We start from the raw sequence: 57,671 nt of genomic DNA, 5'->3' as shown, positions 1-57,671 counted from the left end.
CCAAACAGCTTGTTCCGATATTAGCACAGTTATTATATACGAAAATACCCGAATACGTTGCCGTAGGGGTCATCGAAATATCAATGTTTCCGGTAAATGTAGCGGTATAAGCATACACTACGTCATTACCTGTTAAGTAGTTTGTTGTGGTACCACAGCCCGTTGTTCCCTGACTACCGGTAATATTATTTCCGTAGTTACTGGTATTATCGGTAGTTGAATACGGTAATTGGTTTATCGTTATCGGTGCTGCACAGGTCTGTCCTAAAGTTACCGTTGTAAAATAGAAAGGTCCTGCCCAATCACTAGGTACGCCACCAGTACATATTGATCGTACTTTATATTGGTAAACAGTTCCAGGTGCTATAGGCGCACCGGTTGCAGTTGTAGTAGCCGTATACGGATTTGAGTTAACAATCTGTCCCGTTCCGGTAAAAGCATCCGTAGAAGGAATTAATTCAACTTCCCATTGTGTAGAACCACTTGGATTGGTCCATGACAATATAGCGGAGTTTGTTGTAACGTTGTTGGCCACCCCATTGGTAGGGTCTAAACAGCGCTGAACCATGTTGATATCATCAATCACAAAACGGTCACCGTCTGCTGCGGTTCCTACTTGCGTATGCTCTCTTACAAAAGCGATATACACTTGCTGGTTAGCAGCTACAGCTGGCGTCAGGTTAACAACCACCTCTCTGTACTCTCCAGCAACAGGAGACACCTGAGTTTCCGTCAAGTTCGCTACTTCGATAGTAAAGTTTGCCAGGGTAGTCTGAGCTCCTGACGTAGTTGATATTTTAATTTTAAGTTTTGATCCCTGATCTCCCGCACGGCCATGAAGTCCGTAGAAACGTAACTGTCCGTTTGCTGGTACCGTAACCAACGGAGAGATCAACCAATCTTGTTCGGTGTTCCCGTCACCGATGTTCACCCTTTCAACCATGGCAGCATAGTTGCCAGTGTGAGGAGGAGATGTTGTGGAATTTAGCGGTGTACGCACCCACAGGTTCGCATTACCGGGTCCCATTCCTATGCCATTATGGGAGACAGCCCAAGCTCCTCCAGGCCCTGACGGTGGGAAAGCACCTTCAAATCCTTCGGGAAAAACTTGCGAATAACTCACAAAACTCAATAATGACATAAGAATTAATAATGTAATTTTTTTCATAATTAATCCTATGATTTTTGATAAGTTTAATCCCCAAATATAAAATAAAATTAGCAATAACTTAACGTTATATGTTAAAATTCACAAAAAAAGCAACCTATATGGCTGCTCTTTGAGTATTGTTAAATTATTTTATTATTTATTTCTTAACAATTATAAATTCCGATCTTCTATTCTGAAGATGTTTCCAGACGGTACAATCATCCTGACAGTTCACTTTAGGAAGGCTTTCGCCATATCCTTTCCCGTAAATCCGCTCTTTGGAGATTCCTTTAGAAATTACATATTGAACCGTTGATTCCGCCCGCTGTTCCGAAAGTTTTAAATTATAACCCTGTTTCCCGCGGCTGTCCGTGTGCGACCTTACCATTACAACCATTTCCGGGTTTTCGTTCATTATTCGAACCAGTTTATCCAATTCTTTTGCCGCCGCCTCGTTAATTACACTTTTATCAAAGTCAAAATAAATATCATCCAATGCTTTTGCTCCGACAGCAATGGTATGATTTGCGTTTTCACCTGTTACGTCTGTACGCGCATTATCAGTATTACCCGCAACGATTGCATCTTCTTTTTTTACTGTACCTATAGATTCGGATGCCGTTGTTCTAATCCCATTTGCATCGTCCGATTGATTCAGCATCGCTTTGGCTGGCAACCTGATTCCCTGCACCAATCCATCGACACCAATTGCGACCTCTTTTTTTACAAGATCGGAGTTCTCAACAAACAATATCGGTTTTTCCGGTTCTTTTTCTTCTTTCCAATCTGTCTCAGTCGCTTCCGGAATTGTGTTTTCGGAAACAACAAGCGGAATAATGCTGTAAATATTATCCGATCCGTGGCGATTACTTGAAACGAAACCGATGTTTTTTGCTTTATTAAAACTAAAGGCAAAGTCATCTTTCGCAGAATTTACCGGTTTTCCCAGATTATGAACTTTCATTTCTCCAACCAGATCGACACAGTAAACATCCAATCCACCAAACCCCTGATGTCCATTAGATGCAAAAAACAATTTATGATCGTCTGTCACAAACGGAAAACTTTCATTTCCCTTAGTATTGATTGTTTTACCCAGATTCTGAGGTTTACCATAAGTACCATCCGGGTTGATCGCTACTTTCCAGATATCCACGCCACCAACTGAACCGGGCATGTTTGAGGAGAAATACAATGTTTTACCGTCTTTACTCAAACTTGGGTTACTGGTAGAATAGTCTTTACTGTTAAACGGTAGGGACTTGATGTCACCCCATTTTCCGTCTATTTTAGTGGCTTTAAACAAATTAACCTGGCCTTGTTTTATTTTTTTCACTTTATTCCGATGAAACAATCTCTTCTTAAAACTCTCACTGGCAAAATACATCGTATTCCCATCGGCACTGATTGTTGCCGGTCCATCATGGTATTTTGAGTTGATATTATCTACCAACACCGGTTCACTAAAGGTTCCGTTGGCATTATAAACAACAGCATATAAATCCAAAAACGGCTCATTGTTCCATCCGTATATTTTACGCGAAGTGTTACGAGCTGAAGCAAAATATAGTATATTATCACTGCTTAAAAACGCACCGAAGTCCGATTTATCGCTATTAAAATCCAATCGCTTCAGATCGAACATTTTTACGATATTATTTAATTTGGTCAGATAGTCTGGATTTTCTTTAAAAGCAATTGATCGCGGATCCCTGGGCGCCATTTTGACAAACTGTTTCATTTGTTTGCTAGCTTCCTCGTATTTTCCTTCTACCTTTAACATCTCGGCATAACGGTAATAGGTTTCGGCATCTTGTTTTTGAGCGATTGCCTTAGCATACCATTCATTAGCTTTAGGAGCATCCGGCACATTGTAATAACTGTCGGCCAGTTGTTTATATATATAATTTTTTTCTTTCCTCTGACTTTTATCCATTACTTCCAAATAGGCATCAGCCGCATTGGCATATTCGGAACGGTTAAAATAACTATCCGCTATATAGGTATTTCCATGCTGAGCGGCTACTTTAAAACTAATAATTGCGACAACAAAAGCGAAGACCATTTTTTTCATACTGTAGGCTATTTAATGTTAGAAATATCGGGGCGATTTGGATGCATTTTTAGAAAAACAGAGGTCAAACAGTATTATAAATTCATGCGACGATGACGTAGTTTTTTTTAAATCGGATACGATATGATCATAAGCATATCCGATACGAACACTTGGTGAAATGGCATAGTTAACCATCGCGCCAAAGGAATCGTCCAATCGGTAGGTCGCTCCGATTTCGAATTTCTCATAAAAAAGGAAATTGGTCGAGATATCAAACGAAGTAGGTGCATTAAAAGCGGATTTAACCATAAAGAATGGTTTGAATTTTGCATTCTCGCTTAAATCGAATACATATCCCCCCGTTACAAAATAGTGTTGCGTATCGCTTCCGAATTTACGGCCGTTATAATCCAGATACGTCGACTTTAACATGTTCGGTACCGAAGCGGCTAAGTAGTATTTGTTGGTGTAGTAGAACAATCCCGCTCCGGCGTTAAAAAACGTTCGGCTGGTGTTCTCGGCAAAGGCAGGGTCGTTCGCATCCGGAACATACGGACCTACATCCGATAATAACCCAACCTTATGGAAAGTCGCTCCCGCTTTTAATCCCAAAGCTAGTTTGTGTTCACCACCAAGGTTTAAGGTGTAGGAGAAGTCAGCGTACACATTATTCTCTTTCACAGGACCGATCTTGTCCGAAATTACCGAAAGTCCCAATCCTACATTCTTACCTACCGGACTGTGACCGGAAAAGGTAGCCGTAGACGGAGCCCCTTCAAGATCAACCCACTGTTTGCGGTATAACAAGCCGAAAGATAACGTCTCCTTCGAACCTGCATACGCCGGGTTGATGACATTCATATTATACATGTATTGTGTATAATGTGGGTCTTGTTGTGCTGAGGCCTCTTTTAATCCGATCAGGGCTAAAAAGGCGGTCAAATATATTTTCTTCATTGGTATACTACTTCTGGATAAATCCCCTAACACGATCAGGCGTTCTCTGCTGTTATTATCTATTTTCTCTGCTGATATAAACCCAACCCGTTTTTGTTTCACCTTTTTTCAAATCAATAACATAGAAATAGGTGCTATCCGGCAACTCACCGCCATTTTTGGATTGTCCGAACCATTGGTTGGTATAGCCTGCACCATGACTGTAAACTTCCGTACCATATCGGTTAAAAATGCTTAGTTTTTCGACACTAAACCCCGTTAAATCAAAAGTGTCGTTCAAATTATCGCTATTGGGCGAGATCCCTTTTTGAATCTGACAACGCAGCCCTTCGACGGCAATTTCTTTTGTAACGGAGCAGCTACCTGCTGCAGTAACTTTAACCGTAAAAACAATCGGAAAAGCAACATCATTAATCCAATCCCGGCAATAACGAGTCACATTAAAATCAGGCATATTTTTGCCTACGTTTCCTTTTTTATCGCAGAACCATTGAAAATGAGTCTTTGTCAGATCAAAAGTATTTCCTTCTTCTGGTTGTATTTTCAGCACAACTTCATCATTGATACAATCACTAAGAACAGTTACCGCTATTGGTTGTACTGCTACTGTAAGCGATGCTGTAATACCTTGTTTTACGCATTGATTGGCATACGGGGTAAAGACATAAGTCGTCGTAATAGCATTACTGATTACCGGTGGCATCCAGGCACCTGCTATTCCTTCTTTCGAACGGCTGGGTAATTTCGGAACGGCTGCTCCCGGGCAAATTGGCCCGATCGGATTAAATGTCAGAAGGGTTGTTTTATCCTCATTATCAATTTTCACATCGAGTATATCAACACAATGTGCTGTTTTCCAGTAGTAACGATAGGTTCCGCTTGTTGTAAATCCGGAGATCGTAGTTTTGTTGGCATGGTAATCCCCTATCGTAGATGTTCCGGGATTATTCGTATCGGCCATCCAGACACCCTCCCCTTTTGCTGAGACATTTGCCAAAGCGTTGGCACAATTTAACAATAAAGGACCTGGTGTAACAATACTATTATCACCTTTTAGCTCAAAATCATCCAGAAGGTTTCCGCTACCTGACTGGTTTTTAAAAATAAAACGGGTTACAGGCTGATTCTCCGGAACAGCATAGGTTCCGACATACTCCTTCCAGACGTTGTTCCCTGTTGTAGCGATCACAACTAAAGCAAACGGACCTTCCGGCGGACCGGCATAGAGTGCACAGGAACTTTCATTATCCCGCCCTCTGTGCACAAAACGACACCGAAAGGAAATAGGAACTGCCGTCGCGTAATCCTGGTATATATCCGAACCTTCCGTTTCGTTAATTTCAACAAACTGAGTTCCGGAATAAGCCTGTATATTCCGATTATTACCCGAATGCCAAAATTTTATATGGTTATTTTCCGCTGTTGTTTTCCATCCCGGAACACTGTGCTGATTATAAAGTTGGGGATATGCTGATTTCACCTGATGTAAAGGCTTTTCAAAATCCGGATTTACGGTATAAACCAGACAATCTGTGGCATTGTTCTGGACAACATCCGGTATCTTAACACAAAGATCAAAGCTAAAGGCTGTTTTTCCACGCGGACTACTAACCGCCAGCCGGAGGGTATAAACAGTCCCTATCCGCAATCCCAATGCCAGTAAAGAATTAGTGGTATTACAATATATTGGTTGTGTTTGATCACATTGTTTTCCTTCATACATCGTTATGGCAACCGGTTTTGCATTTCCTTTAAAATTAATCAGATCAATCATATGCGTTTCATGAGTAGCTGTAAAAGAAAACCATATATCGCCATTATTATCCGGCACACAGCTATCGGATCCCGTTATCGTAGTTCCTAAAAAAGATACCGGTACTACTTTATTACAGGATTGATCTTCGTTTACAGGAATCGTTTGAGCATTACGACACTCGTCATTATTCACAAGGGTAGTAAACGCATAGAAATCACTCCATTCACTGTATGCCATTTCCCCACATTCCGACCGCACTCTGAAGCGATAGGTCGTTTGAGGATCAAGATTTATGACAGCATATTGGTTTTGGGTTACAGTAGTACTTTCGGATCGTGGCGAAGCAGCAGCAATCAGTTCGATTTCCCATTTTCCGGGACTGTCCGGAAGCGCCCAGGCCAGCACTGCCGAATTGGCAGTAACATTCGTTATCTTGATATCCGTTGGTGTAACACAGGGAGATTTCAATTCGATATCATCAATCAAAAAGCGGTCACCAGTACCACCTTCCGTCTGCTCATGCACGCGCACAAAGGCGATGTAAACCATTTCATCTGCTGTGACCTGTTGTTCGTTAAATGTAAGCGTCATCTTATTATAGACCCCTGGAACAGAACCAATTTGACTTTCTGAGAATTCAGCTACTTCTGTAAAAGAAGACAGATCCGTTTGAGATGTTTTTGAAATCTTTATTTTGAGTTTGGATCCCTGATCACCGGCACGTCCATGCAAAATATAGAAGGACAATTCGCCACCGGCAGGAATGGCAACTTTGGGCGCAATAAGCCAGTCTTCTTCTGTTTTGCCGTCTCCTATGTTTATTTTTTCGACCATAGCAGCATAATTTCCGGAATGTGGATTATACACACTCGTAATAAGAGGCGTTTGTTTCCAGATATTCCGGTTCATCGGTCCCATCCCTATTCCGTTGTGCGTTACGATCCAGGCTCCTTCCGGTCCGGAAGGCGGAAAGCTTCCTTCAAATCCTTCCGGAAAAACCTGAGACAAACAAATAGAATTAAGCATAATCATCAATAGCATCAGGAACGTTTTCTTCATCATTAAATATTTTATTTGGTGAGGCAATACAAAAATCCTATCCATTTGGTAAAAAAATCATTTTATGACCTGTTTGTAATGCAAAATGCTTCTTTAGTTATGATTTAATAATTTATTCCGATTAATCCTGAAATGCTTATTTTTGTACTTTAATAGAAAAGAATGTTAGAGAAAGAAGTAATAAATTTTGAAAAAACCGTAATTGTCGGAATCATAACCAAAGAGCAAAGTGAGGAAAAACTTGGCGAGTATCTGGATGAACTTGAATTTCTGACTTTTACAGCCGGAGGTGAAGTGGTGAAGCGTTTTTCTCAGAAAATGGACAAACCCAACCCCAAAACATTTGTGGGAACCGGTAAAATGGAAGAGATCCAATATTATATAAAAGATAACGACGTTAAAACCGTGATTTTTGACGATGAGCTTACCCCGGCACAGCAAAAAAACATTTCCAAACTTTTGGATTGTAAAGTCCTGGATCGTACCAACCTTATCCTGGATATTTTTGCGCAAAGAGCCGAAACATCCTATGCCCGTACACAGGTAGAACTGGCGCAATGTCAGTATTTGCTACCCCGTCTTTCAGGTATGTGGACACACCTTGAACGACAGCGAGGTGGTATTGGTATGCGTGGTCCCGGTGAAACCGAGATTGAAACCGACCGTCGTATTGTTAGGGATCGTATCGCTTTATTAAAAGAGAAAATCAAAACTATCGACCGTCAGATGTCCGTACAACGAAGCAACCGCGGTGCTATGGTTCGCGTGGCCTTAGTGGGTTATACCAACGTAGGAAAATCGACTTTAATGAATGCCATTGGTAAAAGTGATGTGTTTGTCGAAAACAAACTATTCGCTACTTTAGACACGACCGTTCGTAAAGTAGTGATCAAGAACTTACCATTCCTGTTATCGGATACCGTTGGATTTATCCGCAAATTACCAACACAATTGGTGGAATCCTTTAAAAGCACGCTGGACGAAGTACGCGAAGCCGATTTATTATTACATGTGGTAGATATTTCACATCCCGATTTTGAAGATCATATCGCCTCTGTAAATCAGATTTTACAGGATATTAAAAGTGCTGATAAACCAACGATCATGGTATTTAACAAGATCGACGCTTATAAACACCTGACGATTGACTCCGATGATCTGATTACCGAACGGACAACCAAACACTATACATTGGACGAGTGGAAAAACACCTGGATGTCGAAGGTAGGCGAAAACAACGCCTTGTTTATTTCGGCAACCAGTAAACAAAATTTCGAGGAATTCCGTGAAAAAGTATACGAAGCCGTACGAACAATTCACATTACGCGCTTTCCTTATAATAATTTCCTGTATCCCGATTATAAGGATGCTGTTGAAAAGGAAGAGGAATAACAAAAGGCTGTCGGTGGACAGCCTTTTGTTTTATATTTTCACTTCTATATTCGACACCTGACAGGTTTTAAACCCTGTCAGATGTAAATTTTAAAATCCGTAATTGATTCCAAGTCCCAATACCTGACGGATCTGAAACCCTTTAAAAGCATTGTCATCATAAATGGTTTGGAAAGCCAGATTGGTTGATAAATATTTGTTGATTTTCATCACGATATTTAACTGATAATCCAAATCGACGTTTTGCGGATCCTCCAGATAATTGGAGTACAGGTTTAGTATATTTTCAACCGATACATTTTCCATCAGGTTAAACTTATAATAGGCCGATGCGTTAAAACCCAATTCATATCGTATACTTTTTCCTTCATCCACACCAAAATAACCCTGATTGGGCAAGGTAAAATTCTTGTCGACAAATGTTAACTTAGAAGTCGCCGGTGAAAGGTTTGCTTTCAGATTATCACTTTTTTTCCAAAGCATACCCGGACCAAAAGACAGGTATCCCGGAGACAGAAAGTTGGTATATTCACTTCGGGTTTCGGCACCGTCGGCATCTGTACCATAGGTATATCCTTTTGTCATCTGCGTTTTAAAGTTTAAAAAAGCAGAATAATACCAATAACCCGATGCTTTTTTACCCAATAGCGAGTTTAACTCCAATCGGTCGTCCGTTTTCTTTTCAAAAGCAGAGTTCTTCGTTTTTACAAGCCCGTAGGCGGCAATAATTTTATTGTCCCAGGACCAGTCACCCTTCTTATAATTAAAATCGTAATTCACGCCCAGATTACCGGCGATATTGTTTTCTCCCCCGGCAACCCAATTGTTAAAGGCCGATTGGTTAAGAAGGAATGAAATATTCCCTTTGGTTGTCCAGTGTTTTGTAGTATCCTGAACGGGTTCCTGTGCTTGAACGGCCATAGTACCGATAAAACAAAGCAGTGTCAATGCAATTTTTCTCATAGGTAGAATTTTCTGTTTCACACAAGGTAACAAAAAATCATAAAAAAATCACAAAAAACTATGTAAAAACCGACAAATACTATTTGCGTTTATAAACCGGAACGGCCGAACAGGCTTCGCCAAACATAATGCTTTTGGCAACCGGCATCAGCTTTTGCGTGGCCAGCACATAGACTTCCTGCGGAACCGGTTTACGGGAACATCCTTTGATAATCACCGGTTTATCCTGATAACTGCTATAATCCAGCTTTTGCAGTATCTCCTGATACAATCCAATTTCCATTTGCGGAATCGTTCCCCAGAAAACATTTTTGGCAACCGGCTCCAAATAAGCTGTGATCAACATAAATGCCCACGCAGGAACAATCGCATCCGTGCTACAGGATAACGCCACAAAACCGTCTTTATAGGTCTCCCAGTTATGGTTTTTAAGCTGTTCGCGGAAATCTTTTTCACGCAGTACCAGACCTTCGTAAAGCCATTGCGAAACATCAATGGAAAAACGAGGCCCTTCGGGATAATAGTCTTCCAGGTCAAAAACCTGCAAAACACTATTCGCGACTCTGTTTACAATCTCTTCCATTACAGCATTCCCAGTTCGAGTTTCGCTTCTTCGCTCATCAGGTCTTTACTCCATGGCGGATCGAAAGTGATTTCCACTTCACAGGATTTTACCGCATCAATGGATTTAATTTTTTCTTCTACCTCCATCGGTAACGTTTCCGCTACCGGACAGTTTGGTGACGTAAGTGTCATTAAGATCTTTACGTCGTTGTCTTCATTGATCATTACATCATAGATAAGACCCAATTCGTAAATATCTACCGGGATTTCCGGGTCATAAATACCTTTCAGTACTTTTACCACATTTTCTCCCAGATTTATAGTATCGTTAAATTCTTCCATAACCTTTAATTTTTGGACTGAAACGCCAAAGCATACATTTTAATTTGTTTGATCATCGACACCAGTCCGTTCGCACGGGTTGGTGATAAGTGTTCTTTTAATCCGATTTCATCGATAAAATCGGTGTTGGCTTCTAAAATAGCCTGTGCCGACTGGTTCGAAAAGGTACGGATCAGGATGGCAATAATCCCTTTGGTCAGTATCGCATCGCTATCGGCTGTAAAAACGATATTTCCGTCTTTTTCTTCCGCATACAACCATACTTTCGACTGACAGCCTTTAATAATATTTTCGTCTTTTTTATACTGTTCTTCAATGAGAGGCAGACTTTTACCCAGTTCAATGATGTATTCGTACCGTTGCATCCAGTCTTCAAACATCGAGAATTCGTCTACAATCTCCTCCTGAATTGCTTTTATCGTCATCTTCTTATTTTTTGTCGGCTAATTCATTTAGCTTATTTACAATTTTTTCAATCACTGCCGGCGGAAATCCGTGGTCAAATGTAGGCGCGGTATAGGTTCCGTCTTTGGTTTGTATCGTAAAATTGGCCATTGCAGCCCCATCGTAAAACCTTTTTTCGGTAGGTGCTTTTAATTCCGGCACCGCTTTCAGATCTACTTTTTTAAAGTCGGCCAGAATAGCATTCCACTCCTGATCCGAAAGTTTGATCACCGTAGGTTCACTCATATCGTCCCTTTTACTGGTCACGCGTAACTCCTTATTGTCCAGTACGATTTTTCGATAGAACCCTCTTGATGAAGCATCATATTCAAAAACCGGGTTTTGTTGTTCCTGTTTCATCGTTAGTTCGGTTTCTTTTTCCGTCGATCCGGCTATATTTTTCTTCGTACAGTTACATCCTGTACAGGTAATAATAACCGATGCTAAAAGGGTTACTAGTCTCATAGGCTTGTTTTTAGGATAACATTTGTTTTGCTTTTTTTACAGCTTCTACAAAGATATCAATTTCTTCTTTCGTATTGTAAAACGCAAACGATGCCCGTACCGTACCCGGAATATCGAAGAAATTCATTACCGGCTGCGCACAATGGTGCCCGGTTCGTACGGCGATTCCCAGTTTGTCTACAATCGTACCGATATCATACGGGTGGATTCCTTCGATATTAAACGAAATCAATGAAGCTTTATGCGCTCCGGTTCCGTATATTTTTACGCCTTCAATTTCCAGTAATTTTTCGGTTCCGTAGGCTAGTAATTCCTGTTCGTAGGCTTCGATGGCTTCAAATCCGATTTCGTTCAAATAATCGATTGCGGTTCCTAAAACGATTCCGCCTGCGATGTTTGGTGTCCCGGCTTCAAATTTATGAGGTAAATCGGCATAGGTTGTTTTTGCAAAGGTAACTTCTTTGATCATTTCACCTCCACCCTGATATGGCGGTAGTCGGTTTAACCAGCTTTCTTTTCCGTACAGAATTCCCACTCCGGTTGGTCCGCAAACCTTATGACCGGAAAACACATAGAAATCACAATCCAGTTCCTGTACATCGGGACGTAAATGGGGCGTCGCCTGAGCACCGTCGATTAAAACCGCAGCACCAACCTGATGTGCTTTTTCAATAATCTCGGCAATTGGATTTACCGTTCCCAAAGCGTTGGAAATATGATTTACCGCAATGATTTTCACCTTTTCATTTAGCAACCTGTCGAATTCCGAAAGGATCAATTCTCCTTTTTCATTCATCGGAATCACAACCAGGTTCGCTCCGGTTCGTTCGCATAAAAACTGCCAGGGCACGATATTGCTATGGTGTTCGATAGCCGAAACCATCACTTCATCGCCCGGTTGTAACAGTGCTGCAAAACCATTGGCTACCAGATTAATTCCGTGTGTCGTCCCCGAAGTAAAAATAATCTCGTGATTGTGTTTGGCATTCAGGTGTTTTTGAATCGTATTACGGGAAACTTCATACGCATCGGTTGCCAACTGGCTCAATGTATGCACTCCTCTATGGATATTCGCATTGATTTCCTGGTAATATTTTGTAATCGCATCGATTACCACTTTAGGTTTTTGGGCGGTGGCGCCATTATCGAAATAGACCAGCGGTTTTCCGTTTACCGTTTGGGAAAGTATTGGAAAATCGGCTCTTATGGCCTGAATATCTAGTTTTTTCATCTGATTTTACTGTTTTTTGTCAGATGGAATTGCAGACAAGCGGATCACCTGTCCCTCCATTTTTTTAATCCTTGCAAATTTACGGGATGTTTCTTTAAAAGACGCATAAATTAAGACAGATTTAAGGACGCCTTTCCGGAAAGCAAAAAAGGCTGTCCAAAAGCGGACAACCTTTTTATGTATACCGTACCGACCTCGCATATCGGTACGGCTTTAGAATTGAGATCTCCTGTTAAATTTTCTTCGTTGGGTGAATCCAGTAATACAAGGCCGGAATGATTAGCGGTGCAAAAACCAGCGTACTTAACAATCCTCCGATAATTACCGTAGCCAACGGACGTTGTACATCGGAACCGATTCCGGTTGACGTTGCCGCCGGTATCAATCCCAATACGGCCAATACCAGAATGGATAAGATTGCGCGCAATTGCTCTTTGGAGACTTTTTCGACCGTCTCCCGCGAACTTTCTCCGGAAATCCCTACATTGGCCCTGTTGAGTGCCGAGACGAGCAATACTCCGGCCATTACCGATATACCAAATATTGATACAAATCCTACACCTGCCGAAACGTTAAAGTAATAACCCCGTAATAACAAGGCTGTGATTCCGCCACCAAGGGCGAATAAGATACAAGCCATCGTAATCAACGTATCTTTAAAGTTTTTATAAAGCGAGAACAGTAATATAAACACCAATCCAATCGTTAACGGAATCGTTAGTAATAATTGTTTACCGGCACGTTCCAGGTTTTCATATTGTCCACCATAAATGATCTGATAGCCTTTTGGTACTTTAACCGATTTGTTGATTTTTCCTTCCAGTTCTTTTACAAAACTCACCTGGTCGCGTCCTACAATATTGGTTCGTACGGTAATCATACGTTTCCCATTGTAGTGATAGATATTGGTTTGTCCCTGAATAAAGCTTACATCCGCCAACTGATCAATCGGAATTAAAGCACCGTTGGTTGACGTCACCAATAAGGATTTGATCTCGTCGATATTCGCACGATGTTGTGGCAAATAGCGCACTACGATATCGTATCGTTTTACACCGTCGTACAAGGTAGTGATCGCTTTTCCACCGATGGCGGCTTCGATAATATCCTGAACATCGGAAACATTAATTCCAAAACGGGCGGTTTTTTCACGGTCGATATGGATCGATAACTGTTCCTGTGGCCCTTCCTGTTCGATATTCACCGCGGCACTTCCTTTCATTTTATTGACAATCGACACGATACTATCGGCTTTGGAACGCATCAACTGCAAATCGTCTCCTACAATACTCACGGCTAAATCGGCCGCACTACCCGTTACGATTTCCATTACCTGGTCGATAATTGGCTGACCGGAGGAAAAGCGTACGCTAGGCAAGGCATGTTCCAGATCGGTACGGATCATTTTTACCAGTTCTTTTTTGGTAATCGTATCACTCCACAATTTATAATCTTTTAATCCGATCAGAATTTCGTTACGGTTGGCCGGGAACGGGTCAGTTCCATCGTCATTTCGTCCCGCCTGCGTAATGATATAGGAAATCTGCGGATATTTGGAAATCACTTTTCGGATTTTAGGCGAATAGGTCGAGTTTTCCTGAATCGAAATACCTGCCGGGAAATTTCCACGGATAAAGATCGATCCCTCGTCCAATTCCGGTAAAAACTCCGATCCCAGACGAGCTCCGAAAGCAATCAGTACAAACACCACCGCCATTCCGATATAAACCGTTTTCTTATAATTGTTCAACAACCCACCCAGTAGCTTGCTGTATTTTTTATCCAGATAATCCAGTACGATATTTTTATGCTCCTTGATTTCCGAATCGGTATTCGAAACCACTTTGTTATACACAAACGAGATTAATACCGGTATTAGCGTTAGTGCCGCCAACATCGAACCCACTACTGCAAACGATAGTGTTAACGCCATTGGAGAAAACAGTTTTCCTTCCACACGGGTCATCAATAAAATAGGCATATAGGCCAGAATGATAATCGCCACGGAGAAGAAAATCTCACGTCCCACTTCCTGAGCCGAAAGCATGGTGATTTTCACAATTCCTTCTTTGCGCTCTTCGATGGTGGCCTTTTTATAACGCCTGATCAGGTGTTCGGCCATGACCACGGCACCATCAACGATGATCCCGAAATCGATCGCTCCCAACGATAATAAGTTGGCCGGAATACCGGTTAATCGCATAATGATAAAAGCAAACAATAGCGAAAACGGAATGGTAAGCGCTACCACTAAGGCACTTCGCCAGCTTCCAAGGAAAAAAATCAATACAATGATCACAATACTGATGCCTTCGAACAAGGTATGCCCTACAGTTTCCAGTGAATGATTTATCAGGAAACTACGATCGTACATCGTACGGATTTTCACTCCTTCCGGCAATTCATGATCCTGAAGATCCGCAATACGTTGTTTTAGGGCTTTTAAAACCTCACTTGGGTTTTCGTAACGACGTAACAAAACGATGCCTTCCACCCCATTGTGCACATCCACTTTTTCGTCCGGGAACGTATAGCCCAAAACACCACTTGGCGGTGGTGGCATGATTTCCACTTCACCTACATCGCGGATAAAAACCGGAAGTCCGTTGGCCGTTTTGATTACGATGTTTTCAATATCTTTTTCATTTTTAATCGCTCCGAGTCCACGAACCGCAAAAGCCTGTCCGCCACGTTCGATTGTATTTCCTCCGGAGTTGATATTATTGGCCACCACCTTTTCTTCGATATCGGAGATTTTAAGGTCGTATTTTCGCAGTTTTTCAGGCGATAGCTGGATATGAAACTGTTTTAACGGTCCGCCAAAGGTTGTAATATCGGCAATACCGTCGGTTTGCAGCAAATATGGTTTGATCACCCAGTCCTGTAAATCCCGGATTTGAATGGGTGTAAAACTTGGCGGTGCTTCCACCACATAACGGAAAATCTCCCCAACTGCAGTTGACAATGGTGCCAGTTCGACTTCCACACCATCCGGCAAATCGGCTGTTGCCAATCGTTCCATAACCTGTTGTCGGGCGAAATAATCGTCTGTTCCGTCTTTAAACGTCAACTGAACGATCCCCAGTCCGAAAATCGTACGGCTTCTTCTGTCCAGTACGTTCGGTGTATTTTGCAACGCCCGTTCGATAGCCACCGTAACCTGTTGTTCCACCTCTTCGGCAGCACGGCCTTTGTATTGGGCCACAACAATTACATTGGTATCGGCAATATCCGGATACGCTTCAATTTTTAATTGCGTAAAGCAAAAATAGCCCACCAGCATCAAAGCGATACTGATTCCCACTACAATCCATCGGTTTCTAAGTGAGAATAAAAGTAAATTCTTAATCATTTTTTACCATTGTTCCACAGCATGTGTGATAATTAATCCACCGCTGTACACGTTTCGCAATTCTTTTATAGCTTCTTCCACATTTTCTTTTGTATCGACAAAAGAGATCACCAGCGGTGTTTCGTCAAAAGAAAATTCCCGGTTCGGCCGTTTCAGCTTCTGGTGTTTTCCAAAGCCCATAAACCCGTTAAATGCGGTTGCTCCTGCGATATTTTTTTCCAACAGAAACAATAAGATGAATTCGTATAAAGGACGCGTGCCTCTCAATTCGTCTTTATCAATAAAAATCTGAGCTTGTACCATTTGTATAACTTTTTAGTAACCGAATGACAATCCTTTAAGCTGCATTACTCCGTCTTTTACGACTTTACTTCCACTATCAACTCCGCCGAAGATGATAATCCGATCGCCAATCTGTTGGCCCATCTGTACTTCTTTTCGTTCAAACTGAGAGTCGTTTTTCTGTATAAACACATAGTTTTTACCTTGTACCGTTACGATAGCCGTTTTGGGTACGCTAATCGTATTATTGCTTTTTAAGCCGAAAGCCACATTGGCATACATGCCCACTTTTAACTTGTCGTCAGCATTATTTAATCCGATACGCAGTTTCACCATACGCGTGGTAAAATCCACACGGTCGGCGATAGCTTCAATTTTTCCGGTAAAGGTTTCGTTTGGATAAGCCGTAAACTGGATGCTACAAGCATCCCCTTTTTTCAACTTACTGATTTGATTTTCCGGGATATCACTCACCAGATACGCGGCCCCTTTTTGTGCTCTTCGCAACAAATCCGGATCAAATCCAGCCGATTTCAGCATGGCTTCGTGTTCGATAATCGCTGCTTTTTCGTTCGACAAATTGGTCATCTCCATTGATAACGCCGTCTGTGCATTTAACAACTCCTGACCGGTCATCGCACCGTGCTGATTCAGGTCTTTTGCCCGGGCCAACTCAATCTGACGTTGTTTGATATTGACATTACTGATTTGTTTGATATTAATCTGATGCTGGATCAATTGGGTGTAATTGGAAGCCAGTTCGGGATTTTCGAACAACACAATATTGTTGGCACTACCGGAATCCGATCCGAGTACCGTGGCACCCACCTGACCCACCGCCATCAAATCGCCGGTTAAGGAACCGTTCCCGATTACTTCGGTTTTAAAGAGATTGAAAATACTCTTATCCTTGAACGTGATAAGGCTTCCGTCGTTTTCTACTTTCGGAGGCTGTGGGTCTTCTACTTTCTTTTTCTCTTTGGAATTGCAGGAAAGCAAAAGCCCTAAAACTAAAATTGAAAAAACACGTTTCATTATTGTGCAATTTGATTTATTAAACCTGTAGTGTATAGTAATTGGATATAACTTTCTTTGTGTTGGTATACCGCTTCGTAATAATTCTCCTGACTGTCATACCAGGTACGTTGCGCTTCCAGAAAGTCAATTAAAGTGGTTCCGCCGCGCATATAAGCGTATTTCACATTACTTAGAATCTGATACGACTGTTCTTTCATCTTTTTCAGATTTCCGGCATTCTGTTCGAACTGTTTGTAACTGGCATAGGCATTCCCAATTTCTGTTTTAATGCGCTCCTGAGAAGTTGCCAGTTCCTGTTCGGCTTTGTCTTTGGTTACCTGTGATTTTTTGATTTCCCCTTGATTTCTGTCGAAAAAAGGCAAATCGATTGTCGCATATATCCCGACATATGGGACACTGTTTTGCGGATTATAAATCGCTCCCAATTCCGGTTGCGGATAGGCCATACTTTTCTGAAGGGAGATATTGCTTTTCATCATCTCCACATTGTTTTTCAGCACGTTGATATCGCTTCGGTTTTCAATGGCATTTTGCAACATCTGATCCTGGTTTTGCAGTGCCGAAAGTTCGACAGCATCATCAGACGCGATTGCAATATCGTTACTCACACCTAAAGCGAATTTCAGTGTATTTAATTTGTTCAGATAATCCTGTTTTGAAGTTTGCGACAACAGGTTGTATTGATTGGCCACCAATTCGGTACGATTGTAATCGGTAGTTGTAATCACCTGATTTTTCAATCGGTTTTTGTTGATCGTAACCAGCGTATCCCAGTTGTTTTTGGCCATCAAAGCCGTTTGCCATTTTTTTTGCGCCAACCAGACATCAAGCCACTTCATCGCCACATCGGTAAGCAGATTGCGTTCGAAATCCTTATAGGTTGCTTCCGAAACCGCTACGCTTTTGTTCGCCACATCGATTTTATTTTTTCGTTGTGACGGAAGCTGGAACTGTTTGGTTAGCTGCCACCAAACCTGGCGGTTCTGGGCATTACTCCATTGGGTCCCGGGCGCATAATGAGCCGATTCGGCCAATTGTAGTGTCTGATTATTTAACGTAAGGTTGGGCCGTAATTTCGCTGTAACCACGTCGGCTTGTGCCACCTGTACGGTGAGTTGTTCCGATTTGAGTTCCCGGTTATTGGCCTTTGCGGTTTGTAGTGCCGTTTTGATATCGTAAACCGTTTGCGATACCGCCACGTCTTTTGCCATAACTACGAGGGCAAAAATGAGCAATAGTTTCAATTTCATATAAAAACAGTATTGAAATTTGTCTTCAACAACGAATCCTAATTCTGCAACAAAATTCCACCTTCACCCAAATAAAAGCTAATTTATCTCATTAGATTTTTATTAGATTTTCATTAAGCCTCTTCATCTTGCAACTAAAATTAACAATAAAAATCGTAATATACTTATATAAAAACACTTAAAATTCGCAAAATGTGTATTTTAAACAAAAAAAAAGCCTGACAAAATTGTCAGGCTTTCATTTCTATATATTGGTCTTTTATTACAAATCGAATCCCATATTAACCCCTAATTTGGTGGCAATGATACGGGCAATTTTGTTTTTTAATTCCGGTATTTTAATACTTGACGTAACCTCACTTGTAAAGGCATACATCAATAAAGCTTTTGCTTCTTTTCTCGGAATTCCGCGTTGTTGCATATAGAACATGGCATTTTCGTCCAACTGTCCGATCGTACAACCGTGCGAGCATTTTACGTCATCGGCAAAGATTTCCAATTGCGGTTTGGCGTTAATCGTCGCTTTATCGCTCAACAAAATGTTGTTATTTTGCTGGAAAGCATCGGTTTTCTGCGCTTCTTTTTCAACATAAATCTTCCCGTTAAACACACCGGTTGCATTGTCCCCAAAAATACCTTTGTAATTCTGGTGACTTTCACAGTTTGGCTGCGCGTGGTGTACCAAAGTATAGTGGTCGACGTGTTGTTTGTCGCCAATAATTGTAATTCCTTTTAACGTACTGTCAATACGCTCTCCTTCGTGATAGAAGTTTAGGTTGTTACGGGTAATATTTCCACCAAAAGTAAAGGTATGTACGGAAACGATACTTTCCTGTTTTTGGGAAATATAGGTATTATCGATCAATGTTGTGGTTTGCACATCATTCTGAATCTTGTAGAAATCGACAATAGCGCGTTTGTGCGCGAAGATTTCGGTAACAGAATTGATCAATACCGGATTCTCGTTTAAGCTCTGATGGCGCTCTGTAATTTGAACATGCGCGTTTTCTCCCACGATAATCAGATTTCGGGGTTGTACCATTAAAGCGGCTTCGTTTCCGGTGGAAAAGTAGATAATTTCGATCGGTTTGTCGGCTACTTTACTTTTCGGGATATTGATATACGCTCCTTCATAGGCAAAAGCCGTATTCAGAGACGTCAGACTTTCTTCCTTACTCGCTACCTGATTAAAATAGGTATCGATAATCATTTTGTATTTGGGTTTGGTCAATGCCGATGACATTAGACAAACATCCAGTCCGTCGTGTGTTGTTGATGACAAAAACGAACTAAAAACCCCGTCTACAAAAACCACTTTATACGTATCGACGTCATTCAGGAAATATTTTTTTACCTCCTTAAAATCGACAGCACTTTCTTCTTTCGGAAATACACTGAAATCCTTTTTTAAAACCGCATTCAGCGACGTATATTTCCAGGCTTCCTCCTTTTTGGTTGGAAAACCTTTATTTTCAAAGTTCTTTAAAGCTTCGGTACGAACGTCGTGCAGGGTTGCCTGTACATCTACGCGTTCTTCAAAAGCCATAAAAGAGGCTAACAGTTTTTCTTTTAAATCCATGTTTATGCGTTTCAAAACCGGAACAACCGGTTATACCGAAATCTAGTTTTCGTTTTTAATCCAATCGTATCCTTTTTCTTCCAGCTCTAATGCCAGTTCTTTTCCTCCGGTTTTAACGATTTTACCATCGTGTAAAACGTGAACGAAATCCGGTACGATATAATCCAAAAGTCTTTGGTAGTGTGTAATTACGATAACAGCGTTGTCTTTACTTTTCAGTTTGTTAACTCCGTTGGCAACGATACGCAAGGCATCGATATCCAATCCGGAATCCGTTTCATCCAGAATGGCCAGTTTCGGTTCCAGCATTGCCATTTGGAAAATCTCATTTCGCTTTTTCTCACCACCCGAAAAACCTTCGTTTAACGAACGGGATAAGAATTTACGGTCAATTTCCAGTAATTCGGATTTTTCACGAATCATTTTCAGCATTTCATTGGCCGGCATTTCTTCCAAACCTTGTGCTTTACGGGTTTCGTTGATCGCCGTTTTCATAAAGTTGGTTACGGAAACGCCCGGAATTTCAATCGGATACTGGAAGGATAAGAATACCCCTTTGTGCGCTCTTTCTTCCGGTGCCAGTTCGATCAGTTCTTCTCCTTCCAAAAGGATTTCTCCTTCGGTCACTTCATAATCTTCACGACCTGCAATTACCGAAGAAAGCGTACTTTTTCCGGCTCCGTTTGGTCCCATGATTGCGTGAACTTCTCCGGCTTTTACTTCCAGATTGATCCCTTTTAATATTTCTTTATCTTCTACGCTAGCGTGTAAATTTTTGATAACTAACATTTTCGCTTCTAATGTTTAATTTTTATTTGTAACGTTTCCGTTGCTTTTATACTGTTTGAAAGATTCGGATTAACCTACCGATCCTTCTAATGAAATTTCAAGTAATTTTTGTGCTTCCACAGCAAACTCCATCGGAAGTTTGTTTAGGACATCCTTACTGAATCCGTTTACGATTAGTGCAATGGCTTTTTCGGTTGGAATACCACGCTGATTACAGTAAAACACCTGATCTTCTCCAATTTTACTGGTCGTTGCTTCGTGTTCGATCTTCGCCGTACTGTTTTTGGATTCGATATACGGGAACGTATGCGCTCCACAGTTATTCCCCATTAGTAACGAGTCACATTGCGAAAAGTTACGGGCATTTTCGGCTCTGGCACTAACCTGAACCAATCCACGGTAACTGTTTTGTGATTTTCCGGCAGAAATACCTTTCGAAATAATTGTACTTCGGGTATTGTTTCCTAAGTGAATCATTTTGGTTCCGGTATCGGCTTGCTGGAAGTTATTGGTAACGGCAATCGAGTAGAATTCGCCTACCGAGTTATCCCCTTTTAATACACATGACGGGTATTTCCAGGTTACCGCAGATCCGGTTTCCACTTGTGTCCAGGATATTTTGGCGTTTTTCTCGCACAATCCTCTTTTGGTTACGAAGTTAAAAACCCCACCTTTTCCTTCTTTATTCCCAGGGAACCAGTTCTGAACCGTCGAATATTTAATTTCGGCATTGTCAAGAGCGATTAGTTCCACAACGGCAGCGTGTAATTGGTTTTCGTCACGCGATGGCGCGGTACATCCTTCCAGATAACTCACATAACTACCTTCGTCGGCAACGACAAGTGTTCTTTCAAACTGTCCTGTTCCGGCCTGATTGATACGGAAATAGGTTGATAATTCCATCGGGCAACGAACGCCTTTCGGAATATAACAAAACGATCCGTCGGAGAATACCGCTGAGTTTAAAGCGGCATAAAAGTTGTCTTTTTGCGGCACAACCGAACCGATATACTGACGCACCAATTCCGGATGTTCCTGAATGGCTTCCGAAATGGAGCAGAAAATAATTCCTTTTTCGGCCAACGTTTTTTTAAACGTAGTGGCTACGGAAACCGAGTCCATTACGATATCAACCGCCACACCGGCCAGTTTCTTTTGTTCGTCTATAGAGATACCCAGCTTTTTAAAGGTCTCCAGTAATTCCGGATCCACCTCATCCAAACTTTGGTATTTATCTTTTTTCTTAGGAGCAGAATAATAGGAGATCGACTGAAAATCAGGTTTTTCGTAGTGTACGTTAGCCCATTCCGGTTCGATCATTTCCGTCCAGGCACGGAAAGCCTCCAGTCGCCATTCGGTCATCCATTCCGGTTCCCCTTTCTTTTTCGAAATGGCCCGAACGATGTCTTCATTTAACCCAACAGGAAACGTTTCCGATTCGATATCGGTATAGAAACCATATTCATACTCTTTGGTTTCCAGTTCTTTTTTTAATTCTTCTTCAGTATACTTACTCATTTCTATATGCTTGTTCTCAATACTTTTACCTTATTCCGGTTTTAAGCCGGAATTAAGGTATTGGTATAATGACTTATCTTTTAAAGTGAAAAACTTTCACCGCAACCGCAGGTTCTGTTCGCGTTAGGATTGTTAAAAACAAATCCTTTTCCGTTTAATCCCCCGGAATATTCCAAAGTAGTTCCCACCAAATACAAAAAGCTTTTTTTATCAACCGCTATTCTTATATTATTGTCTTCGAACACTTTATCATCATCGCCTAAGCTTTTATCAAACTTTAAGTCATACGATAAGCCTGAACAACCGCCACTTTTTACGCCTACGCGAACATAATCGGTAGCAGCGTCAAAACCATCGTCTTCCATTAAATTGACGATTCTTTTTTTTGCTGTTTCAGATACTTTTATCATAATGTTTAAACAGATTATTTCTAATTTCCTGCAAAGATATTACAAATATTGCGGTTTGCCACACTACCTAACATTTTTATAACGAATAGCTTGATAGAAAATAGTTATAACATGATATTTGTCATTTTTAAATCCTAAAAAGTCCCCTACTATTGTAAGTTTTTCCCTTTTATATTTAAACCGGTTGCGGTTTCGCTGTATTTATTTTTCCTGATTTAGCATTAAAAAGTATCTTTACATTCCAAATTAAAACGAATGCAATGAAATTATATCCTATAGAAAGTGGCAACTTTAAACTGGATGGCGGTGCTATGTTTGGCGTGGTTCCGAAAACCATCTGGAACAAAACCAATCCTGCTGACGAAAATAACCTTATTGATATCGCGGCACGATGCCTCTTGATCGAAGATGGCAACCGACTGATTCTGATCGATACCGGAATGGGTAACAAACAATCGGACAAGTTTTTCGGCTATTATTCTCTTTGGGGCGATCATACGATTGACAAATCACTGGCGCTACACGGTTTTCACCGCGACGATATTACCGATGTATTTATGACGCATCTTCATTTTGATCATTGTGGCGGTAGCGTAGTCTGGAATAAAGACCGGACCGGATACGAAGTCGGTTTTAAAAATGCGACGTTCTGGACCAACGAAAACCATTGGGAATGGGCCACCAAACCGAATGCCCGCGAAAAAGCCTCTTTTTTAAGTGAAAACATTTTACCGATTCAGGAAAGCGGTCAGCTACAATTTATACAACGCCCGGACGGTGATTACCTTGAAAAATCGGAATTAGGCTTCGGCATCTTTTTTGTCGACGGTCATACCGAAAAGCAAATGATTCCGCATATCGAATACAACGGCAAAACACTTGTTTTTTGTGCCGATCTTTTAGCTACGGCCGGTCATATCCCGATTCCATATGTGATGGGATACGACACCCGTCCGTTGTTAACACTGGACGAAAAAACCAAATTTATGAACCATGCTGCCGATAAAAACTATCTTTTGTTTTTAGAACACGATGCGCATAATCCAATCATTACCGTCGAACATACCGAAAAAGGCGTACGTTTAAAAGACGTATTTACTTGTGATGAAATACTAAAGTAGTGTTAATCTCAGTCCTTTTTGTAACAAAAACAAATACTTTCGACCTATAAAATCAGAAAAACAAAGAATATGAAACTAATAAAACCGCTTTACTTATCTGCCGCATTGGCTATAGCCCTGACAAGTTGCAGCACACAAAAAACAAGTGTTTACGCACCTATTTCCGCACCGGATAATATGCCGGTTAAAGTGGGTAAACTGGCTGAAAAAGATTTAAAACGCTGGAGTCATCTGGATCTTATTAAAGATACGGTTCCCGGAATGAGTGTAGACAGAGCCTATGACTTCTTAAAAGGTAAAAAAAGTAAAAAAGTAATCGTTGGAGTTGTGGATTCCGGAGTAGATATTGATCATGAAGATTTAAAACCGGTTATCTGGAACAATCCAAAAGAAATCGCTGGTAATGGTATCGACGATGATAAAAACGGATTTATCGATGACATCCACGGATGGAATTTCTTAGGAAAAGCAGAACATGAGAATATGGAATTCACGCGTATCCTGAAAAAAGGAGACACCAATTCCGAAGCCTATAAAAAAGCAAAAGAGGCCTACGATAAAGAATACAATGAAGTAATTCAGGCCAAACAACAATTGGATTTTATCTTAAATGCCAGCAATACCCTTAAAAAGCATTTAAAGAAAGACACCTATACTTTAGAAGATATTCAGAAAATCCAGACGACCGACCCGGCTGTAAACCAGGCGAAAATGGTAATGTCGCAGGTATTACCACAAACGGGGAACGACCTGAAAAAAATAGACGAGTTCAAAGACCAGGTATACAGTCAGGTGAACTACCACTTAAACCTTGAATTTAACGGAAGAAAACTGGTTGGTGACAATCCGGACGATATTAAAGACGTAAAGTACGGAGACAATAACGTAATCGGCCCAGAAAAAGAAGGCGCAAAACACGGAACACACGTAGCCGGTATTATCGCACAAACCCGTGGAAACGGATTGGGTGGCGACGGTGTTGCAAGTAATAACGTAGAAATCATGGCCGTAAGAGCGGTGCCGGATGGAGACGAATATGATAAAGACATCGCATTGGCAATTCGTTATGCAGTAGACAACGGTGCAAAAGTGATCAACGGAAGTTTCGGAAAATACTTCGCACAACACCCGGAATGGGTATATGATGCGATCAAATATGCCGCTTCAAAAGACGTACTATTGGTGGTGGCTGCCGGTAACGAAGGTTTAGACCTGAATGCAGATGGTGGTGTAGATCGTTTCCCGAACGACAACATCAAAATGGGACCAGAAATTGCTAACAACTTCCTTACGGTAGGTGCCTTAAATTATGTGTACGGACCGGAATTGGTTGCCGATTTCTCCAACTACGGTAAATCGGATGTGGATGTATTTGCACCGGGTGAAAAAATCTATGCGACTACACCAAATCAAAGCTACGAATACCTACAGGGAACGTCAATGGCATCACCAAATGTTGCCGGAGTAGCAGCCTTGATCCGTTCGTACTATCCTAGTCTAACAGCGGCTCAGGTAAAACAGATCATTATGGATTCCGGTATTGCGGTAAAACAGGATGTTATTTTAGGAGGGGATCCTAACAATGTACGACCGTTTAGCGAAATATCCAAATCCGGGAAAATGGTAAATGCTTATAACGCATTGATCATGGCCGACAAGATGGCTTCTAAAAAATAATTCCAAAACAACATGCTGAAATGGAAGGGACTCCCTTCCATTTTGGCTATTATATCGATCGGCAACGATCCAAAATCAATTACTACAAAATGAAAAAGTTATTCTTACTTTCTTTACTGAGCATTGGCAGTTTGTGGGCACAGAAAAACAACCCGGATCCGGGTTACTGGCAACAACATGTTGACTACAAAATGGAGGTAAACATGGATGTAAAAAACTTCCAGTACAAAGGAAAACAAACACTCGTTTACACCAACAATTCACCCGATACCTTACGCAAGGTATTTTACCATTTGTATTTTAACGCCTTCCAACCGGGGAGCGAAATGGATGCCCGTTTAAAAACCATTTCCGATCCGGACAAACGTATGGTCAAAAGCTTTAAAACCGGAGATAAAACGGTAAAAGAAAGTAGAATCAGCACCTTAAAACCCAATGAAATCGGTTATCTTAAAGTGGCCAATTTCAAACAGGATGGTATTGCTGCCACTAGTCGCGTAGTGGGAACCGTATTGGAAGTCGAATTGGCCAAGCCTATTTTACCGGGGAAATCCACCACATTTGCCCTGGATTTTGATGGACAGGTTCCGCTTCAAATCCGTCGTTCCGGAAGAAATTCCGACGAAGGGGTAGCGCTTTCGATGACACAATGGTATCCTAAAATTGCCGAATTCGATTTCGAAGGATGGCATGCCGATCCCTATATCGGACGTGAATTCCACGGTGTTTGGGGTGATTTTGACGTAAAAATTACGATCGACAAAGATTACGTAATCGGATCAACCGGTTATTTACAAAACAAAAACGAGATTGGTCACGGATACGAAGACAAAGGTACTACAGTGACCTATCCTAAAAAGACCAAAACGCTTACCTGGCATTTTGTAGCACCAATGGTACACGATTTCGCATGGGGAGCCGACAAAGATTTTATCCATGATATTTACCCGGGACCCAACAATGTAGAACTGCACTTTTTCTACAAAAACAACCCGAAATACATGGACAAATGGAAAGAGCTTCAGCCAAAAACAGCCGCTCTAATGGACTTTTTCAATAAATCCGTAGGTGAATATCCTTACAAGCAATATTCTGTGATTCAGGGTGGCGACGGTGGTATGGAATATGCTATGTGTACGTTGATTACCGGCGACAGAAGTCTTCCGAGTTTAATTGGTGTAACGGCGCACGAAATGGCACACTCCTGGTTTCAGCACGTTTTAGCAACCAACGAAAGCAAACACTTCTGGATGGACGAAGGATTTACCTCCTTTATTTCGGATCTTGCAATGATCAAGGTAATGGATAAAAAACTTCAGGAAGACGAAAATCCGTTCCAATCGGCCTACAACAACTATTTCTATATGGTCAATACCGGTCATGAGCAACCACAATCCACACATGCGGACCGATTTGACGAGAACATGATTTATAGTATTTCGGCCTATAGCAAAGGGGAAGTATTTTTAACCCAATTGGGCTATGTAATCGGAATGGACAAAATGATGGAAACATTAAAACGTTATTTCCACGATTATAAATTTACGCACCCAACGCCAAACGACTTTAAACGTACTGCCGAACGTGTTTCGGGAGCATCATTGGACTGGTATCTGAACGACTGGACCAAAACCACAAATACTATCGATTACGGAATCAAATCGGTTACGGAAGACGGAAAAAACACGAAAGTAACCTTAGAAAGAATCGGAAGAATGCCAATGCCTTTGGATATTCTTGTAGTCTATCAGGATGGAAGCAAAGAAAGTTTCTATATCCCGAATACCTTAATGCGTTGGAACAAAGAGAATCCATTCCCGGAAATCCAACGAACTGTTTTAGGAGGATGGGATTGGGCTTTTACCACGTATGATTTCACCATCGGAAAAGAGAAAAAAGCCATCAAAGCTATTGTGATCGATCCAAGTGATTTAATGGCCGATGTTAAAAAAGAAAACAACGTTTACGAAGTAAAACCATAAACGGACACAAACCAAAAAAAGCGGCTTTAGAGCCGCTTTTTTTATGACTATATAATATTGAATTACAACAATTTCGAACCTAATTTACTTATAAACAATAATTTACTATCGACATCGTTTTGATTATTGATGAAAAAACCGCGTTGTGGAACACTAAAAAAATTGGGATAATGACCAACGACGGGTACGAATGTGTGAGCATTTTTACCAATCATGGCTGGGAATGGGCCAGAAACTGGAAAACCTTTTAAAGATTTAGCACACTTTGACAAACGCAGTTAACGATTGGAAAAAATAATCAAATTTGAAGACCGATAAAAATGGTTATATAATTCTTTTGTAATACATTAGCCACAACAAAATCCCCTGTAAATCGGGAGGGTAATCCCTTTGTATCATGTCAAAAAAAATACGCATATTAAGCCTTGATGGAGGTGGTATCCGCGGAATCATTACCTGCGTGATCCTGAAATATATCGAAGAAGAATTGCAAAAACTGGATAATCCCAATGCAAAATTAGGTGATTATTTCGATTTGGTTGCCGGAAGCAGTACCGGTGGTTTACTAACCTCGATTCTATTATTTCCGGACAAAAACAAAAAAGCCAAATTTTCGGTAGAAGCCGCTTTGGATCTTTACGCCAAAAAAGGGGAAAGCATTTTTAATGTTTCGCTTTGGGAACATATGATCAACCCATTCGGATTGTTTAACGAAAAGATCTCGCAACGCAATCTGGAAAAACAACTTTTGCAAGTTTTTGGCGATTTGCAATTACAACATTTTATTAAGCCTTGTTTGATCACCTCCTACGATATTGGTCAGCGAAAAGCCAAATTTTTCACCAGTCACGAAGCCGAATCGACGCTGGAAAACTTTTACGTTCGGGATGTGTGTCGGGCGACAAGTGCTGCGCCAACCTACTTTGAACCGGCTAAAATAAAATCATTATACGGTCAGGAATTCACCCTGATCGACGGTGGTGTTTATGCCAACAATCCCGCTTTGTGTGCCTATGCCGAAGCCCGAAAAATTGCCTTTTCGAAAATTTTAGGCGATAAGGAAAAAATCGATTATCCTGCCATTAATGATATGATCATTGTTTCAGTTGGAACTGGGGAAGTTCACAAACCGTATACTTTTGAAAAATTTGAAAACGCTGGTAAAATCAAATGGATCGGACCATTAATCGACATATTGCTGTCGGCCAACGTCGAAACCGTAGATTATCACCTGACGAAAATGTACGAAACCCTAGGGCCGCGTAACCAGAAAAATTATTACCGACTGATGCCACAATTAAAAAACGCTTCGCCGGAAATGGATGATACCTCGCAAAAAAACATCTACGAACTCATTCAGGCCGGTTTGTTTTATGTCGATCAGAACCGGGAAATGCTCCGGGAAATTGCGAAGAAACTGATCAAAAACAAATAAGCAATAGCAAACCGGTCAGGTATTGGTAAACCTGACCGGTTTTATGCTACCTTTTTGTACCTTTGCCGGATGAAAAACACCTATCCGAAAGCCGAAAAGCTCAAAAGCCGAAGCACAATCGATTTACTCTTTACTCAGGGGAAATCGGTTTCCAAATACCCATTGCGTTTGGTATATGTCCCTTTGGAATCGGATGAATCGGATGAAAAAATCAAAATGGGTGTTTCCGTTTCAAAAAAATATTTTAAAAAAGCCGTAGACCGCAATTATTTTAAACGGGTGTTACGCGAAACCTACCGATTAAACAAAAACAGGCTGTTGGATACGATCGACAAACCCTATGCCTTTATGTTTCTCTATCAAACCAAAGAACGCTTGTCCTATCAGGAAATCGAAGAAAAAACCGTGCAGCTTTTTGAAAAGTTTGCCGATTCCATCCAAAATAAAGAATTGTAAGATTTTTCATTTTATAGAATTCCAATTCCATCTAAAATTGTACTTTTAGTTGTGATTTTACGTTGTATATCAAACTAATGGTATTTCTATGAAAAAAATTCTCGTTGTTGTAGCGATCCTTATCTTTTCTATTAGCTGTAAAAACCAACAGTCCGAAGATGTGGCTGTGGCGGAATCCCTGGATGTCAAAATGATGAATCTGGAAGCCGCACCCGTGGCTGCTTCTGAAACATCAGGTTCCGGTGGATCGGAAACGATTATCGAACCCAAAATCATTAAAAATGCCAACCTCCGGTTTGAAACATCCGACCTCAACCAGTCGTATGCCGATATTCAGAAAGCCCTTGTAAAATATAAGGCTACCATCCAAAACGATGTAACCGGAAAAAATAGCAATTCGGTGTACCGCGACCTGACGATTCGGGTTCCGAATACGGCTTTTGATGCATTTATCACCGATATCGGCAAAGGCGTTTCTCATTTTGATCGGAAAGAAATTTCATCCGAGGATGTAACCGAGGAGTATATCGATATCGAATCGCGCATCAACACCAAAAAAACGTTGGAAAAACGCTACCTGGATTTATTAAACAAAGCGACTAAAGTTTCCGAAATACTGGAAATCGAAAAAGGACTGGCTACCGTTCGCGAGGAAATCGAATCGATCGAAGGGCGGTTAAAATATTTACAAAGCCGGATCGCGATGAGCACCATCACGATCGATATGTATACCCAAAATGCTTCCGAAAGCGGCGCGACCGTTTCCTATGGCAGTAAAATGTGGAATTCGTTTAAAGAAGGCTTTTTCGGAATTTCAACTTTCTTTCTTGACCTACTGCAAGTTTGGCCATTTATCCTTATTTTCGTGTTACTTTTGGTGTATATACGCAAAAGATTAAAGAAAAAATCCGTTTAAAAATGCTACGTCAGTTTAAAAGAAGATATATTATTCCTGTAGTTGCAGGAGGTTTTTTGTTTGTAGGTGCCAGTTTCAGAGATGACTTTTTTGAGATTGCCAAGCAGATTGAAATCTTCACAACGTTATTTAAAACCGTCAATCAGAATTATGTAGACGAGACCAATCCGGCCGATTTGATGGACAAAGCCATTAAAAACATGTTGTTGGATCTGGATCCGTATACGGTTTACTTTAACGAACAGGATGTTGCGAAATTCAAGATCAATTCGACCGGTGAATATACCGGAATCGGTGCGTATATTTCACGACGCGAAGGGCGTTTGATCATTCGTGAACCCTACAAAAACTTTCCGGCCGACAAAGCCGGTTTAAAAGCCGGGGATGAAATTGTTCAGATTGGCGATGTAAACCTGGTTGATTTTAAAGACGATGCCGCCCAACTTTTAAAAGGCTCTAAAAATTCAAAGATCGACATACAATACAAACGTCAGGGAAAACTAATGAAAACCCAAATTGTACTGGATGAAGTCGAAATTAAAGCGGTACCTTTTTATGCATTGTTAGCCGACAAAACAACCGGTTATATTGTATTGTCGCAGTTTAATGCCAAAGCATCGGCCGAAACCAAAGACGCGCTGGAAAAATTAAAAAGTCAGGGCGCGACCCGAATCATCTTGGATTTACGCGGAAATCCGGGTGGTTTATTGCATGAAGCCGTAAACATCTGTAATCTTTTTGTACCGCAAAATGAGGTAATCGTAACCACAAAATCAAAAATTGAGAAACACAATAACAGCTATAAAACACAAAAACAACCGGTTGACCTGACGATTCCACTGGCTGTTCTGGTTGATGGAAAAAGTGCGTCCGCGTCCGAAATTGTAGCCGGAGCGTTACAGGATCTGGACAGAGCTGTAATTGTAGGCGCCAGAAGTTTCGGAAAAGGATTGGTACAACGTCCGTTGGATTTAACCTACGGAACACAGGTCAAAGTAACTATTTCCCGCTACTATACGCCATCCGGAAGATGTATTCAGGCGTTGGATTATTCCAAAAAAGATAAAAACGGAAAAGCGATCCGTACCGATGCGAGTCAGTATAACGCTTTTAAAACCCGTAAAGGAAGAACCGTTTATGACGGTGGTGGTATCCAACCCGACATCGAGCTTGCAGAAGCAAAAACCAGTACGATCTCGGATGCTTTGCTAAAAAACGACGGGATTTTCAACTACGTAACGCAGTACTATTATAAAAATCCGAATTTAGGAACAACCATTCCGACTTTTTCGGACACCGATTTTACCGAATTCAAAGCCTTTTTGAAAAAGGAAAAATTCGAATTCGATACCGAAACCGAACTGGCTTTAAAAAACACCTTAGCCACAGCCAAAAAGGAAAAAATCGAAGAAAGTATTACTGCCGAATACCAACAACTATTAGCAGCCGTACAACGAAGTGAGGAAAAAGAACTGGATAAAAACAAGTCGGAAATCAAAAAACTTATCGTCGACGAAATCATAAAACGCTATCAGTATAAGGAAGGATTGTATCAATATTACACAAAAAGTAACATAGAAATAACAAAAGCGCAAGCATTGCTCAATAATCAGTCGGAATACAATAAAATCCTTAAAAATTAATTTTCGCAATAATTGTGTAGGACTTTCGTTTTTTATGATAATTTTGTGATTTTAAATATTTCACATCGTGAGTTCTACACACAGCAGTAACCACCTTAACAAAGTGACCCTAGGTGGTTTAATTGTCACATTAGGAATTATTTATGGAGATATCGGAACCTCTCCATTATACGTAATGAAAGCCATAGTTGGAAAACAGGCTATCGATCCGGATGTGGTACTTGGTGCGATTTCCTGTATTTTCTGGACTTTGACCATTCAGACAACTTTTAAGTATGTAATTCTCACACTACGTGCCGACAATAAAGGGGAAGGAGGAATATTTTCGCTCTACACCCTTGTTAAAAAACTCAAAAAGCGCTGGCTGATCGTTCCCGCTATTCTCGGAGGAAGCGCCCTGCTCGCCGACGGTATTATTACACCACCCATTTCCGTATCATCGGCCATTGAAGGATTGCGAACCTATAATCCGGAACTAAACACCATACCGATTGTTATTGGAATTCTTTTTGCTTTATTCTTTATTCAGCGATTCGGAACCAAACTGGTTGGAAAATTCTTCGGTCCATTAATGCTACTTTGGTTTGGAATGTTGGGAACGCTAGGTGTTATCCACCTGATGGGAAATATTGCTGTATTAAAAGCACTAAACCCTTACTATGCTTTTCATTTACTTAAAATACACCACGAAGGATTTTATGTTTTGGGCTATGTATTCCTGTGTACCACGGGAGCCGAAGCGTTATATAGCGACCTGGGACATTGTGGTATCAAAAACATCCGAATCAGCTGGATTTTTGTAAAAAGTATGCTGGTTTTAAACTACTTCGGTCAGGGAGCTTATCTGATTTCCAATACCGGAAGCACTTTAGTGGAACTAAGCGGAAACGCCAACAATCCCGGAAATCCATTCTATCTGGTGATGCCGGACTGGTTTTTACCATTCGGAATTGCGATCGCAACGATGGCAGCCGTTATTGCTTCGCAGGCATTGATTAGCGGATCGTTTACACTAATCAGTGAAGCGATGCGATTAAACTTATGGCCAAAAGTACGCATCAAATACCCAACCGAATTAAAAGGGCAATTATACATCCCATCAATCAACTGGCTGTTATTTATCGGATGTGTATTTATTGTGGTACATTTCGAAGAATCCGGAAATATGGAAGCTGCCTACGGACTGGCGATTGTGATGTGTATGATTATGACCACCATTTTACTGGGCTTCTTTATGGTATTAAAACGCTATAACCCAATCTTTATCGTTTTGGTTATCGCTTTATACCTAACCATTGAAATCTCGTTCTTCCTTGCCAATATCGAAAAATTCCCGCATGGCGGTTACGTTTCGGTATTCATTGCCGGTTTACTGGCCTTTATCATGATTGTCTGGTTTACCGCTAAAAAGATCCGAAAAGACTATACTGAATTCGTTAAAATCGATAAGTTTAAAAATGTTATCTCTGAATTGAGTAACGACCTTTCGATACCAAAATATGCCACGCATTTGGTTTATATGACCAATGCGAGTCACGGAGACGAAGTGGAATCGAAAATTATATATTCCATTCTTCAAAAACGTCCGAAGCGCGCTGATATTTACTGGCTGATTCACGTAAACGTAGTCGACGAACCGTATGAAATGGAATACCGTGTTCGCGAGATCGTAAAAGACGATATCATCCGGGTGGATTTCTATTTGGGATTCCGTGTCGCACCGCGTATTAACCTGTTGTTTAAAAAAGTAGTTCAGGATATGGTGAAAAACGGCGAAGTAGACATTACCAGTCGTTACGAATCCCTGAACCGAAACAACGTATTGGGTGATTTCAAATTTGTACTGATCGAAAAATTCATGTCCTACGACAACGATTTCCCTTGGTACCAGCGTATCATTCTGGATATTTATTTCTTCCTGAAAAAAATCAGTTTATCCGAAGAACAGGCCTTTGGTCTGGATAGTAGTTCGGTAAAAATTGAACAATATCCAATTGTAATCCATCCGCCGGAAGACATTAGTCTGACCCGAATTAAAGACCGAAAATAACATCTGAGATATGAAACGTATTGCGCTTGTTTTTCTTTTTTTGTTGACGTATCAGTTTTTGTCCGCACAGGAAGAAGTCGTACATTCTGTTTATTTTGAATTCGACAAATTTAACCTGGAAGAAAAACAGGCCAACGACGTAGTAGCTTTCGTAAAAGCCATTGATACAACCCGTATCGAAAGCGTTCAGATTTACGGATATTGCGACGATCGCGGGAAAGATGCCTATAACTACAAACTGTCGAACAATCGCGCCAATACGATCAAAAATAAGCTGATTGAAAAGGGTGTAAAAAACAAGATCATTGTAACCATCGAAGGAAAAGGCCGCGTTTTAATTGACGACGATATCGTGGACAACCTTCCGGAAGTACGCCAGAAAAACCGACGTGTCGATGTGGTAATGAACTTTAAACCAGTTCCGCCCAAACCGATTCCGGGAATGCATTCGACCATTAAAGGCAATCTGATTGTTGGCGACCGGATCTATCTTGAAAAAATACTTTTTGATAAGGGAAGCAGCCGTTTAACGCTAAAATCGAAAAACGAACTGGAGCGGGTGGCCAAGTTATTACACAAATACAAAAATCTGGAATTCGAAATTCAGGGGCATATTTGCTGTACGCCCACGTTTCAGAAAGAAGCGATCGACAAAGACACCAAAAAGAGAATGCTTTCACACAACCGTGCTCAGGCTGTTTATAAATTTCTGATTCAGAAAAGAATCGACAAAAACCGAATGACATTTAAAGGCTACGGAAACACCCAACCTTTGGGCAATGGCCCGGATCAGGATCGACGCGTGGAATTGGTGATTACGAAAGTGTAAAACTAGTGTTTAGTATCTTTAAAATGACCTCTAAGAACAATAAATGAAAGCCCTAAAACGTTTAAAGTTGTTGTTCCCAATAATGTTATCAATACCATATCAGACAAACAAAAAAGCAGTCTTTCATTAAGAATCAATATACATAAAACGGTTAAAAGCCAAAAACTCAAAATTATTGCAGTCCAGATTGCCAGCCATTTCCTGTCTTTTGTATCCGAACGATACCGTTCAGATTCCAACTTCTTAAGTTTAATCTGTTCCTTTAAGTCATCTGAATCAATATCAATATCTCGATTTTCTCTTCCAGATTTATGCCTATTTAAAAGAATATCTTCTAACTTAATAATTTAGATTTCTAAATTTGAAAAATATTCTTTAATAAATTCATTTGGTATATGGTCACCCCATTTAAAACCTGATGTTTTGGTTGTATTATCCCAAGGGCTACCCTCCATATGAGACCAATCAGATAATTCTGCAGCTGAAAATTTCGAATAAATACCAATAACGGAATTAATTTTTTCTACCAGTTCCTCTTCAGAAACAATTTCTTTAAGCTCTGGGCTATCTCTTTTATATACAACTCCATAGTCAACTTTTTTTCTAGTTCTAGGAAACACAGGTCCATAAGGCCATGCTTTAGGTGTTTCCTGAAAAATCTGAACACCATGCTTAGCCATAAAATAGGAATAAACGATATAAAGCATTTTCTGTACTTTAGTCACATTTAAAACAATGTCCTTTTCATAAGCCAAAGCCAATAAAAGTTTGGCTCCTAAAACACTATCATATTGTTTTGATACTGACATAATTAATAGTTTTATAAAGTAAAATTAAATAAAATAATCAAATAAAATTTATCTGTTGAACTAGATAAATAGTCCTAAAAAAAGTAAAATTCACTCTTTATTTCCCCTAGAATTATTTGATACGCATTTCGATATGCGGAATATTATCTTCCAGGTATTCGTCCGAAACCTGAACAAACCCGTGTGATTCGTAAAAACGTTTCAGGTACAATTGTGCCGAGATGGTAATAGTGTCCGTACCAAAGTGCGCCTGGATTCCGTTTTTGGCTTCGCGGATCAGGTCATGACCCCATTTGCGGTCGCGGTAGGATTGTTTCACCACTACCCTTCCGATGGATGCGGCATTTGGAAAATAATCGTCCGGCTGAAACAAACGGCAATACGCCACCAATTCGCCATTAAAAGTTCCCATCAGGTGTAATGCTTTCTGATCTTTTCCGTCAATATCCTGATAAACGCAATCCTGTTCCACTACAAAGATTTCTGAGCGCAATTGTAGGCTTGTATATAGATCGTCGAGCGAAAGTTCGTTAAATCGCTTTATTTCAAATTTTAGAGTCATGTCTGTAGGGTTGTTATAAATTATTGCAGTATATGAACGGATTTCATAATGGCCTCCAGTTCGAAAATCATATCCCGTTTCGCATTGGACGGATCGTAAACAAAACCTTCCAGAATCAGATAGCGTTTGTTTTTTTCGTCGCGGATGGCATAATTCAGGAATGGCCCACTCATAAAGTTATTCTGAAGTTCCCAGGTTCCTTTGGTTTCATAGGCCGTTTTACCGTCGAGATGGGTATTCATAAAATACGGTGAATAGCCTTCTTCGGTGACCATCGAGGAGTGTTCCATCGTTCCGCGGATATACAAAGCACCAACAGAATCGCGGACTTTTACAATATTACCGACGATATCATTATTTTTTTCGATTTGCGAAATGGGAACCTGATAGACCAAAAGACTGGAGCTACCGGAAGGAATATCTTTTTTCATCCAATAAAAATATTCCTTTTCATCGGCATAACGATAGGTATCCGGAATCTCAATATTGATTATAAAAACGCCCCGAAGTTTATCGTCGCTCAATCGGGCATTCTCCATTTTATGCTGGATATAGTGTATTTCGGAATATTTGATAATCGAAATAAGAGTTTCCGAATGCGTTTCGATCAGGTCGAGAATTTCGTGAATGGAATATCCGGTGATATAGAAAACATTTTGCGGTTTGGCATATTTGTTTTCCACGTGTTTAAATTCTTTGTTCAGTCCTTTGGACACGACCAGAATATTCCGGCTTTGTGTTACGACGCCTTCAAAAATTTTAGGAGAATACTGGTTGATGGTAAAAATCGGTTCTTCCTGTGGTAGTCCGTCAACCGGATAAGCCAGTTTTTTACGAAGACTGTCACCTACTTCCCCGTTCCACATCACATCATCGATCACAATCGCAATCTCATTGATATTGCCTCTTGATTCAGGCAAAAATGCTTCCTCTTGTTTCTGTCTGTCTTTACAGGAAACAAGAGAAAGCATTGGTATAAGTATTGCAAATAAAATTGCTTTTTTCACGGATTCTTTAGGGAAATCTACCCGTTGATTTTAAGTTTCATTCCGGGTTTGATATTTTCGTTATCGATGTTATTCCATTTTTTTATTTCGGCTACCGTAATACCCGGGTGCTTTTTAGCGATGCTAAACAGTGAATCCCCTTTCTGAACGACATACATTCTTTCTTTGTTGTAGTTGCGTTCTTTACTGGAATCACGGTTTATAATTTCTTTTTTCACTTCTTTTTCAACCACCGCTACCGCTGCAGTTTCTTCAGCCGGTGCCTGAACCGTTAATTTCTGACCGATTTTGATTTCGCTGTTTTCGATGTTATTCCATTCTTTCAACTGATCGATCGTCACTTTATTCTTTTCGGCAATAGCGGTAAGGTTATCCCCTTTCTGAACAACATACAAATCGTTTTCGGTGGCTTTTGGTTCTATAATTTTAGGTTCGGCCATTTTTGGTTCCGCCGTTTTCTTTTTGGCTGCCGATCGATCGGCTACCATAACATTGGTTTCGAATTCAATTTTTAATTTTTGTCCGGCATTAACCGTATTCTTTTTCAGCTTGTTCCATTTCTTCAATTCGGCAACGGTCACATTGTTTTTTGAAGAAATCTCCGATAGGTTATCCCCGCGCTTAACGGTATAATATTTAATACGCGTTTTTTTAACCGATTTCATAGGGAAATCTTCCACATTGGCAACCGCAAGCGAATCGCGTTTTGTGGTACGTTGTGCAATGGCATCTTTGCGAAGATTGGTAGAAGTAAACGGTTTTTCGCGTTTGTCTTCTTCATACTGCACATAGGCATAAATCTTATCTTCATTCGAAACAAACATACCCGCTTTTTGTTTTGGCAAACGGATATAATGCGGTTTGTCGGTTACATACGGAACCACATCCAGTTTATAGATTGGGTTTAACAAACGCAATTGTTCTACCGGTATATCTAATAAATCAGAAAGTTGTTTGAACGACATTTTTTGTTTTACCATTAGCGTATCGGTTTCAAAATACGTCAACGGAGCACGTTTCGGAACGATTCCGTGTTCTTTGCGGTATTCGTAGATATACATGGTTGCCAGGAAAGCCGGTAAGTACCCTTGTGTTTCCTTGTGCATAAACTTACGGATATTCCAATAATTCGTTAATCCTCCGGAACGACGGATTGCTTTGGCTACGTTACCCGGTCCGGTGTTATAGGATGCCAGAACCAGATCCCAGTCACCAAAAATACCGTACATGGTTGACAAATACTGACAAGCCGCTTCGGTTGCCTTCATCGGATCGCTACGTTCGTCTACATAGGAATTTACTTCCAGATTGTATTGCTTTCCGGTGGCATACATAAACTGCCATAATCCGGTAGCACCCACTCTTGATTTTGCTTTTGGATTTAAAGCCGATTCCACAACCGCTAAATATTTAACTTCCAATGGAATATTATATTTCGCAAGCTTTTCTTCAAACATCGGGAAATAATATTCCGAAATAGCCATCATTCTTTCGAAAGCTTTTGGTCTGTTTTTCAGGAATGATTTAATAATATTTTCAAGTCCCTGATTGTATTCGATGTTGAAAGGTGATTTTTCGTCCAGTCTTTTTAAGCGATCTTTCAGTAAATCCGTAGGCAGGTCGTAAGCCACTTCCTGATCGATATTCACTTTGGCAAGATCGGATTCCATATCGGTAAACAAATCCTGATTGCTTAATTCCTTCATCCACATTTCGTCGATGCAGGCACTGGTTTCATATTTTACGAACGTCGATTTTAGAGAGTCCAGATAGGACAATTTGATTTCCGGTTTAGCCGGGACTTCATTTTCGGCCGTCTCCTGAGCCATAGCGCCCAGACTGATCAGACCTAAAAACAAAGACAATACTTTTTTATTATCCATACATTCTATCTTATAACATGTTAAAGTTCAATTTCTTATGTAAGCCATGCAAACATAATAGCTAATAACTTATATTTTGTTTAAATATTGTTAAAAATGGCAATTTATTCCAAAATGGCCGCGATTCCAGGCAATGTTTTCCCTTCCAACATTTCCAACATCGCTCCTCCACCGGTGGAAACATAGCTCATTTTCGGTTCCAATCCAAATTGTTTTACTGCAGCTACTGAATCGCCACCACCAACAAGTGAAAACGCTCCGTTTTTAGTGGCTTCGGCAATAAAGTTTCCAAGAGTAATGGTTCCTTCGGCGAATTTTTCCAATTCAAAAACACCCAATGGCCCGTTCCATAAAATCGTTTTTGAGTTTTTAATTACCTCTTTTAACGCTTCCAGTGATTTCGGTCCAACGTCCAATCCCTGCCATCCATCCGGAATCTGATTAACATCAACAATCTGGGTATTGGCTTCGTTCGAAAAAGCATCGGCCGCCACGACATCCACCGGAAGGTGGATTTGTACGTTTTTGGCTTTTGCTTGTGCTATAATGTCTAACGCTAATTCCAGTTTATCGTCTTCACAAATCGAATTTCCGATATGCCCTCCCAAAGCTTTGATAAAGGTAAAGGTCATTCCGCCACCAATAATCATATGGTCAATTTTATCCAGGATATTCTCAATCACGGTAATTTTAGACGATACTTTGGATCCACCCAAAACAGCCGTTACCGGTTTTTCAGCATGGTGTAATACTTTGTTTAAACTTTCGATTTCTTTTGCCAACAGGAATCCGAAGCATTTATTTTCCGGGAAAAACTGGGCAATGATTGTTGTAGAAGCATGCGCTCTGTGTGCTGTTCCGAAAGCATCATTTACATAGATATCTCCTAGTTTGGCTAGTTTTTTAGCAAATTCCACATCGCCTTTTTCTTCTTCGGCATGGAAGCGCAGGTTTTCCAATAGCAATACTTCGCCCGGTTTTAAATTGACAGCAGCATTTTCGGCTACCGAACCGATACAATCGGATGCAAAAGTTACCGGAACACCCAGTACCTCGGCCGTTTTGGCAACGATATGTTTTAATGAATATTTTTCTTCCACGCCTTTCGGACGTCCTAAGTGCGACATCAGAATAACGCTTCCACCCTCTTTTAGAATTTTATCGATCGTTGGTTTGGCTGCTTCGATACGGGTTGCATCGGTAACTTCGAAGTTTTCGTTAAGCGGCACATTAAAGTCAACACGGATAATTGCTTTTTTATCTTTAAAATTAAAATCAGTAAGGGTTTTCATTATAGTTTCTTTGTTGATTGTTTGTTTAATAATCTACAAATATAGTATTTTTATTTTTTATGCCATTTTTTCTGTTTTACACGATTTTTTTAAGCGGGTAAATGCGTAATATTTATTTATCGGAGTCGAAATGCAATTTTTACTGCGGAAATGATTTTTTAAAGGAACCTCAGCGAAACCGGGCTAAACGCTTTCTTTTTCCAGATAGCAAATCGCCAAATTGGGATGCATCGGAAACGAAAGGATTTCCCAATGCGTGGTAGCATCGGTATCTTTGGAAAGCAAATAATGATTGTCGATCATATCGACCAGCACCAAAAGCGGTGTATAAAACGTAATCCCGATTTTATGCCGCGCCCGGTCGGTAATATCGGTATTGACAATGTCGAGTTTATAATTAACAAACGGCAAATAGGAATTTCCCAGCGCATCGGGCAACTCATAAATATTTCCTTTTAGCTGACTAATATAGGGTTCGGCGGCCATTCCGGTTAAAAAATGCAACTTTTCAGCTTTGTCATCTTCATGCAGCAACTCGCGGAAAGTAGACTTCGGATTATCGGGCTTATTGTACAACTGTTGTTGCATCAAGTATTCCCGGTAGGTGTCTTCAAAAACATATTTTTGCCAGGTCAAAGTAGCAGCACTATCGATCACCAATCGAAAGGCCATTCGGATTTTAGAAAACTTCATCGTAAAATGTGTTAAAGCAAAAAAGAAGATACCGTTTCGAGTATCTTCTTCTGTTCGCCTGAGTTATTATTGGACTATCATTTTTTTACTTTCTGTGAAAACACCGTTTTCATTTTCTATTATAACTCTGTAAATATAATAACCACTGCTCAGGCTTTTTCTGCTGATCAACAAATAATTGGTTCCTGCCGGATAATCATCGTTTATGGGTGTATCGATGAGTCGTCCGGTAAGATCGTATAGTTCCATTTTGACTTTTGAATAGGTATTCAACACCAATGGAATTTTAGTACTTTCCGTAAATGGGTTCGGAAAATTCTGACTTAATTGAAATTCTGAAATGGAAACGTCCTCAATTCCGAGTGTCGGCCCGGCCACAAAAATTGTATGGGATAAAGTGAATCCTTCGGCAATACTTCCAGTTACCGCGCCCAGTTCGTTGGTAACGCCATCCGAAAAAACATTATCGGTAGCATTATACGTATAGCCCGACATCCCTTTGGTATAGCCATAACTCGTTGCCGAATTCACCTGAACTACTGCGCTGTTAGCTCCTTCCGGGAAAGCAATTTGGGTGATCAGAAGCGAGGTACCCGACGCATTGTAAATATGCACGTGAATATGCGTCGCCCTTCCGGTATACCATCCCGGAAAAATGGAGGTATAACTAACAAGTCCATTCGCATCAGTAGTTTGTCTTCCTCTTAAAAAGTGGTTGGTTGTATAATTGGTTGGTTGCATGCCTGTTCCTCCATATTCGGAATAATTACCGTCTTTATCGCAATGCCAGATATCGACAATTGCACCGGCAAAAGCATTACAATTTCCATTGACATTTTTTACGGTAATGTTAATCGTAAACGGAACCCCGGTACGGTCGCCTATAATATTGGTTCGTACCCAGGAAGCCGGTGAGATGGTCGGAAAAGGACCAGCGGTTTCACTGTTGGTTACGCTACACGCCAATGTGGCTGTTTCTTCCGGCATTTCTTTTTCGGTACCCATGGCGCGCAAAAGTGAAGGCGCAGCAGCCACTATTCCAAGGAAACCCAGACTGTTTTTTAAAAATACTTTTCTTTCCATACTCTTTTAGCTTTTTCGTTACTCAAAATTAAATTTGTTAACAGGGAAAGCCAAAAAAATGAGGTAAACTGTTTTTATTTTGAGGTAAATCCCAATTTAAGCCTTCAATTCCAAAAGCAACAGCAGCGCATTTTCGGTAAGGGATTCGAATTCAATACTTTCGGAATTGTCAATTGCCAATCCGTCGCGATTTTCGATCAAACGGTTTTGAAATTCAAAGGCACCGTTTAGTGCAAAGGCAAAAATGCCGTGGTTTGTATCTTCCGGTTTATAAATGCCTTCATGCCGCGAACGGTACATGCCAATACTAAATGAAAAATCCGGATTATCGATAATCGAAATCAGTTGACCACTAGTATTCAAATCAAAAGAAAGCAGCTGTTCCTCTGAAAAATTTTTATGACATTTCAGTCGGATTTGCAAATAATTAACCTGTTCATTTTCATACGGATTTTGAATTTCAAAATCGGTTTTCTTCGGAAGGGTAAAAAAATACGCCTGTCCAGTCATGATAAAATGCGTTTCAGCTCCAACCCTACAATCGATTGCACCGATTAACGGGAGTAACAATATCCCGCAATTGTCTTCGACAGTATTGCGCATCGTAATTTTCGGAGCCAAAACTTCTTCATTCCAAACCTGTAATTTTTGATACGGCATCCGACTTTCGTCCTGATAGGTTTTAAAATTAAACGTTGCCAGACAGCGATGTACATCACTTTCAAAATGCCCTCTTAAATGCGCCTTATAAATTTGAGCTGGTTGTTGTAAAAACGTTGCCATATTAGCTATTTTCCAGTAGTGTTAAAAACGCAGCTTCATAGGTCGCGCTTATTGGTATTTCCTCATTTCCGATATAGATTATTTTACTTTTTACCCGATCGATTTTAGACAACGACACGATAAACGAACGGTGTACGCGGAAAAAAGCATCCGTTGGTAATTTTTCCAGCATGCTTTTCATCGTCATCCGGGCAACCACGGTTTTCTGATTTCGGATATGAATTTTTAGATAATCGTCCAGTCCTTCGATAAACAAGATTTCGGTAACCGGGATTTTAATCAGACTATAATCGGCTCGGATAAACAGAAACTGCGAATCGGCCGCGGTATTTTTCTGCTCTTTTTCCAATTGAATTTTGGCTTTTTCGATGGCCTGTTCAAAGCGCGAAAACGAAAACGGTTTTAGCAGATAATCCGTAGCATTGAGCGTAAAACCTTCCACGGCAAATTCCGAATAGGCCGTGGTAAAAATCACACTGATTTTGTGCGGTACTTTTTTAAAAAAATCAATCCCCGAAATCGACGGCATATTGATGTCGAGAAACAGCAAATCTGTCGGATATTTTTTCAGGTATTTTAAGGCTTCGTCCGATCGGGTGAACGTTTTTTTTAATTCGATCCCCTCAATCTGGTCGCAAAAACTTTGCAACACTTCCAAAGCTGGCGGTTCATCGTCGAGTGCTATAGCGTAAATCATAATTCGAGCGTTAGTACAGTAGTATAACTTTCTTTTGTTTCGGTAATTTCCAGATTGTATTTATCGGGATAAAGGCGTTCCAGACGTTCCATTGTATTTTGCAACCCCATTCCTTTTTCCGTTTGCACCGAGCTGACTTTTTTATTAAAAACCAACAATTGCAATGCTGTATCGTTAATTAGAATCTGAATCCGGATTTCGGAATTCTCATTTGGATTTACCCCGTGTTTAAACGCATTTTCAATAAATGAAATCAGAATCAGCGGTGTAATTTTCTTTTCGAAATGCCCTTCGGTCACCTCATATTCTATGACAACCGTATTTCCGAGGCGCGACCGTTGCAATTCGATATAATTGTGGATATAATTCAATTCTTTATCCAATGCAATCGTATCGTCATGCGCATCGCGAATGATATACCGCATCAGTTCCGAAAGCTGTACAATCGCATCGGCCGTACGATTGTCTTTCCGAATCGCCAGTGCATAAATACTGTTGAGCGTATTAAACAAAAAGTGCGGATTGATCTGCGCTTTTAGCAATGAAATTTCGGCTTGCATTTTATCGCGTTCCACATGTTGCAACCTTCTATTTATAGCTAAGAAAAGACTTGTTAAAGTTCCTGTTAGGTAGACCAAAATCGTATTAAAATGTTCGTTGGGTTTATTCATTGGCCCCGGTCCGAAATCAGGTTTTGATCCCGGAGGATGCATTGGTTTTGGGCGCGCCATTTTTTCAATATTAAACAGATCGATATCCGGTTTATCAAAAAAATGAGACGTCAAAAGCAGTACGATCAGGAAAACAAAAAGCAGCGAAAAATAAAGCGTCTTTTTATTTGAAAAATAAAGCTTTGGAATAAAATAGTAATAGTTCACATAGAAAAAAACGAGCAGTCCCACATAAACGGAAAAGTACGTCCGGTCGTGACCGTTGTGTAGAATATCCGGAATGCGAATAATACTAGATTGCGAAGACAACAGATACGGCAATACCAGAAATGACAGGCAAAGGCAAAAGTGGTAAGCGTAAAACGAAATCTTCTTTTTCATTTTTCTAACAGTTAACCTATCAAAAATACAGTTATTTGATTGAAGCGATAAATAATTGCGGTAAATAATGCAATTTTTGCGGTGAGCGCGAAAGCAGTTTTTACTGTTGGTGTTTTATTCTATATTTGCTCTATGCTATTTTCAGAAATTTTAGGACAAACCCATATTAAAAGCCATCTGACGAAAAGCGCCGATTCCGGACGCATTCCACATGCACAGCTTTTTGTTGGTCCGGAAGGATCGGGTACACTGGCGATGGCCATTTCGTATGCCCAATATATTTTATGTTCCAATACTAACGGAGAAAACACTTCTGGGAACGAAGCCTGTAACTTGAAATTCGAACATTTTTCGCATCCCGATTTGCATTTTGTATTTCCGGTTTCGACCAATGACGAAGTAAAAAGTCATCCGGTGAGTGCAAACTTTTTAAAATACTGGCGGGAGTTTGTAACCGAAACCCCGTATGGTAGCCTTTTCGACTGGTATAAAACGATTGGCATTCAGAACAAACAGGGACAAATTGGTGTGGACGAAGCACAGGAAATTGTAAAATCCTTATCGCTCAAAGCCTACGAAGGTGGTTATAAAGTAATGATTATCTGGATGGCCGATAAGATGAATATCGCCACCTCGAACAAACTTTTAAAACTACTGGAAGAACCCCCTCAAAAAACGGTTTTTCTGTTGATCACCGAAAATGAAAACGATATCCTTCAAACGATACTGTCCCGTTGTCAGGTGTTACATTTTGGCGGACTTCCGGAAAGTATTATTGCCGAGGCATTGGTTTCACGTGAAAAAACAGAAGAAAAAGCCGCTTTTAAAATAGCCCATCAGGCGCAGGGAAATTATAACAAAGCCTTACAATTGCTACACAAAACCGAGGACGATTATCCGTTTGAAGCCTGGTTTGTACAATGGGTACGTGCAGCGTTTCGCGCCAAAGGAAATGCAGCGGCCATTCAGGATCTGATATCCTGGAGCGAATCCATAGCCGGAATTGGTCGGGAAGCGCAGAAACAGTTTTTGCATTTTTGTATCGAAATGTTCCGTCAGGCCTTATTGCTCAACTACCAATCTCCATCCCTGGTTTATATAGAACCTACGGTTGAAAAATTTAAACTGGAGAATTTTGCTCCTTTCGTAAACGGTAATAACATCAACGATATTTTTAAAGAATTATCGGATGCCATTTACCATATTGAGCGTAACGGAAATGCTAAAATTATCCTGACCGATTTATCGATAAAACTAACACGTTTAATTCATAAAAAATAAACACCATGACGAATACGGAAATTTTCGGAATTTTAATTCTGGCTTTTTTGGCCATCACTTTTTTACAATCCGGTTATGATAAAATTATGGACTGGAAAGGAAATGTAGAATGGCTTAAAGGTCATTTTGCCAAAACATTTATCAAAAATCAGGTACCACAATCGCTATTTTTAATTTTAGTATTGGAAGTAATTGCCGGTACTTTATGTGTTATTGGAATCGCACAATTGGTAATGAACGGTGTGACAACATTTGGACATTATGGTGCTACTTTTTCCTGCGTTACCTTATTGTTTTTATTATTTGGACAACGTATCGCAAAAGATTACGATGGAGCACGAACCATCGTAATTTATTTTATTCCAGCTATTTTAGCGGTTTACTGGTTATAAGAAATATCTTTCTTTTTAATATCACACCTGATAGGTTTTGGAAACCTGTCAGGTGTTTTTTTATGGATTTGAAAACCTATCAGGTGTTTTTTTGTAAAACGGCTTTATACAAGCGGAGTTCTTCCCAGCTAAATTCGTCGCCGTATTTTTCTTTTATCTCGCCTAAACCTTCCCCACTGTATTCTTTAAAAGCCGATGCCAGATTTTTAAGTTTATCTGGTGGCAAAATATCCGAAATCAGAATTGCTTCCATCTGAATCAATTTTGAAAAATGGGTATATACCGTCCCCACCGTAAGTTTTCGGATTCCGGCAATTTCCGGGATCGACAAGTTTTGCGTCCACAATTCCAGCGTTTCCTCGTAAGTTGACTTTTTCGGTTCTTTTGTTTTCTTCTTTTTGGACGTATAGCGTTCGATATCGTCTTCATCCTCGATAAGCGTAACCGCTGTTTTTCGCAACGCTTCCCGGATAATTTCTATTTTATCCTGTTTGTATTTTTGTACGTACGGCGATACCAATACTTCTTTTGAAATCTCTTTGTTTTCCAGAACGGCGCGTAGCAGCAATTTGACTTTTAGCAATCGCAAAACTGCGTTGGTTTGCAGTTCTTCCAGTTCCGACAATTCTTCAAAAAAGGTTTTTACTTTTTTCAGACGTTTTATTTCCTCTATTTTCCAGTACAACTCAAAAGTCAGCTCGTCCATTTTCGGGAAAAAATAATCGAATGCTTTGTTGATTCGTTCTTCGATAAAAGCGAGATCGACCGGTTCCTGCTGAAACAATTTTGTTAACTGCGCGATGAATTTTTGCGATGGTTCGCGCAATTCATGTACGGCCAACGACTGCTGTTGCGCCCACGTTTTCGATTGTCCTTTGACTGATTTTCCGGTTTCCGACAGATAGGTTTGCTGATGTTTGCTCCATTGCGCAGCCAATTCCTGCCAGTTAAAACTGTCTTTCAGATAATTAAGCAAAAAAATACGTGTTTCGGATACCAATTCCCCTTCCAGTTTTTCGACCGAAACCCGACTTTGTGCGTAATCCATCACATCGGCGTCGTTGGAAATACCATTCATTTGTATCGCAGAAAGCAAAATAAGCCCTTTTAACGAACGCAAACGTGAAAGAGCAACATAAGCCTGTCCGGGCAGAAAAACCTGCGATACATCGAGCGCTGCTTTGTCGAATGTCAAACCCTGGCTTTTGTGTACGGTAATTGCCCAGGCGAGTTTGATTGGATAGTGCGTAAAAGTGCCTAAAATCTCCTCTTCAATTTCCTTTGTCATCTCGTCCACATAATAGCGGATGTTCTTCCATTCGTAGCGTTCGACTTCAATGGTTTTGTTTTCTTCTGGAAAATGCACGAAAATTTCGCGGGACGAAATTGATTTTACAACACCCATTTTTCCATTAAAATATTGTTTTTCAAACGAAAGATCGTTTTTCACAAACATAACCTGTGCACCAACTTTTAATTTAAGCTGTTCTTCCACCGGATAGATCTTATCCGGAAAATCACCTACAATTTCGGGTTGAAAGGTATAGGCTTCTCCATCGAGTTCCGCCAAGGCATTACTGTTTATAGCATCGGCTTTGGCATTATGCGTGGTAAGTGTAATAAAACCGGGATTCTTTTTAAAATCGAAATCCGGTTGCACATATTGGTTTAAAATAGCCAGGTCATTTGTAGTGACGGTATTATTTCGCAGGTTGTTTAAAACGGAAATAAATTCGGAATCCGTTTGCCTGAAAATTTTATCCAGTTCGATATACAAAGGTGGGTTTTGCTGGATCACATGCGAATGAAAAAAGAATTTACCACGATAGTAACGCTGTAAAACCGACCATTCCTCATTTTTGATAACGGGTGGTAATTGTAGTAAATCTCCTATAAATAATATTTGAACGCCACCGAATGGTCTTTCATTTCTTCGGACTTTACGAAGCATAAAATCCATAGCATCCATAATGTCTACACGAAGCATACTCACTTCATCGATAACCAGCAATTCCATATTCTGAATTACGGCACGTTTGGCACCATTCATTTTAAAATGCCGGCTTAAGGTATTTCGGTTTTCGAACCGTGAATTTTCAGAAATATACGGATCTGTATTGGCATCCGGAAGAAACGCAGCAAATGGTAACTGAAACATCGAATGTATGGTAACACCACCCGCGTTCAAAGCAGCAATACCGGTAGGTGCTACAACAACAGTATTCTTATGTGTAGTAGTAATGATTTCGCGAAGCAATGTTGTTTTACCGGTTCCGGCTTTACCGGTAAGGAAAACCGACTTTTGCGTTTGGTTAATAAAACGCAATACATAGGCAGCAGCATTCGAAATAGTTTCCATTTGGCGTATATTTTAAAACTAAAAATACAATTATTTATCTGATTTTCAATAAAAAAGCCTTCACAAGGAAGGCTTTTCATTATTTCTTTTCTTCAGTTTTATCTTCTTTTTTATCAGAAGATTTGTACTTATCGTTTAATTCTTTGCTGATTTTTTCGGTAATATCCAAACCTTCTTTGCCGTATAAGATTGTAGCGGCATCACCCGTTCCGTAGATATACTCATAATTATTTTTCTTACCGTAATCTTTGATATAATCTTTAATTCTTTTTACCAAAGAATCCATTTCTTTACCACTTTCCTGTTGCAATGTTTGTAACATCGCTTGCTGTTTCATATTAATTTGTTGCTCTCTTTTTTGCAACTCCGCTCCTTTTTGTTGTGCCCAGGCCATACCTTTAACCTGTGCATCTCTTTGGAAATTGGCAGCATCAGACTGGAATTGTTTGGCTTCACCCTCTAATTCTCTTCCCATTTCCTGCGACTTGGTTTTGTATTTTGACTCAATATCTTTAGCTTCCTGATTTTCTTCTATCAATTTAGAAGTATCTACATAAGCCGTTTTATTTCCAGAAGCAGTAGCTGCTCCTTCTTTGTTGCAAGAAAACATTGCCAACGCAAGTCCGATAATTAAAAAGGATTTTTTCATTTTATCAATTATGATTTTTAAAATTTTTGTAAAAATAAGAATTCGTATTAAAGTTCCAAAAAGTTGTACGACTGAAAGTTTAAAATATGATTTTTATCTTTTTTTTGATCAATAAAATTTTCTTATGTGTTATTTAAAAGATAATAAGAAAATCTTATAAAAAACGGCTTTAAATAAGCCGTTTTAAGCAACTTTTAAAAAATCCACGACTGATAGCACATTTTAACCTTTGATCGTGGATTATTTAATTTTATTTTAATTTTTTCTATTTTTAAGGATGTAAATATGCGAAGAATACTCAAAATTTTGCTTTGCCGCTAAATTTGATCGCAAACCAATCCAAAAACCTTTTAAAAAATTCATTTTTCCGTTTTTATATTTTTCAGATAAAAGGGAAACATAAAAACTATCAAAAAGCATCGGTTTTATTTTAACCAGTTGGATATTTTGATGCCCAAAAAGTTTTTCGATCGAAGTTTTCGAAAAATGCCAAAGGTGTCTTGGCACATCATAAGCCGCCCAAAATTCGCCGTAATAATTTGCATCGTACGATTTATAGTTGGGTACGGCAATAATAATAGTTCCGGTTGGTTTTAATAAACGCTTTAAAGTAGCAATCTGATTTTCTAAATCCGGGACATGTTCCAATACATGCCACATCGTAATCACATCGAACGATTCCTTTTCCAATTGTTCTAAAGTAGCTGCAAATTGAATTCCTTTTCCAATAGCGATTCCTTTTGCTTTTTCACTAGGTTCAATTCCGATCGCACGCCATCCCTGGTTTTGTGCTTCCAAAAGAAAATCCCCTGTTCCGGCACCAATATCCAAAAGCGCTCCTTTTTCCGATTGAAAAGAGTTTATCAATTTTACTTTGTCACGAATTGCTTTTCGTTTGATGACATGATATACTTTTTCGAATAGAGAACGTTTTCCATCGGTATGTGAAATATAATCATCGCTTTCATAATAAGACGGTAATTTTTCCAGGCCAGGTTGTGGAGTCGTTTTTAATAATTGTAACTCTTCATCCAAAAGCAATTCGAAATTTTCTTTAGAAACGGAATGGTCTTTTACTTTTATAAAAACGGTATTACTTGAAAAATTCATTAATGCTAAAAAATTTATTTTTTAAAGATTCCTTTATTTATAAGGCTTCGCGGGATAGTTTCACGTGGAACATAAAATAAAAACAGCCAAAGATACTTTATCTATCATGGCTGTTTTTATTTTGTTTATTTTTTTATCGTCCCATATGAACTAACAAAACTGAAACATCACTTGGCGAAACGCCACTGATTCGGGAGGCCTGCGAAACCGAAATCGGTTTAATTTTTTTTAATTTCTCACGAGCTTCAAACGAAAGCGATTTTATTTTATCGTAATCGAAGTTTTCCGGAATACGTACATCTTCGAGTCGGTTTAATTTATCGGCATTATTTTTTTCTTTTTCAATATAACCGGAATATTTTACCTGGATTTCGGCTTGTTCGATTACTTCCAAATCCAATTCGTGTTCGGCTACATATTCTTTTACTTTTTCGAATTTTAAAATATCTTCCAAATCCAATTGTGGACGGGAAAATACTTTAAACATTTTATCCGGTTGTGAAATAGGCGCTGAACCTTTAGCTTCCAAAATTGGATTGGCTTCTGCAACTTTTACACTGGTTTCTTTAAAAAACGAAACAAAAGCGTCGGACTGACTTTGCTTCTGCTCCATTCGTTTTAATCGGGCATCAGTAGCCAAACCAACGGCATGTGACATAGGTGTTAAACGGAAATCAGCATTATCCTGACGCAATAACGTACGGTATTCGGCACGTGATGTAAACATACGATATGGTTCTTCCGTTCCTTTGGTAATTAAATCATCAATCAACACTCCGATATACGCCTCGTTACGTTTTAAAACAAACGGATCCTGGTCGTATGCTTTTAAGTGTGCATTCATTCCCGCAATCAAACCTTGGGAAGCAGCTTCTTCATATCCGGTTGTTCCATTAATTTGTCCGGCAAAAAATAAGCCCTCGATTAATTTTGTTTCCAACGTATGCTTTAATTGCGTTGGCGGGAAATAATCGTATTCGATTGCATAACCCGGACGGAAGAATTTTACATTTTCAAAACCAACCACCGAGCGCAATGCTTTAAACTGTACATCTTCCGGTAATGATGTTGAAAATCCGTTTACATATACTTCTACTGTATTCCATCCTTCCGGTTCTACAAAAAGCTGGTGGCGTTCTTTATCGGCAAATCGATTGATTTTATCTTCAATCGACGGGCAATAGCGCGGTCCTAAACTTTTAATTCGCCCATTAAACATAGGCGAACGATCGAAACCTTCACGAAGCAAATCATGAACCAGTTCCGAAGTGTAGGTCATATGACACGGTTTCTGAACCGTTAATGGTTTTGTTACGTCCAGATACGAAAATTTCGAAGGATTCTCATCCCCCGGTTGAATTTCCATTTTCGAATAATCCAGTGAACGACCATCGACACGTGGTGGTGTTCCTGTTTTCATTCGGCCCGAAGTAAATCCTAACTTTATTAAATCTTCAGTGATTCCATGCGCAGCACTTTCTCCGGCTCGTCCACCACCAAATTGTTTTTCTCCGATATGAATCAAACCATTTAAAAAAGTACCATTCGTTAGCACTACTGTTTTCGCTTTGATTTCAATTCCAAGCGAAGTCCGAACACCGACGATCTTTCCATTTTCGGTTAAAATTCCGGACACCATTTCCTGATAAAAATCCAGATTTGGTGTTTGTTCCAACATCAATCGCCACTCCTCTGCGAAACGCATACGGTCGGATTGCACCCGTGGCGACCACATTGCTGGTCCTTTTGATTTGTTCAGCATCTTGAACTGGATCGCTGTTTTATCCGATACAATTCCCGAATAACCTCCCAACGCATCAATCTCCCGAACGATTTGTCCTTTTGCAATTCCACCCATAGCCGGGTTACACGACATCTGTGCAATGTTTTGCAAACTCATTGTAATCAGCAGCGTTTTGGATCCCATATTCGCAGCCGAGGCTGCCGCCTCAGAACCAGCATGACCGGCACCCACTACGATTACATCATATTTATCTTGAAATAAACTCATTGTTCCACGTGAAACATTTTACTGTTTCAATTAATTTTAAAAAATATTTTCTACAAAGCTACGTAGAAGTAGAAAACCAAATAAAAACTTTATAAAAGAATTAAGATGTTTAATGTTCCACGTGGAACATAGCTACCTTTTCATCTTCTTTAGCACGCATCAAAAGTTCGTCCTTTTCGGATTTATCTTTGTATCCACAGTAATGTAATATACCGTGAATCATCACTCTTTTCATTTCTTCATCAAAAGAAACATTAAAATCAGCTGCATTATCCTGCACCCGTTCCACGGAAATAAAAATATCTCCGTGTAATTCGTTTCCTACAGTGTAATCAAAGCTGATAATATCTGTAAGCGTGTCGTGATCGAGGTATTCTACATTGATTTTATGCAAATACTCATCGTCACAAAATATATAATTGATTTCTCCTTCGTGCTTATTTTCCGATTCGATTACCGTAGTAATCCATTCTTCATAAGCCGTTTCATTTTCTAAGGCGAAATCGGTTTCGTAATTAAAACTAATCATCTTTCTTAAAATAGTTTTGAACCTTCTGGTTAAAATTTGGGCGCAAAGGTAAGCTTTGTCTATTTAAAATTTCAACACTATTTAAATATTCTTTTAAAGCAGCAGGTAATTGATTACCAGAACCATTAAATTCTTTTTTATTGGTTTGCGATTGCCTTTTGTTTTCTTCCCCTTGTTGCTGAATCGCGTTATCTAATTTTAATAGCTCATGCTTCAAGTTTAACATCCGTTGTAAGGTTTCATTTTTAAAGCCTTTATTTAATAATTGCTTTTCGATATCCTTCATTTGATTGAGCGCATTCTGGCCATTACCTCCCATTCCTTCTTTTTCCAAAGCCTTTTGTAATGCTTCCCGAAGTCGTTGTTGCTCTTTATAAATTTCAAGGATTTCTCCTGCATCACCTTCCCCATCATTTCCGTCTTTGCCATCGGAACCTTCCTTACCGTCTTTACCTCCTTTATTCGGTTTGCCATCGCCAGGTTTTTCCCCTTTTCCTTTTTTCATTCCCTCTTTCATCTTTTCACTTAGCCCTTCCTGCTTTTTGATGATGTCCGGTAACTGCATACCACTACCCTTACTACCCGGTTTTGGTTTCCCTTTACCTTGACCGGACGATTGCATTTGCATTTCCATCTGCATTTGATTCATCACATCACTTAAAAAATCAGCTAATTTATTCGAAGCCGTAATCGTATACTGCTGGTGCGAAACACCACGACCAATGTTATTATCGGTAAAATTGGTTAGTGATTTATCAATGTTGTAATGTACATTACCAACTTCATTCGTGATCATCTCAGTGATTTTAGGATTACGCAACGACATAGCAAAAAGGCTGTCATCAACATGTTTGAACTGTAGTTTTAAATCCTGTTGCTTTTTCAACATCTTATTAAAACCAAGACTACGATCGCCGGACGATTTAAAATTTTTCATCAGACTTTCCTGCGAAAACGAAAAAGCTAATAGATTATCCAGAATCTGACGTAACATTTTGGTATCTTCTTCCAACTGGTCCATTTCACCAGATTCCATAGACGACTGCATTTGCTGTGCCATCTTTTTCATTTTCTGAGAAGCCGATTTTTGCTTTGGTTTTGCTTTCGATTGGTTTTGCTTTTGCAATTCCTCCGAAGCATTTTTCATATCTTCTTTGATTCCTTTCTCCTCCTCTTTGTTCGAAGGGATATCCATCGGTGCTTTTAAATCCTGATTTTGTTTTTCGAGATCGCGAAGATCTTCCTGCAGCTTATTAAAATCTTCGTTGATCTTATCCTGCTCTTTTTTATTGTTATCCTTACTATCGGAAAGTTTATCCTGTTTTTCACTTAACTTATCCAGTTTGTCCGCTAACTGTTCCGCTTTTTTTTCCACATAGAAACGCTTGGTTAATTCCACCAATTGCTCCAGATTTTTGGATTGATCCTTTGTATTTTGTTTTAACTTATCAATCTTTTCAAAAAGCTCTTCCTCTTTTAATTTGTTCGTTAACTCATCCAGCTCTTTTAAAAGCTTTTCATTTTTTTCAATTTCTTTTTCATTTTTCTCCAATCGGCGCATCAATTCGTCTTTAAACTCATCCTTTTTTTCCGCATTAAATTGTTCCAGATTGTCCTGCATCTTTTTAGAAAATTCCTTCATCATCTGATCCTGTTGCTTCTGACGGTTGATAAAATCCTGAACTTTTTTTTGATCTTTAAAATCGAGATTGGTTTTCTCTTTTCCTAATTTCTGTAATTTATCCAGTTCTGATAATTGCTTATCCTGATTTTTAATGGACTTTTCAAGACTGTTGATATTACTATTCTGCTCCTGTAAAATCTGATCCTCTTTTTCCTCGGTCGTTAACTCACGGTGTGAAAAGACAGAAGACTTCGAACTTTTAAAATTGTGAATCGCATCGTTATCAAAAATCTCAAAATAATAATCGTATTCCACTCCCGGTTGAATCGTTAAACCATTTGGAAAGGTATATACAAACTGATCAAATGTTTCACGTTTTACCGGAATGGTTCCACGAGAAACCTGAGTGGGTTTTTCTTTCGGATAATACACCACGTGTAATTTTGTCAATCCATAATCATCGGAAACCTGACCAATAACCATATTCTTTTTTAATTTTAACGAATCCGGAGCCGATTGTACCGAAATAGTCGGAAACTGATCCTTAACCGTAGTAATCTGATACTGCAATTTTTCGTGATCGGTTACTTTTTCATTTGAAGTAACTATTTGATATTCTGTATTTTGAAGTATTCTTTTGGATAAACTAAATTGATTTTCATTGCGCGTAAACGCATCATTAACCGTAGCATCTTTCCAAACGACTTTACTCGTTGCCAATGCATTGACTTTCCAGGTAATAGTTGTTCCTTCCGGTACGATGGCATTGCCACTACCCTGAATCAATTCCGTTTTTTTTCCGAGATAAGATGGAAAATTCAAAACGATTTCAAAATTAGCAATCGTTGGAACAGCCACCACATTCAACTGGTAGGTATTCGAAACAACTTCGTTAGCAAACAATTTAAAATCGGTATTCTTAGCAATCTTGTCAAACTGATATTGAAAAACACCCGGTCGTACCGTTTCCAAATAATAATTTTCATTACCGATGGCAATCATAGCATTTTCGGGAATCACATTTCCATTAGTCTTTACCTGTAATAAAAAATCCTGACCTTGTTCGGCAGTTAAATTTTTATTGATAATCTGAAAACTAAAAGGAGCTGGTGGCGTATATTCTTTTTTGTAATGGACTACCCGATCCAAACTTTCCGTTATCAGATTTGAATTTCCGGAAACCATAAAAAATAATAAAACCAACAACGGGATTATAGCATATGGAAGATATTTGGTATTCTTTTTAAAGTTAATCGCATTCCCAAACGGAACCGGTTTTAATGATATCGCTTTTTGTTCGATCGAAGCCAATAATAATTCCGATTGATCACTTTGTCCATACAGCTGTAAAAAATTGGTAAGCTTATCATTTACTTCCGAAAAGTGATTTCCAATAATTAATGAGGCCTGTTTATAATCGATTCCCTTTTGTAATTTGAAAAGTTTAAACAATGGAAACAAAATAAACCGTAGCAAAAAGAAAAGTTCAACCAAAATGAATAGCCAGAACAAGACCGTTCTACCCTTTGGTGAAAGCCATAAAAAATGTTCCACGAGCAACGTGACGATAAAATACAGCAAACCAAAACCGGTAAAAAGAATAATTCCTTTTAGCAATTCGTTCGTATAAAACTTTTTTATAAAGTCTTCAAGCTTTTGAAATATTAGTTCTTTCGTTTCCAAATTATCAAAATTTGTTTATAACCGATAAAATTACAATTTTAATCGAAACAGGAATTAACTATTTTACAGAAGGAACAACGTTTGGAGAGGAAAGCATAAAGAAGGAAGAAACAAGAGAAAGGAATTAATTCAAAGAAGTTGTCAACAAACATTAAAATAATAAAAAAAGATCTTTTAAAAATTTTAAAAAATTTGTTTGTTATTATAGCTTGTTAATAGTGGCAATAACTTTTAAATTTTTCTTCTTATTTTGGAGTTATACAATTTTATCCGGTTTTATTAACAGTGTTGTTTATCGATAAAGCTTTAGAAATGAAGTCTTTTTAAAACGTTATTAACAATGGTGGATAAACCGTTTATACTTATTTTTATTAATAAGTTTACTTGTTAATTTCTGTTAATAACTGTTGACTATCTATTCATAATTTCAAAACAAATTTTAAAAAATAGATTTGGTAAATTCATCTGGGTTTTGGATTAGCAAATTTTAGGATACAACCAAAAATCTTTTATAATTTTCTATCTAAAGTTATAAACAATCTGTGTTAACTTATAATTAACTGAAAATCAATACTATGTAAATTTGTATTAACATAGCTTATTTTTAATGTTAAAATGATATAAAGTTTACTGATTTACAGGTATTTATATTGAATAATCGGCAATTTCGATTTGTTAATTACCTTAGATACTATAGTATATTTTAAAGAACGTTATCTATTTGATAAAACAAAGGTATTTTTATCGGGAAAGATTGCGAAAAATACTTTTCAGATAGGATAAACAGCAAATGAACCTATTTATAAACAGTATCGGATAAAATAATTCGAAGGGAAAAAGCATAATTGTATCTTTGCGTAAAATTTTTAAAAAATGTCAAAGCCAGTTCGTGTGCGATTTGCACCCAGTCCTACAGGACCTTTACATATAGGAGGCGTTAGAACCGCTTTATTTAATTATTTATTTGCTAAAAAACACGGTGGTACGTTTTACCTTCGGATAGAAGATACCGACCAGAACCGTTTTGTACCCGGAGCGGAAGCATATATTATGGAAGCTTTGGAATGGTTAGGTATTGCACCGGATGAAACAATTGGTAAAAATGAAAAATTCGGACCGTACCGTCAGAGTGAACGTAAAGAACTTTACAAGGGATATGCCGACCAACTTATTAACAGTGGTTGGGCGTATTATGCTTTTGACACGGCCGAAAGCCTGGATAATCTGCGTAAAACCGCCGAACAGGACGGAAAAACCTTTATCTACAACCATACGGTTCGCGAGCAATTGGATAATTCACTTACCCATTCGGCCGAAAAAGTTGCGGAGCGTATTAACAATGGTGAAGAATATGTGATCCGTTTTAAAACACCAGTTGGAGAAACCTTACACCTGAATGATATCATCCGTGGCGATATTAAATTTGATACCAACTTATTAGACGATAAAGTATTGTTTAAAAGTGA

The 57,671-nt window shown here is 39.5% G+C and carries 47 protein-coding genes (2 of these 47 cut by a window edge); 13 read left to right on the top strand and 34 right to left on the bottom strand.

Annotated features, from left to right (window positions below; genetic code table 11):
* From E6C50_RS16730 to E6C50_RS16715, 4 genes are all read right to left on the bottom strand, one after another.
* Positions 1-1,168: the 5' portion of a fibronectin type III domain-containing protein gene (locus E6C50_RS16730; protein WP_136404391.1), read on the bottom strand. The gene continues 5,105 nt to the left of window position 1, outside the view; 1,168 of the gene's 6,273 nt are visible here — the first part of the coding sequence; the start codon lies at positions 1,166-1,168; its stop codon lies beyond the left edge, outside the window.
* Positions 1,169-1,307: 139 nt separating this feature from the next.
* Entirely contained in the window at positions 1,308-3,224 is a 1,917-nt protein-coding gene (locus E6C50_RS16725; RefSeq protein ID WP_136404390.1) for an OmpA family protein, read from the bottom strand.
* Between the two features lie 18 nt (positions 3,225-3,242).
* Positions 3,243-4,163, bottom strand: coding sequence for a PorP/SprF family type IX secretion system membrane protein (locus tag E6C50_RS16720; protein WP_136404389.1), 921 nt, complete (start codon positions 4,161-4,163; stop codon positions 3,243-3,245).
* 55 nt (positions 4,164-4,218) lie between these two features.
* Positions 4,219-6,981, bottom strand: coding sequence for a T9SS type B sorting domain-containing protein (locus tag E6C50_RS16715; protein WP_168732845.1), 2,763 nt, complete (start codon positions 6,979-6,981; stop codon positions 4,219-4,221).
* 159 nt (positions 6,982-7,140) lie between these two features.
* Here E6C50_RS16715 and hflX point away from each other — a divergent pair, with 159 nt between their 5' ends.
* On the top strand, positions 7,141-8,370 hold the full coding sequence (gene hflX / locus E6C50_RS16710; protein WP_136404387.1) for a GTPase HflX: 1,230 nt from the start codon (positions 7,141-7,143) through the stop codon (positions 8,368-8,370).
* A gap of 90 nt (positions 8,371-8,460) precedes the next feature.
* Here hflX and E6C50_RS16705 read toward each other — a convergent pair whose 3' ends face one another.
* From E6C50_RS16705 to E6C50_RS16640, 14 genes are all read right to left on the bottom strand, one after another.
* Entirely contained in the window at positions 8,461-9,333 is an 873-nt protein-coding gene (locus tag E6C50_RS16705; RefSeq protein WP_136404386.1) for a DUF3078 domain-containing protein, read from the bottom strand.
* Positions 9,334-9,412: 79 nt separating this feature from the next.
* On the bottom strand, positions 9,413-9,916 hold the full coding sequence (locus E6C50_RS16700; protein WP_136404385.1) for a DUF2480 family protein: 504 nt from the start codon (positions 9,914-9,916) through the stop codon (positions 9,413-9,415).
* The gene (locus tag E6C50_RS16695; RefSeq protein WP_136404384.1) at positions 9,916-10,239 is read right to left on the bottom strand and encodes an SUF system Fe-S cluster assembly protein; all 324 of its coding nucleotides are present in this window, start codon (positions 10,237-10,239) and stop codon (positions 9,916-9,918) included. The genes E6C50_RS16700 and E6C50_RS16695 overlap by 1 nt, the downstream gene beginning before the upstream one ends.
* Before the next feature lie 5 nt (positions 10,240-10,244).
* The gene (locus E6C50_RS16690) at positions 10,245-10,664 is read right to left on the bottom strand and encodes a SufE family protein (protein WP_136404383.1); all 420 of its coding nucleotides are present in this window, start codon (positions 10,662-10,664) and stop codon (positions 10,245-10,247) included.
* A gap of 4 nt (positions 10,665-10,668) precedes the next feature.
* Positions 10,669-11,148, bottom strand: coding sequence for a hypothetical protein (locus E6C50_RS16685; protein ID WP_136404382.1), 480 nt, complete (start codon positions 11,146-11,148; stop codon positions 10,669-10,671).
* 10 nt (positions 11,149-11,158) lie between these two features.
* Positions 11,159-12,379: an aminotransferase class V-fold PLP-dependent enzyme gene (locus tag E6C50_RS16680; RefSeq protein WP_136404381.1), complete on the bottom strand. Its 1,221-nt coding sequence runs from the start codon at positions 12,377-12,379 to the stop codon at positions 11,159-11,161.
* A gap of 232 nt (positions 12,380-12,611) precedes the next feature.
* Positions 12,612-15,731, bottom strand: a complete 3,120-nt coding sequence (locus E6C50_RS16675; RefSeq protein ID WP_136404380.1) for an efflux RND transporter permease subunit — start codon at positions 15,729-15,731, stop codon at positions 12,612-12,614.
* A gap of 3 nt (positions 15,732-15,734) precedes the next feature.
* Positions 15,735-16,034 carry a DUF190 domain-containing protein gene (locus E6C50_RS16670; RefSeq protein ID WP_136404379.1) on the bottom strand — a complete coding sequence of 100 codons (300 nt, stop codon included), beginning with the start codon at positions 16,032-16,034 and terminating at the stop codon, positions 15,735-15,737.
* Between the two features lie 12 nt (positions 16,035-16,046).
* Positions 16,047-17,048 (bottom strand): efflux RND transporter periplasmic adaptor subunit, encoded by a 1,002-nt coding sequence (locus E6C50_RS16665; protein WP_136404378.1) that lies wholly within the window; start codon positions 17,046-17,048, stop codon positions 16,047-16,049.
* Positions 17,048-18,301, bottom strand: coding sequence for a TolC family protein (locus tag E6C50_RS16660; protein WP_136404377.1), 1,254 nt, complete (start codon positions 18,299-18,301; stop codon positions 17,048-17,050). The genes E6C50_RS16665 and E6C50_RS16660 overlap by 1 nt, the downstream gene beginning before the upstream one ends.
* A 262-nt stretch (positions 18,302-18,563) precedes the next feature.
* Positions 18,564-19,880 (bottom strand): Fe-S cluster assembly protein SufD, encoded by a 1,317-nt coding sequence (gene sufD, locus E6C50_RS16655; protein WP_136404376.1) that lies wholly within the window; start codon positions 19,878-19,880, stop codon positions 18,564-18,566.
* Between the two features lie 42 nt (positions 19,881-19,922).
* Entirely contained in the window at positions 19,923-20,669 is a 747-nt protein-coding gene (gene sufC, locus E6C50_RS16650) for a Fe-S cluster assembly ATPase SufC (RefSeq protein ID WP_136404375.1), read from the bottom strand.
* Positions 20,670-20,738: 69 nt separating this feature from the next.
* Complete coding sequence (gene sufB, locus E6C50_RS16645; RefSeq protein ID WP_136404374.1) at positions 20,739-22,187, bottom strand: Fe-S cluster assembly protein SufB; 1,449 nt, start codon at positions 22,185-22,187, stop codon at positions 20,739-20,741.
* Between the two features lie 80 nt (positions 22,188-22,267).
* Complete coding sequence (locus E6C50_RS16640) at positions 22,268-22,597, bottom strand: HesB/IscA family protein (RefSeq protein ID WP_136404373.1); 330 nt, start codon at positions 22,595-22,597, stop codon at positions 22,268-22,270.
* Positions 22,598-22,857: 260 nt separating this feature from the next.
* Between E6C50_RS16640 and E6C50_RS16635 the strand changes: the two genes are divergently transcribed.
* From E6C50_RS16635 to E6C50_RS16595, 9 genes are all read left to right on the top strand, one after another.
* Complete coding sequence (locus E6C50_RS16635) at positions 22,858-23,718, top strand: MBL fold metallo-hydrolase (protein WP_136404372.1); 861 nt, start codon at positions 22,858-22,860, stop codon at positions 23,716-23,718.
* Between the two features lie 69 nt (positions 23,719-23,787).
* On the top strand, positions 23,788-25,395 hold the full coding sequence (locus tag E6C50_RS16630) for a S8 family peptidase (RefSeq protein ID WP_136404371.1): 1,608 nt from the start codon (positions 23,788-23,790) through the stop codon (positions 25,393-25,395).
* Between the two features lie 89 nt (positions 25,396-25,484).
* Positions 25,485-27,377 carry a M1 family metallopeptidase gene (locus E6C50_RS16625; protein ID WP_136404395.1) on the top strand — a complete coding sequence of 631 codons (1,893 nt, stop codon included), beginning with the start codon at positions 25,485-25,487 and terminating at the stop codon, positions 27,375-27,377.
* Positions 27,378-27,774: 397 nt separating this feature from the next.
* On the top strand, positions 27,775-28,812 hold the full coding sequence (locus E6C50_RS16620; RefSeq protein WP_136404370.1) for a patatin-like phospholipase family protein: 1,038 nt from the start codon (positions 27,775-27,777) through the stop codon (positions 28,810-28,812).
* A gap of 69 nt (positions 28,813-28,881) precedes the next feature.
* The gene (gene rnpA / locus E6C50_RS16615) at positions 28,882-29,268 is read left to right on the top strand and encodes a ribonuclease P protein component (RefSeq protein WP_136404369.1); all 387 of its coding nucleotides are present in this window, start codon (positions 28,882-28,884) and stop codon (positions 29,266-29,268) included.
* An 88-nt stretch (positions 29,269-29,356) separates the two neighbouring features.
* Complete coding sequence (locus E6C50_RS16610; protein WP_136404368.1) at positions 29,357-30,184, top strand: DUF4349 domain-containing protein; 828 nt, start codon at positions 29,357-29,359, stop codon at positions 30,182-30,184.
* A 2-nt stretch (positions 30,185-30,186) separates the two neighbouring features.
* The gene (locus tag E6C50_RS16605) at positions 30,187-31,827 is read left to right on the top strand and encodes a S41 family peptidase (RefSeq protein WP_136404367.1); all 1,641 of its coding nucleotides are present in this window, start codon (positions 30,187-30,189) and stop codon (positions 31,825-31,827) included.
* Between the two features lie 67 nt (positions 31,828-31,894).
* Positions 31,895-33,877 carry a KUP/HAK/KT family potassium transporter gene (locus E6C50_RS16600; RefSeq protein ID WP_136404366.1) on the top strand — a complete coding sequence of 661 codons (1,983 nt, stop codon included), beginning with the start codon at positions 31,895-31,897 and terminating at the stop codon, positions 33,875-33,877.
* A 10-nt stretch (positions 33,878-33,887) separates the two neighbouring features.
* Positions 33,888-34,706, top strand: a complete 819-nt coding sequence (locus tag E6C50_RS16595) for an OmpA family protein (RefSeq protein WP_136404365.1) — start codon at positions 33,888-33,890, stop codon at positions 34,704-34,706.
* A gap of 347 nt (positions 34,707-35,053) precedes the next feature.
* Here the strand turns inward: E6C50_RS16595 and E6C50_RS16590 are convergent, their stop codons facing one another.
* The 10 genes from E6C50_RS16590 to E6C50_RS16545 form a co-directional block, all read right to left on the bottom strand.
* The gene (locus E6C50_RS16590) at positions 35,054-35,515 is read right to left on the bottom strand and encodes a Panacea domain-containing protein (protein WP_136404364.1); all 462 of its coding nucleotides are present in this window, start codon (positions 35,513-35,515) and stop codon (positions 35,054-35,056) included.
* Between the two features lie 112 nt (positions 35,516-35,627).
* Positions 35,628-36,077, bottom strand: a complete 450-nt coding sequence (locus E6C50_RS16585) for a GNAT family N-acetyltransferase (RefSeq protein WP_136404363.1) — start codon at positions 36,075-36,077, stop codon at positions 35,628-35,630.
* Between the two features lie 20 nt (positions 36,078-36,097).
* Positions 36,098-37,084, bottom strand: a complete 987-nt coding sequence (locus E6C50_RS16580) for a DUF4837 family protein (protein ID WP_230979028.1) — start codon at positions 37,082-37,084, stop codon at positions 36,098-36,100.
* 17 nt (positions 37,085-37,101) lie between these two features.
* Positions 37,102-38,967 carry a lytic transglycosylase domain-containing protein gene (locus E6C50_RS16575; RefSeq protein ID WP_136404362.1) on the bottom strand — a complete coding sequence of 622 codons (1,866 nt, stop codon included), beginning with the start codon at positions 38,965-38,967 and terminating at the stop codon, positions 37,102-37,104.
* A 104-nt stretch (positions 38,968-39,071) separates the two neighbouring features.
* On the bottom strand, positions 39,072-40,259 hold the full coding sequence (locus E6C50_RS16570) for a phosphoglycerate kinase (RefSeq protein WP_136404361.1): 1,188 nt from the start codon (positions 40,257-40,259) through the stop codon (positions 39,072-39,074).
* Between the two features lie 183 nt (positions 40,260-40,442).
* Entirely contained in the window at positions 40,443-40,952 is a 510-nt protein-coding gene (locus E6C50_RS16565) for a hypothetical protein (RefSeq protein WP_136404360.1), read from the bottom strand.
* Positions 40,953-41,018: 66 nt separating this feature from the next.
* Positions 41,019-42,035 (bottom strand): dioxygenase family protein, encoded by a 1,017-nt coding sequence (locus tag E6C50_RS16560; RefSeq protein WP_168732844.1) that lies wholly within the window; start codon positions 42,033-42,035, stop codon positions 41,019-41,021.
* 96 nt (positions 42,036-42,131) lie between these two features.
* Positions 42,132-42,818: a pirin family protein gene (locus E6C50_RS16555; RefSeq protein WP_136404359.1), complete on the bottom strand. Its 687-nt coding sequence runs from the start codon at positions 42,816-42,818 to the stop codon at positions 42,132-42,134.
* 1 nt (position 42,819) lies between these two features.
* The gene (locus E6C50_RS16550) at positions 42,820-43,515 is read right to left on the bottom strand and encodes a LytR/AlgR family response regulator transcription factor (protein ID WP_136404358.1); all 696 of its coding nucleotides are present in this window, start codon (positions 43,513-43,515) and stop codon (positions 42,820-42,822) included.
* Positions 43,512-44,567, bottom strand: coding sequence for a sensor histidine kinase (locus tag E6C50_RS16545; protein WP_136404357.1), 1,056 nt, complete (start codon positions 44,565-44,567; stop codon positions 43,512-43,514). Before E6C50_RS16545 ends, E6C50_RS16550 begins: the two co-directional genes overlap by 4 nt.
* A 132-nt stretch (positions 44,568-44,699) precedes the next feature.
* Here E6C50_RS16545 and E6C50_RS16540 point away from each other — a divergent pair, with 132 nt between their 5' ends.
* Positions 44,700-45,848 (top strand): DNA polymerase III subunit, encoded by a 1,149-nt coding sequence (locus E6C50_RS16540; protein ID WP_136404356.1) that lies wholly within the window; start codon positions 44,700-44,702, stop codon positions 45,846-45,848.
* Positions 45,849-45,853: 5 nt separating this feature from the next.
* The gene (locus E6C50_RS16535) at positions 45,854-46,240 is read left to right on the top strand and encodes a DoxX family membrane protein (protein ID WP_136404355.1); all 387 of its coding nucleotides are present in this window, start codon (positions 45,854-45,856) and stop codon (positions 46,238-46,240) included.
* 79 nt (positions 46,241-46,319) lie between these two features.
* Here the strand turns inward: E6C50_RS16535 and E6C50_RS16530 are convergent, their stop codons facing one another.
* From E6C50_RS16530 to E6C50_RS16505, 6 genes are all read right to left on the bottom strand, one after another.
* Positions 46,320-48,599 carry a helix-turn-helix domain-containing protein gene (locus E6C50_RS16530; RefSeq protein WP_136404354.1) on the bottom strand — a complete coding sequence of 760 codons (2,280 nt, stop codon included), beginning with the start codon at positions 48,597-48,599 and terminating at the stop codon, positions 46,320-46,322.
* A 79-nt stretch (positions 48,600-48,678) separates the two neighbouring features.
* Positions 48,679-49,248 carry an OmpH family outer membrane protein gene (locus tag E6C50_RS16525; protein ID WP_136404353.1) on the bottom strand — a complete coding sequence of 190 codons (570 nt, stop codon included), beginning with the start codon at positions 49,246-49,248 and terminating at the stop codon, positions 48,679-48,681.
* 255 nt (positions 49,249-49,503) lie between these two features.
* Positions 49,504-50,358, bottom strand: coding sequence for a class I SAM-dependent methyltransferase (locus E6C50_RS16520; protein ID WP_136404352.1), 855 nt, complete (start codon positions 50,356-50,358; stop codon positions 49,504-49,506).
* A gap of 133 nt (positions 50,359-50,491) precedes the next feature.
* On the bottom strand, positions 50,492-52,369 hold the full coding sequence (gene mnmG / locus E6C50_RS16515; protein ID WP_136404351.1) for a tRNA uridine-5-carboxymethylaminomethyl(34) synthesis enzyme MnmG: 1,878 nt from the start codon (positions 52,367-52,369) through the stop codon (positions 50,492-50,494).
* Between the two features lie 109 nt (positions 52,370-52,478).
* Positions 52,479-52,898 (bottom strand): rRNA maturation RNase YbeY, encoded by a 420-nt coding sequence (gene ybeY / locus E6C50_RS16510; protein ID WP_136404350.1) that lies wholly within the window; start codon positions 52,896-52,898, stop codon positions 52,479-52,481.
* Complete coding sequence (locus E6C50_RS16505; protein ID WP_136404349.1) at positions 52,891-56,205, bottom strand: DUF4175 family protein; 3,315 nt, start codon at positions 56,203-56,205, stop codon at positions 52,891-52,893. The genes ybeY and E6C50_RS16505 overlap by 8 nt, the downstream gene beginning before the upstream one ends.
* An 873-nt stretch (positions 56,206-57,078) precedes the next feature.
* Here E6C50_RS16505 and gltX point away from each other — a divergent pair.
* Positions 57,079-57,671, top strand: the 5' portion of a protein-coding gene (gltX, locus tag E6C50_RS16500; RefSeq protein ID WP_136404348.1) for a glutamate--tRNA ligase. Its footprint extends 919 nt past the window's final position; 593 of the gene's 1,512 nt are visible here — the first part of the coding sequence; it begins with the start codon at positions 57,079-57,081; the stop codon falls past the right edge of the window.

Origin of the sequence: Flavobacterium supellecticarium (assembly GCF_004801375.1) — a bacterium.
GTDB classification, from domain to species: Bacteria; Bacteroidota; Bacteroidia; order Flavobacteriales; family Flavobacteriaceae; genus Flavobacterium; species Flavobacterium supellecticarium.
The sequence above is the reverse complement of the archived record's forward strand: the minus strand, read 5'-3'. Positions and strand labels throughout refer to the sequence as shown.

What these genes read in the sequence shown, in the direction of transcription:
- E6C50_RS16725 (WP_136404390.1), bottom strand. Translation starts at nt 3,224, where the DNA reads ATGAAAAAAATGGTCTTCGCTTTTGTTGTCGCAATTATTAGTTTTAAA.
- E6C50_RS16720 (WP_136404389.1), bottom strand. Translation starts at nt 4,163, where the DNA reads ATGAAGAAAATATATTTGACCGCCTTTTTAGCCCTGATCGGATTAAAA.
- E6C50_RS16715 (WP_168732845.1), bottom strand. Translation starts at nt 6,981, where the DNA reads ATGATGAAGAAAACGTTCCTGATGCTATTGATGATTATGCTTAATTCT.
- hflX (WP_136404387.1), top strand. Translation starts at nt 7,141, where the DNA reads ATGTTAGAGAAAGAAGTAATAAATTTTGAAAAAACCGTAATTGTCGGA.
- E6C50_RS16705 (WP_136404386.1), bottom strand. Translation starts at nt 9,333, where the DNA reads ATGAGAAAAATTGCATTGACACTGCTTTGTTTTATCGGTACTATGGCC.
- E6C50_RS16700 (WP_136404385.1), bottom strand. Translation starts at nt 9,916, where the DNA reads ATGGAAGAGATTGTAAACAGAGTCGCGAATAGTGTTTTGCAGGTTTTT.
- E6C50_RS16695 (WP_136404384.1), bottom strand. Translation starts at nt 10,239, where the DNA reads ATGGAAGAATTTAACGATACTATAAATCTGGGAGAAAATGTGGTAAAA.
- E6C50_RS16690 (WP_136404383.1), bottom strand. Translation starts at nt 10,664, where the DNA reads ATGACGATAAAAGCAATTCAGGAGGAGATTGTAGACGAATTCTCGATG.
- E6C50_RS16685 (WP_136404382.1), bottom strand. Translation starts at nt 11,148, where the DNA reads ATGAGACTAGTAACCCTTTTAGCATCGGTTATTATTACCTGTACAGGA.
- E6C50_RS16680 (WP_136404381.1), bottom strand. Translation starts at nt 12,379, where the DNA reads ATGAAAAAACTAGATATTCAGGCCATAAGAGCCGATTTTCCAATACTT.
- E6C50_RS16675 (WP_136404380.1), bottom strand. Translation starts at nt 15,731, where the DNA reads ATGATTAAGAATTTACTTTTATTCTCACTTAGAAACCGATGGATTGTA.
- E6C50_RS16670 (WP_136404379.1), bottom strand. Translation starts at nt 16,034, where the DNA reads ATGGTACAAGCTCAGATTTTTATTGATAAAGACGAATTGAGAGGCACG.
- E6C50_RS16665 (WP_136404378.1), bottom strand. Translation starts at nt 17,048, where the DNA reads ATGAAACGTGTTTTTTCAATTTTAGTTTTAGGGCTTTTGCTTTCCTGC.
- E6C50_RS16660 (WP_136404377.1), bottom strand. Translation starts at nt 18,301, where the DNA reads ATGAAATTGAAACTATTGCTCATTTTTGCCCTCGTAGTTATGGCAAAA.
- sufD (WP_136404376.1), bottom strand. Translation starts at nt 19,880, where the DNA reads ATGGATTTAAAAGAAAAACTGTTAGCCTCTTTTATGGCTTTTGAAGAA.
- sufC (WP_136404375.1), bottom strand. Translation starts at nt 20,669, where the DNA reads ATGTTAGTTATCAAAAATTTACACGCTAGCGTAGAAGATAAAGAAATA.
- sufB (WP_136404374.1), bottom strand. Translation starts at nt 22,187, where the DNA reads ATGAGTAAGTATACTGAAGAAGAATTAAAAAAAGAACTGGAAACCAAA.
- E6C50_RS16640 (WP_136404373.1), bottom strand. Translation starts at nt 22,597, where the DNA reads ATGATAAAAGTATCTGAAACAGCAAAAAAAAGAATCGTCAATTTAATG.
- E6C50_RS16635 (WP_136404372.1), top strand. Translation starts at nt 22,858, where the DNA reads ATGAAATTATATCCTATAGAAAGTGGCAACTTTAAACTGGATGGCGGT.
- E6C50_RS16630 (WP_136404371.1), top strand. Translation starts at nt 23,788, where the DNA reads ATGAAACTAATAAAACCGCTTTACTTATCTGCCGCATTGGCTATAGCC.
- E6C50_RS16625 (WP_136404395.1), top strand. Translation starts at nt 25,485, where the DNA reads ATGAAAAAGTTATTCTTACTTTCTTTACTGAGCATTGGCAGTTTGTGG.
- E6C50_RS16620 (WP_136404370.1), top strand. Translation starts at nt 27,775, where the DNA reads ATGTCAAAAAAAATACGCATATTAAGCCTTGATGGAGGTGGTATCCGC.
- rnpA (WP_136404369.1), top strand. Translation starts at nt 28,882, where the DNA reads ATGAAAAACACCTATCCGAAAGCCGAAAAGCTCAAAAGCCGAAGCACA.
- E6C50_RS16610 (WP_136404368.1), top strand. Translation starts at nt 29,357, where the DNA reads ATGAAAAAAATTCTCGTTGTTGTAGCGATCCTTATCTTTTCTATTAGC.
- E6C50_RS16605 (WP_136404367.1), top strand. Translation starts at nt 30,187, where the DNA reads ATGCTACGTCAGTTTAAAAGAAGATATATTATTCCTGTAGTTGCAGGA.
- E6C50_RS16595 (WP_136404365.1), top strand. Translation starts at nt 33,888, where the DNA reads ATGAAACGTATTGCGCTTGTTTTTCTTTTTTTGTTGACGTATCAGTTT.
- E6C50_RS16590 (WP_136404364.1), bottom strand. Translation starts at nt 35,515, where the DNA reads ATGTCAGTATCAAAACAATATGATAGTGTTTTAGGAGCCAAACTTTTA.
- E6C50_RS16585 (WP_136404363.1), bottom strand. Translation starts at nt 36,077, where the DNA reads ATGACTCTAAAATTTGAAATAAAGCGATTTAACGAACTTTCGCTCGAC.
- E6C50_RS16575 (WP_136404362.1), bottom strand. Translation starts at nt 38,967, where the DNA reads ATGGATAATAAAAAAGTATTGTCTTTGTTTTTAGGTCTGATCAGTCTG.
- E6C50_RS16570 (WP_136404361.1), bottom strand. Translation starts at nt 40,259, where the DNA reads ATGAAAACCCTTACTGATTTTAATTTTAAAGATAAAAAAGCAATTATC.
- E6C50_RS16565 (WP_136404360.1), bottom strand. Translation starts at nt 40,952, where the DNA reads ATGAAGTTTTCTAAAATCCGAATGGCCTTTCGATTGGTGATCGATAGT.
- E6C50_RS16560 (WP_168732844.1), bottom strand. Translation starts at nt 42,035, where the DNA reads ATGGAAAGAAAAGTATTTTTAAAAAACAGTCTGGGTTTCCTTGGAATA.
- E6C50_RS16555 (WP_136404359.1), bottom strand. Translation starts at nt 42,818, where the DNA reads ATGGCAACGTTTTTACAACAACCAGCTCAAATTTATAAGGCGCATTTA.
- E6C50_RS16550 (WP_136404358.1), bottom strand. Translation starts at nt 43,515, where the DNA reads ATGATTTACGCTATAGCACTCGACGATGAACCGCCAGCTTTGGAAGTG.
- E6C50_RS16545 (WP_136404357.1), bottom strand. Translation starts at nt 44,567, where the DNA reads ATGAAAAAGAAGATTTCGTTTTACGCTTACCACTTTTGCCTTTGCCTG.
- E6C50_RS16540 (WP_136404356.1), top strand. Translation starts at nt 44,700, where the DNA reads ATGCTATTTTCAGAAATTTTAGGACAAACCCATATTAAAAGCCATCTG.
- E6C50_RS16535 (WP_136404355.1), top strand. Translation starts at nt 45,854, where the DNA reads ATGACGAATACGGAAATTTTCGGAATTTTAATTCTGGCTTTTTTGGCC.
- E6C50_RS16530 (WP_136404354.1), bottom strand. Translation starts at nt 48,599, where the DNA reads ATGGAAACTATTTCGAATGCTGCTGCCTATGTATTGCGTTTTATTAAC.
- E6C50_RS16525 (WP_136404353.1), bottom strand. Translation starts at nt 49,248, where the DNA reads ATGAAAAAATCCTTTTTAATTATCGGACTTGCGTTGGCAATGTTTTCT.
- E6C50_RS16520 (WP_136404352.1), bottom strand. Translation starts at nt 50,358, where the DNA reads ATGAATTTTTCAAGTAATACCGTTTTTATAAAAGTAAAAGACCATTCC.
- mnmG (WP_136404351.1), bottom strand. Translation starts at nt 52,369, where the DNA reads ATGAGTTTATTTCAAGATAAATATGATGTAATCGTAGTGGGTGCCGGT.
- ybeY (WP_136404350.1), bottom strand. Translation starts at nt 52,898, where the DNA reads ATGATTAGTTTTAATTACGAAACCGATTTCGCCTTAGAAAATGAAACG.